Here is a 54,486-nt window from a genome sequence, read left to right on the forward strand (position 1 = left end):
GCGCTCGCCTGATCCGGGCCCCTCACCGCCTGATCCACTTCGTCTGGATCATTCGGCCTATGCGTGATCCATCATCTGTGTGAGTACGTCTCGTACCCCGGCGCGGCGCCCGGCAGATACCTGCCGGGCGCACCCATTTGGGTCCGCCATCCCCGTGTGGCCCTGACCTGGCGGTTCATCCCGAGCCTGCCCGAACCAGCCCTCACAGCCCCCGGAATGCTGGATTCCGTTCGTGTGGACCCGTTCCCCGGGCAGGAATCCTGTTGCACGGACCTTGCCGAATGGGTGGCCAGGAAGCCGCCGAGGGGTGATCATGAGAGTCCAGAGCGCACTTCCCATGAGGAGGCACGGGTGGCCGAGACTCTGAAGAAGGGCAGCCGGGTTACCGGCGCCGCGCGCGACAAGCTCGCGGCAGACCTGAAGAAGAAGTACGACTCCGGTGCGAGCATCCGGGCGTTGGCCGAAGAGACCGGCCGCTCCTACGGATTCGTCCACCGGATGCTCAGTGAGTCCGGAGTCACGCTGCGTGGACGCGGCGGAGCGACACGAGGCAAGAAGGCCGCCACGGCCTGAGGGTCTTCGGCGGATCGGGGCAGGCCGTCAGGGCTGCCCCGGGGCTCACCGGTTTCGGCGGTGGCCACCCGGTCGATCGTGATGTCGACCGGGTGGTTACTGTTCAGTCACTTAGCTCGAAGTGCTGACTGACCCGATCCGGAGGCGCCCCATGACCTCGTTCGACTCTGTGCTCGACAAGGACGGCGTACGACTCACCGTCGATGACGCGGTTGCCACGGTGACCCTCACCAACCCGGCCAAGCGCAACGCTCAGTCCCCCGCTCTGTGGCGGGCGTTGACAGAGGCCGGACGGGCACTGCCCGGCAATGTGCGGGTCGTTGTGCTCCGCGGCGAGGGCAAGTCCTTCTCCGCGGGCCTCGACCGGCAGGCGTTCACCCCCGAGGGGTTCGACGGTGAGCCGTCCTTCCTCGACATGGCGCGCGGCCCGGAGACCGAGCTCGACGCGACCATCGCCGAGTACCAGGAGGCGTTCACCTGGTGGCGCCGCAACGACATCGTGTCGATCGCGGCCGTCCAGGGGCATGCGATCGGTGCCGGCTTCCAGCTCGCCCTCGCCTGCGATCTGCGGATCGTCGCCGAGGACGTGCAGTTCGCCATGCGCGAGACCAGCCTCGGTCTGGTCCCCGACCTCACCGGCACACACCCCCTGGTCAACCTGGTGGGGTACGCCCGCGCGCTCGAAATCTGCGCCACGGGCCGTTTCGTGCACGCCGCGGAGGCCGAGCGCACCGGCCTGGCCAACCTCGTCGTCCCCGCCGGTGAACTGGACGCCGCCGCCCGCGATCTGGCCGGCGCACTGCTGGCCGCCCCGCGCGACGCGGTGGTGGAGACCAAGGCGCTGCTGAGCGGTGCCGTCTCCCGCGGTTACGAGGAGCAGCGTGTCGCCGAACGCGCCGCGCAGGGCCGCCGTCTGCGCGACCTGGCGGGCATCACCGACTGAGAGGGCTGTGCCCTCGACGCCGGGCGGGCCCGTTCCCCAGGCCCGTCCCGCGGTCAGCCCCGTCCGGTGGTCAGTCCCGCTCCACCACCGCCGTGACCAGCACCGCGACCGAGGGACACCCCTCCACCGCATCCGCCACCGCGCCCCGTACCGCACGTGCCACATCGAGCGCTCGGTGGCCGGAGTCCGTCGCCAGTTCGACCCGTACATGGTCCGGGCCCGCGTGCACCGCGTCGCCCAGCACCCGGGTCAGCGTCACGACACCCGGAACACCCGCGGCAGCGAGCCCCGCCGCCCCCTCCGGCCTCGCCGAACGCACCTCGGCCGGTGCGGGCGCCCGCCGTTCGGGTGGTGTGTCCAGCAGCTCCGTCACCCGGAGATCCACCTCGGCGACCACCAGGCCCAGCCGGTGCCCGGCCGCCGCCAGCAGCGCAGAGCGCAGCGCCGCGGCCGCGGCGGGCAGCGGCCGGCCGGACATCGCCGACATGGTCGCCTCGATCCGCAGCGGCCCCGGCGGCAGCGCACTCGGCGGGGGTTCCACCTCCGCGTCCGGGGCCCGGTCCGGATCGGCCACGGAGATCCTGAGCTCCCCGAGCACCGGTCCGGGTCCCGGCCCGCCCACCGCGTCGCGCAGCACCCGGGCCGCGGCCCGCTCCGAGATCCAGGCCCCGTCTGCCGGACCGCCCAGCGGAAGCAGCCGGCCCAGGCTGAGCCGTCGCCGAACCGTCGCCGCCCATCCGTCGGCCCTGTGCGGGTTGTCAGCCGTCGTCATTTCCCCAGCCTGCCGCATCCACGGCGCGAGACGGGGCAAGCGCACTTAATGTGGGCAACGAGGTCCAACCTGCCCCGAAGGGAAGAGTGGCGATGACCGACACCCCACAGCGGAACCGTCCCGAGAGCCCCGAAAAGGAATCGACCCCGATCACCAGGCGTGGCGGAGGAGCCCCCGCCACCCGTGGCCGTACGACCATCGCCGACGGTGTGGTCGAGAAGATCGCGGGAATGGCGGCACGTGACGTCGTCGGTGTCCATGCGATGGGCAGTGGCTTCGCGCGTACGTTCGGAGCGGTGCGTGAACGGGTACCCGGAGGTGGGAAGTCCGTCACCCGAGGGGTCAAGGCGGAGGTCGGCGAATCACAGACCGCCCTCGATCTGGAGATCGTCGTCGACTACGGCGTGTCGATCGCCGATGTGGCCCGGGACGTACGGGAGAACGTGGTCGCGGCGGTCGAGAGGATGACGGGCCTCGAAGTCGTCGAGGTCAATATCGCGGTCAGCGATGTGAAGCTGCCCGACGAGGAGGAGGAAGAGCCCGAGCCGCGTCTCCAGTAGGCCTCCTGACCGAGGCAGTTGAGGAGCACAGGATGAACATGGCTGTGGTCGGCATGGTGGCCGGCATGGCGCTGGGATTCGCCGGGTACTTCGGCGGATTCGGGGCCTTTCTGCTGGTGGCTGCGTTGGGGGCGGTCGGCTTCATCGCCGGCCGCTTCCTGGAGGGTGACCTGGAGCCCGGCGACTTCTTCCGGAGTCGCGAGCGCGGCGACCGACGGCGGTGACGGCGTTGTCGGGGGCGAGCGGCCGGGTTGCCGCGGGTGAGCGCGGGGAGACCCGGATCGCCGACCGGGTGGTCGCGAAGATCGCCGCACAGGCGGCGAAGGAAGCGATCGACGAGCCGCCGAAGGAAGGCTCCTCGCCGCGTGCCACGGTCACGGTGCACCGCGACACAGCCCGGGTCCGGGTGAGCCTGGAGCTCGGATACCCCTCCGACATCGGCCGCCAGTGCGGCGGGGTGCGTCGGCGTGTCGTCGAACGGGTAAAGGCGTTGGCGGGGATGGAGGTGCCCGAGGTCGCCGTACAGGTCGAGCGCCTGCATCCGACGGGAGCGAGCATCGCGGCACAGGGGAGGATCCGATGAGCGAGCCCCACGAACCGGAACACCGTACGCAACGGCTGCCCACCACCCGGCCCGTCGAACAGGGGACCGTGCTCGAACTCGACCAGTCCGCCTCGTCCGCCGCCTACGACCCGGCGCCCGGGCAGCGGGAGAGCGGCGGCGGGGCGGGCCGTTTCTGGTCCGCGCGCCGCATCCCCGCCGCGATCCTCGCCGTGGTGATCCTCGGCGGCACCGGTCTGCTGCTCTACGACGTGGCGGCGGTACGGACCGGCCACCCGGCGATGCAGTGGCGCCGCACGCTGGCCGACGAGCTCGCCGGCCGGCCGCTGGACAACGTCCGGGTGCTGGCCGGCGCGGCGGCCGCCGTGACCATCGGCCTGTGGCTGCTCGTGCTCGCCGTCACCCCCGGACTCCGCGACCTGCTGCCGATGCGCCGCGACCGACCCGGTGTACGGGCCGGCCTCGACCGGGCCGCGGCCGCACTGGTCCTGCGGGACCGGGCCATCGAGGTGTCGGGTGTGCAGTCGGTACGGGTCCGGATGGGCCGGGGCAAGGTCGGGGTGCGTGCGGTGTCGCACTTCCGTGAACTCGACGACGTACGGGCCGATCTGGACACCGTGCTCGGGACCGGCATCAAGGAACTGGGCCTGGCCAGGCCGCCGAGCCTGTCCGTATATGTCCGCCGTCCCTCGAAGAAGGGGTGAGCCCGTTGCTCAGAACCGTCAACCGGGTACTGATCGGCCTGGCCGGGCTGGTGCTGATCTGCGTCGGCGGTGCGGTGCTCGCGGCCGGGCTCGGCCTCTCCGTACCGTCCTGGTGGCCCTGGTACGGCAAGGGCGATGTGCTCCTCAGCGAGGCCGACCGGGACCGCTGGCGCGGTGAGGGATGGTGGTGGCCGACGGTGATCGCGGTCCTGGCCGTCGTGGTCGTCCTCGCCCTGTGGTGGCTGCTGGCCCAGCTGCGCCGCGGCCGTCTCTCCGAGGTGCTGGTGGACAGCGGTGACGGTGAGGGTGCGCTCCTGCGGGGCCGGGCCCTGGAGGGGGTGCTCGCCGATGAGGCGGGGGCCTTGGACGGGGTGGCCCGCGCCCAGGTCGTGCTGACCGGCCGGCGCACTTCGCCGCACGCCAGGATCCGTCTGCTGATGGAGCCGCACGCGGCGCCGGACGAGGCGCTCGGCCGCCTCACCGACGAGGCGCTGGCCCATGCGCGGGATTCGGCCGGGCTGGCGGAGCTCCCGGCCGAGGTGCGGTTGAGGGCGGTCAAGCACCGTGCGGAAAGGGTGAGTTGACGGCTGTTGCCGTGGTGTCCCCGGTTGCCGGGCGGGCTCGAGGAATCGAACCCGTCCGGCGGTCCAGGACGGAGCGGGCCGGTTCAGAAGCCGTGCCGGGAGCCGCCGTCGACCGGCAGCATGACGCCCGTCACGTACGACGCAGCGGGCGAGAGCAGGAACGCAGCGGTCCGGCCGAATTCCTCCGGCGTGCCGTAGCGGCGCAGCGGAATACCTGCCTGATTGGCCGTACGAGAGGCTTCCGCATCGCCCGAGCGCGCATCCAGCTCGCGCATCCGGTCCGTGCCGATCCGGCCCGGCAGCACCCCCACCACGCGGATACCCCGAGGACCGAGCTCGTCGGCCAGGGACTTGGCGAAACCGGCCAGGCCGGGGCGCAGACCGTTGGAGATCGTCAGCCCGGCGATCGGCTCGTACACGGAGCCGGAGAGCACGAAGCCGATGACACCGCCCTCGCCGAGGGTGGCCGCCGCGGCCCTGGCAAGGCGTACCGCGCCCAGGAACACCGACTCGAAGGCCGACTGCCACTGCTCGTCGGTGTTGTCGGCGGCGAAGCCGGGCGTCGGTCCACCGACGCTGATGAGAATGCCGTCGAGCCGGCCGAAACGCTCGTGCGCGCTGTCCACCAGACGCTGTGCGGAGGCGGGGTCGGCGTTGTCCGCGGCGAGGCCGACGGCGTCCGGCCCCAGTTCGGCGGCGGCCGCCTCGACGCGCTTCTCGTCCCGGCCGGTGATGATCACCCTCGCGCCGTCCTCGGCCAGCGCCCGCGCCGTGGCGTTGCCCAGCCCCCGGCTTGCTCCGGTGACGATGTACACGCGGTCCTTCAGTCCAAGATCCATGGACCTATCCTGCCGTGCCGCCCTCCAGCGTGTCCTCCCCGGCCAGCGCCATGGCGGTGCCCACGAGCCCGATGTGGCTGAACGCCTGCGGAAAGTTGCCGACCTGCCGGTGCCCGACGATGTCGTACTCCTCGGCGAGCAGCCCCACATCGTTGCGGAGCGTCAGGAGCTGCTCGAAGAGTTCTCTGGCCTCCTCGGCGCGCCCGGTCAGGAGCAGGGCGTCGGCCAGCCAGAACGAGCACGCCAGAAAGGCCCCTTCGCTGCCGGGCAGCCCGTCGATCGAGCTGCCGTCCGTGCTGTAGCGGCGGACCAGACAGCCGCTGCCCAGCTCGTCCCGGACCGCGTCGACCGTCCCGATCATCCGGGGATCGTCCGGCGGCAGGAACCCGGTCCGGGCGATCAGCAGCGTCGCGGCGTCCAGATTCCGGGAGCCGTAGGACTGCGTGAAGGTGTTCCGTACCGGGTCGAACCCCTTCTCGCACACCTCCCGGTGCACGGCGTCACGCATCGCCCGCCACCGCTCGGCGTCGCCGGCCAGCAAGGGGTTCTTCTCCAGGGTGCGTACGGCACGGTCGGCAGCGACCCAGGCCATCACCTTGGAGTGCACGAAGTGGCGGCGCTGGCCGCGGATCTCCCACAGCCCTTCGTCCGGCTCGCGCCAGGTGGACTCCAGGAAGCCGAGCAGGCTGAGCTGAAGGCTCCAGGCGTGCGGCTTGTCGCCCAGGCCCGCCTCGCGCGCGAGCCGCAACGAGTCGATGACCTCTCCGTACACATCGAGCTGGCGCTGGCGTACCGCGGCGTTGCCGATCCGGACCGGGCTGGAGTTCTCGTATCCGCTCAGCCATGGCAGCTCCGACTCGGGCAGCCTGCGCTCGCCCGCCAGGCCGTACATGATCTGCAGATCGGCCGGGTCCCCGGCGACGGCCCGCAGCAGCCAGTCCCGCCAGGCGGCGGCCTCCTCCACATAGCCGGCCGAGAGGAGAGCACCGAGGGTGAGAGTGGAGTCCCGCAGCCAGCAGAAACGGTAGTCCCAGTTCCGTACGCCGCCGATCTCCTCGGGCAGCGAGGTGGTGGGAGCCGCCACGATGCCACCGGTCGGGCCGAAGGTGAGCGCCTTCAGCGTGATCAGCGAGCGGATCACCGCTTCCCGGTACGGGCCCCGGTACTTGCACCGCGCGGACCACTCGGCCCAGTCGGACAGGGTGCTCTTCAGCGCCTCGAACGGGTCGACGAGTTCGGGGCGGGGCGAGTGCGAGGGGTGCCAGGTCAGGACGAATGCCACCTGCTCGCCCGCGGAGACGGTGAACGAGGAGCAGGTGGAGAACTGCTGGCCCCATGTCTTGACCGGCGGCTCGCTGCGCAGCCAGGCCGAGTCCGGCCCCGCGACCGCCACCCGGTGCCCCTGCGAGCGGCGCACCCACGGCACGATCGAGCCGAAGTCGAAGCGCAGCCGGATCACGGAGCTCATCTCGACAGTGCCGCTGATGCCCTCGATGATCCGCATGACATCGGGTTCCTGATCGCGCTGCGGCATGAAGTCGATGACCTTGACCGTGCCGGTACGGGTCTCCCAGAACGTCTCCAGGACGAGGGAGTCACCCGCATAGCCGCGCCGGGTGCAGGTGTCGGCGCCCTTCGGGGCGATCCGCCAGTGGCCGTTGTCCTCGTCGCCGAGCAGCGCCGCGAAGCAGGCGCCCGAGTCGAAGCGGGGCAGGCACAGCCAGTCGACAGAACCGTTCCTGCCGACCAGGGCGGCTGTCTGCAGATCGCCGATGAGGGCATAGTCCTCGATGCGTGGGGTCACGTTCTGGCGTGTTCCCGAACCTGGGCCTCGCTAAGCAGTCCCAGGAGAGATGGGGTCACTCCGACGGACAGCCGAGGCCGTCCCACGGACAGCTCGCCGACACCCGTGCGGAGCCGGTGTCAGGCCGTCGCGGGTTCCGGCTGCTCCGGCTTCTTCGGCTCGGAGGCATCCTGCTCCCCGGCGGCGGCCTTGGCCGCGGCCTCCATCCGGTCGCGCTTCTCCCTGCGGGCGAGGACCACGAAGCCGACCGGGACACCGGCGGCGAACAGCCACCACTGCACGGCGTACGCCATGTGCGGGCCGATCGAGCTGTCGTCGGGAGCCGCGATCAGTTCCGGGGAGTCGCCGGAGGGCTCGGGTCCGGTCTGCTCGATGTAGCCGCCGAGCACGGGCCGGGAGAGCCTTTTGGCCTCCTGGGCGCTGTTGATCAGCATCACCTGGCGGTCCGGCAGGTCCGAGATGTCCTTGATGCCGCTGGCGCTCGTCGTCTCGTCGGCCTTGAGCCGCCCGGTGACGGTCACTTCGCCCTTGGGCACGGCGGGTACGTCGGGGAAGGCGCGCTGGCTATCGGCGGAAGGCACCCAGCCACGGTTGACCAGGACCGTGCCGCCGCCCTTGAGGTCGAGCGGGATCAGTACATGAACGCCGATCCGGCCGTCGGTGGACGTCCGGCGGCGTACGACCACCTCGTGCGCGGTGTCGTACGTACCCGTGGCCGTCACCGCACGCCAGTAGTCGGAGCGCGGGACCGTGTGACCCGGAGAGGTGAGCGAGGCGACCGGAACCGGTTTCGCCTTGAGGTTGCGGGAGATCAGAGAGTTCTGCGCGACCTTGTGCTCGTGCCGGTGCAACTGCCAGAAGCCCAGCTCGACCATCGTGGGAATCAGGACGAGGGAGAGGAGGGCGAGGATCAGCCACTGCCGGGTCAACAGGAAGCGGTACACCCCATGACGGTACAACTGCGTCATGGGGTGCATCGCGGAGGGGTGGGGGAAGAGGGCGCGGCGGCCGGTGATCAGACTTTGTCGACGATGCCCACCTTCCCCTCGGCGCGGGCGCAGTGACCGCCGCAGAACCAGTGCCCGTCGACCTCGACCCCCTGACCGATGATCTGGACCCTGCAGTGTTCACAGAGGGGTGCCATGCGGTGAATGGCGCAGGAGAAGCAGTCGAAGACGTGCACCGCGCCCTGCGCGTGCACCTCGAAGGACATGCCGTAGTCGTTTCCGCAAACCTCGCAACGTGCCATGCGCCACAGGGTGGGACGCAAGGGCGGCGGCGGGCGAGCGGCGGGCGGGTGAGTCGTCCCCGGTTCACTCCGATGACGGCGCGGCCGCCCGCGACGACGCCGGCGCCACATCGCGCAACAGATGGGTGAACGCGCTCTCGTCCAGAACCGGGGTACCGAACGACTTCGCCTTCACCGTCTTCGATGTCGCCGAGTCGGGGTCATTGGTGACGAGCAGGCTGGTCAGCCGGGACACACTGGTCGCCACATGCAGCCCGGCCTCCACGGCCCGGTCCTCCAGCAGCTCACGGTCGACGGAGGTGTCCCCCGAGAACGCCACCCGCATGCCCTGCATGAGGGGTTTGTCCTTCTCGTACCGTCCGGGGTTCGGATGCGGGCACGCCGGACGCTTGCGCGAGGGACGCCAGCTGTTCTGACCGTACGAAGGCTGGTAGCCGACCCGCGGTGTGACCGGGGAGTCCGACCACTCGGTCAGCGGCCGGCACTCCAGCAACGGCAACCGCACCCCGCCCCGCGCCGCCGCATGCAGACTCGGCCGGAATGCCTCGGCCAGCACCCGGGCGTCGTCCAGGGCATGGTGGGCGCGCTGCTGCACGACTCCGAAGTGTGCGGCCAGCGACTCCAGCTTGTGGTTGGGCAGCGGCAGCCGCAGCTCCTTGGAGAGCGCGATGGTGCACAGCCGCTGCTCGACGGGGGCGGTGACCGAGGCCCGTGCGTACTCCCGGGCCAGCATCGACCAGTCGAAAGCGGCGTTGTGCGCGACGAGCACGCGGTTCGCGAGCCGCTCGGAGAGCTGGGCGGCGACCTCCGGGAAGAGCGGAGCGCCCTCAAGGACATCACTGGTCAGCCCGTGGATCCAGACAGGACCGGGATCACGCTGAGGGTTGACGAGGGTGTACCAGTGGTCCTCGACATTGCCCTGCGCGTCCAGGCGGTAGACGGCAGCGGACACTATCCGGTCGTCCCGTGCGAGTCCGGTGGTCTCCACGTCGACGACCGCGTACCCCTGCGGGTAGGCGGTCGGCCACGGTGCTGCGGTCTGGCGGTCGTCGAGCATGGTCACAGAGAATACGGGCCGCGACTGACAGTCTCCTATTCGGCTATTCGGCCGTCTCCCGCCCCCGCATGCCGGTTCCGCGGCGCGACCCCTGTTGTACGGGGCCCGCCAGCAGCCCCTCCACCAGGGCCCGTACGGAATCCGCGAACAGCCGGTCCGGGTCGGCGGGCCGGGCCAGTGCGCGGGCCAGTGCCGGGTCGTCGTCCGCGGTGGACGCGGTCCACAGATCTCCCTCGCCGGGTGACTGGACGGGGGACCGCTCCCGGTTGCGTTCCACGAGCAGGAAGCCGACGGTCTGGAACTGCACCGCCCGCACCGCTGCCGCCGCCCGCGCCCCGCGCAGCCCCGCGGCGTGCACCTCGTGGACGAGGGCCTGTTGCGCGGGGAGGAACATCCGCTCGGTGAGCCCTCGTTCGTGAACCATCGCGATCAGATGCGGCCTGGCCCGCAGTTCGCGGCGCAGGCCGCGGGCGACGGAGACGATGCGGGCCGCCGGGGTCCGGCCGGCCGGACGGAGGATGCCCATCTCCTGCACGGTGCGCTCGACGAGGGCGTCCAGCAGCGATTCACGATTGCCGACGTGCCAGTAGATCGACGTGACCGCGGTGCCCAGTTCCGCGGCGAGAGCGCGCATGGTGAGGGCCTGCGGGCCGTGCCGCTTCACCAGGGCGCCGGCCGTGTCGAGGACCTCTTCGCGGGTCAGTGACGATCGCGCCACAGCGCTCCTTGATTCTCGAACTCCGTTATGTGCATGCCTATTTACCCTTCATCGGCGTCGGTGTAACTGTGTTACAGAACCGCACGGAGAACCGAGACACCGAGACACGGAGAACCGATTCACGGACGACCGAGAAGGGTGGTACGGCATGGCACGTGTACGGTACGGCGCGCGCACCGAGGCCGAGATCGCGGCGGCCCGCGCGGCCCGCTCCACACTCCCCGACATCTGGTCCACCGGCGTGGTGGCCCTCTGGGAGAGCGACCCCGACGCGGTGGCGGCCGTCCTCCCGCCGCCCCTCAAGCCCGCGCAGCGCCCGCTCGTCCGGGCCGGCATCAGTACGGTCGAACTCCCCGGCTACCCACTCGGTGCGGGCTCCGTCGCCGTCGCCGCCGTCCACGACGGCCACGAGGGCTGGTACCCGCTCGTCATGCCGATGACCCATGAACGGGCTCTGATCGGCGGCCGTGAGGTGTTCGGCGAACCGAAGAAGCTCGGCGAGGTGACCGTCGAACGCGACGGCCTCGTCGTCCGTGCCGCGCTCGCCCGGCACGGCATCGCGTTCGTCGAGGTGCGCGGCGCGGTCAGCGGGCCGCTCCCGCTGCCCCCGCCGACGGCCAAGCTCGACTTCTACTTCAAATTCCTGCCCGCGGTGGACGGTGAGGGCTTCGACTCCGACCCCGTCCTGATCCACTGCACCCGTCACGAGAAGGTCCGCAGACTGGAACGCATCTCGGGCGACGTGGTGCTGCGCGAGTCGATGTACGACCCGGTCGCCGATCTCCCCGTACGACGGCTGGTCGACCTCACCATCGGTGAGAAGACCAGCGACCAACAGGGCAGGGCCGTGGAGCGGGTGAGCGCCGAAGCTCTGCTGCCGTACATCCACCAGCGTTACGACGACCCGCAGCAGATCCACGACGGCCCGCCGGAAGGAAGCGTCCGATGAGACTGGAGGAGGGTCAGGTCGCCGTCGTCACCGGCGCCGCGAGCGGCATCGGCCTGGCGATGGCACGCAGGTTCGCTGCCGAGGGGCTGAAGGTCGTCCTCGCCGATGTGGAGGAGGGCGCGCTCGACAAGGCGGCGGGCGAACTGCGCCGGGACGGTGCGCGGGTGCTGGCCCGGGCCGTCGACGTCGGCGAGCGGGAATCCGTACAGGCCCTGGCCGAAGCCGCGTACGACACCTTCGGCGCCGTGCATGTGCTGTGCAACAACGCCGGTGTCGGCTCCGGGGCCGAGGGCCGGATGTGGGAGCACGAGCCGAACGACTGGAAGTGGGCGTTCGCGGTCAATGTGTGGGGTGTCTTCCACGGCATCCAGGCGTTCGTGCCGCGCATGATCGCGGACGGCGGCCCCGGCCATGTCGTCAACACCTCGTCCGGCGACGGCGGGATCGCCCCGCTGCCGACCGCCTCCGTGTACGCGGTCACCAAGTCCGCCGTCGTCACGATGACCGAGTCGCTGTACGCACATCTGAAGGCGGATGGCGCGCCGGTCGGCGCCTCGGTGCTCTTCCCCGGCCCGCACATGCTCCGTACCGGGCTGTGGGAGTCGTACCGCAACCGGCCCGAGCGGTACGCCAAGGAGCGGCCGCGCCGGACCCCGTACCGCAGCCTCGACCAGTGGGAGTCCGCCATGCGGGCAGCGGGCCACGAGGTGGAGTTCACCCCGGTGGAGGACGTCGCGGGGACCGTCGTGGACGGGATACGTGCCGACCGCTTCTGGATGCTGCCGGACAGCGAGCGCAGCGACCGGCAGATCCGTGCCAGGTCGCAGTCGATGCTCGACCGGACCAACCCGTCGTACCTGGAGAGCTTCGTACTCGACTGAGGAGCGAGCGATGACCGACGACCCGTACCTGATCATCTCCTCCGACTGCCACGCCGGGCTGCCCACCGAGGAGTACCGGCCCTATCTCGACCCCCGCTTCCACCGGGAGTTCGACGACTTCCTCGCCGGGCGCGACCGCCGCCGCGAGGAGATGACCCGCCTCGGTGTACGCAACGAGGCCTTCGCCGACAAGTGGTTCCACGACAACGAGGAAGGACTCAAGGGCGGTTGGGACGCCGCACAGCGTCTCAAGGAGCTCGACGGCGACGGGGTGGCGGCCGAGGTCGTCTTCCCGGACGCGGACGCCGTCGACAGCCGGACCGCCGCCCCGTTCGGCGTCGGCCTCGGCCTCTCCGGCGACCAGGACCCGGATCTCGGCATGGCGGGCGCGCAGGCCCACAACCGGTGGCTCGCCGAATTCGTCTCGCAGAACCCCGAACGCCACTGCGGCGTCGCCCTGTTGCCCGTCACCGGCGAGGTCGACCGGGTCGTCGCCGAGATCCACCGGGCCAAGGAGTCCGGACTCGGGGCGCTGATGATCCCCTCCATGTGGGTCGACAAGGCCCCGTACCACGACCGCCGTTACGACCCTGTGTGGGCGGCCGCCGCCGAGACGGGGATGCCGGTGGTCACCCACTCCGGCGCGGCCCCGCGCCACGAGTACGGCGACCACCTCGGGATCTATGTCTCCGAGGTCACCTGGTGGCCTTCCCGCCCGCTCTGGTTCCTCCTCTGGTCGGGCGCCTTCGAACGCCATCCCGGGCTGAGGTTCGGCGTCGCCGAGTCCGGCTGCTGGTGGCTGCCGAACCTCCTCTGGTTCATGGACCGGCTCTACCTCGGCGCCCACGGCGGAAAGAAGCTCTCCCCGTTCGCCGAACTGAAGCGGCCCCCGCACGAGTACCTCGACCGCCAGGTCTTCATCTGCGCCACCAACACCAAACGCCGCGAACTCGCCCAGCGGTACGAGATCGGCGTCGACAACATCCTGTGGGGCAGCGACTTCCCGCACCCCGAAGGCACCTGGCCGAACACCGCGAACTGGCTGCGCAACACCTTCCACGACATCCCGGTGGCCGAGACCCGCCGCATGCTGGGCCTAGCCGCGGCCGAGGTCTTCGGCTTCGACACGGCGAAGCTCGCCCCGATCGCCGAGCGCATCGGCCCCACACCCGAGGACCTGGGCCAGAGCGCCGACCAGACAGCGGTCGAGGCGTCCTGGGCCAGATCGCGCGAAGTGGGCCGGCACTGGCTGACCGACCACGACTTCCCGGTCCTGGGGGTTCAGTGATGGACCGGCACATGGACCGCTACACGGTCATCTCCGCCGACTGCCATGCCGGAGCCGATCTCCTCGACTACAGGCCCTACCTGGAAGCGAAGTACCACGACGACTTCGACGCGTGGGCGGCGACCTACGTCAATCCGTACGAGGACCTCCTCGCAGACACCGCAGACCGCAACTGGAACTCCGCACGCCGCGTCGCGGAGCTGGAGGCGGACGGCATCGTGGCGGAGGTCCTCTTCCCCAACACCATCCCGCCGTTCTTCCCCTCCGCCTCCCTGATGGCGCCCGCGCCGTCGCAGACGGAGTACGAACAGCGCTGGGCCGGCCTGCGCGCCCACAACCGCTGGCTCGCCGACTTCTGCGCGCAGGTACCGGGCCGGCGCGCGGGCGTGGCACAGATCCTTCTCAACGACCCGGCGGAAGCGGTCCGCGAGGTCCGCCGCATCAAGGCCGCCGGCCTGACCGGCGGCATCCTGCTGCCCGGGGCCCCGCCAGGCTCCGGGATTCCTGAGCTGTACTCGCAGGTGTACGACCCACTGTGGGCGGTCTGCGAGGAACTGGACGTACCGGTGAACCATCACGGCGGCTCGGCCTCCCCGCCGCTCGGCGACGAACCGGCCGCCCGCGCCGTCTTCATGGTGGAGACGACCTGGTTCTCGCACCGGGCGCTGTGGCACCTGGTCTTCGGCGGAGCGTTCCGCCGCCACCCCGGGCTGAAACTGGTCCTCACCGAACAGGGCTCCGGCTGGATCCCGGGTGTCGTGGAGATGCTGGACTACTACCACGGACGGCTGGTCGCGGCGGCGACCCGGGCACCCACCGCCGAGTCCAAATTCGGTGCGGGGCTCGCCGCTTCGATGGGGAACAGCCCCAGTGAGGTCTGGCGCGACAACTGCTACGTGGGCGCCAGCTTCATGCGGCCGCACGAGGTGCCGCTGCGCGACCGGATCGGCCTCGACAAGATCATGTGGGGCAGCGACTATCCGCACGACGAGGGGACCGCCCCGTACTCACGGGAGGGCCTGCGGATCGCGTACGCGGGCCTGCCGCCCGAGGAGATCGCGGCCATGGTCGGCGGCAACGCCGCGCGCGTCTACGGGTTCGACCTGGCGGCGCTCGACCGCATCGCGGCCAGGGTCGGCCCGACGGTCGGGGAGATCGCCGAGCCGCTGAAGGAGGTTCCGCCGGACGCGACCAGCCCCGCCTTCGCGCCGGGCGGGTCGGTACGCGTCTGGTGACCGGACGGGGTGAGACCATCCCCGGGTGACGGATACCCAGGCGCATGACGAAGCGCACGGCAATGGGCTCGGCGCGCGGCTGAACTGGCTGCGCGCCGCGGTCCTCGGCGCCAACGACGGCGTGGTCTCCACCGCGGGCCTGGTCGTCGGCGTGGCCGGCGCCACCGGCGACCGCGGCGCTCTGCTCACGGCAGGCCTGGCCGGACTGCTGGCGGGGTCCATGTCTATGGCGGCGGGCGAGTACGTATCGGTCTCCACCCAGCGCGATTCGGAGCGGGCCGCGCTGGCGACGGAGAAACGCGAGCTGGCGGAGACCCCGGAGGCCGAACTCGTCGAACTCACCGGCCTGTTGGAGAGCAAGGGTCTGAGCCGGGAAGTCGCCCGCGAGGCCGCCCTCCAGCTCACCGAACGCGATGCGCTGCGCGCCCACGCGGAGGTCGAGCTGGGCATCGACCCGGACGAGCTGACGAACCCGTGGCATGCGGCGGGCGCGAGCTTCCTGGCGTTCACGGTGGGCGCGCTGCTGCCCCTGCTGGCGATCGTGCTGCCCCCGGCGTCGCTGCGGCTCCTGGTGACCGTGCTGTCGGTACTGGCGGCGCTGGCATTGACGGGCTGGTGGAGCGCACGGCTGGGCGACGCGGCACCGTGGCGGGCGGTGCTGCGGAACATGGGCGGGGGAGCGGTGGCGATGGCGGTCACCTACGCGGCGGGGGAGTTGTTGGGGGCGGTGGGGGTTTAGGGGCGGCGGACGATGCGCTCGGGCGGGAAGAGTTCGGTGCCGGTGGCCACGGTGTCGTTCCAGAGTGTGATGGTCGGGTTCTCCAGATCGGCCAGCGGGGAGATGTCCACAGGGCCCGCCTGGTCGAAGCGCGCGGCAGCTGCATCCGCCGGTCCCGGTTCAGCGCGCACATCAGCGGATTGGTCGCCAGCCGGCCCAGATCCCGGCGCATTCCGACCGCCCGCCGCAGCGAGCCCTCGTACGTGTCGAGCTGCGCACGGTCGTCGTCGGACAGGCACTCCGCCCTCGCCGCGTCGTGCCAGTGCCCGATGAACGCGCGGATGTCGTCCCGCTCCATCGGCAGCAACGAGTGTGCGACGAAGCCCTGCTGCCCCAGCCACCCGTCCGGGACGGCGGACGGGCGGGTCGTGACCACGTAGCGGGCCTGGGGGTACGCCGCGATCAGGTCCTTGAGCCAGCGCTCGGTCCGGTTGCGCAGCCGCATCGGAACCTCGTCCACCCCGTCGACCAGGACGAGCGCCCGGCCCTCGGCCAGCAGCCGGTCCGCCCACCCCGCGGGCGCCGAGCCGTGCAGCGGAACCCCGGTCGTGCGCAGGAACTCGTCCGGGGCGGGCAAGGTCTCGTACGACGTGAAAGCGCGCAGCCGAAGGACGAACGGTACGCAGCGAGCTTCGGCGCCACCAGCGACCTGGTGATCGTGCCGATCACCGTCGTGGCCAGCCGAAGCATCGCAACTTCCATACTCTGCACGGCAGTTCCTCCCCCACGGAAGCTCCAGTACAGGGATCGTACGACGCCCGTATTGGCAGAAGTCACCAAAGACTGCTGACACCGCGTCTCGCATACTTGTTGGTAACAACGTCTAGTCCCCGGCCGACCTGCGGCTCTACGGTGCTCGCATGCCGCCGAACCTGCCCGATGTCGTGCTCTGGTCCATACCGGCCTTCGTCCTGCTCACTGTCCTCGAAATGGCCCTCCACCACTTCCATCCCGATGACGAAGCCGCCGGGTACGAGGCGAAGGACGCCGTCACCAGCATCACCATGGGGCTCGGCAGCCTGGCTTTCGACCTGCTGTGGAAAGTGCCCATCGTCGCGATCTACACCGCGGTCTACGAGCTGACCCCGCTCCGGGTCCCCGTGCTGTGGTGGACCGTCCTGCTGATGCTGCTCGCCCAGGACTTCTTCTACTACTGGTCGCACCGGGGCCACCACATCATCCGGATTCTCTGGGCCTGCCATGTGGTCCACCACTCGAGCCGGAAGTTCAACCTCTCCACCGCGCTGCGCCAGCCCTGGACGTCGCTGACCGTCTGGCCGTTCTATGTGCCGCTCATCGCCTGCGGTGTCCATCCGGCCGCGCTCGCCTTCTGCTCGTCGGCGAACCTCGTCTACCAGTTCTGGGTGCACACGGAGCGCATCGACAAACTCCCCAGGCCCTTCGAGTACGTACTGAACACGCCCTCCCACCACCGGGTGCACCACGCGTCGCAGGGCGGCTATCTGGACCGGAACTTCGGCGGCATCCTGATCCTGTGGGACCGGCTCTTCGGGTCCTTCACCGCCGAGACGGAGCGGCCCGTGTTCGGCCTCACCAAGAACATCGACACATTCAATCCGCTCCGTGTCGCCACTCATGAGTACGCCGCCATCGCCCGCGACGTGCGGGCGGCGGGCAGCTGGAGCGAGCGGGCCGGGCGGATCTTCCGCGGGCCCGGCTGGCAGCCGGCCGGAACGGCCGCCCGTACGGCCCTCCCCGCCCAGGAGCGCACCGGATGAGCGCCGCTGCCGTCACGGACCGGCGGGAACGTCTCGTGCGCCCGCTGCTCATCGCCTTCCTGGTGGCCTCGGCCGTCGATCTCTTCGGTGTGCTCGCAGATGTCGGAGCCGCACACCTCGTCGCCAAGCCCCTGCTGATGCCGCTGCTGGCCGGGTACACCGCCGCGCGGCGCGGCCCCGGGCTGCTCATCGCGGCGCTCCTGTTCGGCTGGGGCGGCGACACGCTGCTGCTGCCCGATGCCGATGCCGCCTTCCTCATCGGGATGGGCTCCTTCGCCGCAGGTCACGTCTGCTACCTGTGGCTCTTCGGACGTGCCCGCAGCTCGCTGCCCGTCGGGTTCGTCTACGCCGCCGTCCTGGCCACCTTCGTCGCGCTGCTCTGGAGCGGGCTGCCGGCGGACATGCGGATTCCGATGACCGGCTACAGCCTGCTGCTCACGGCGATGGCGTACCGCGCCGGCACCCTCGGCCGGTACGCGGCTGCCGGAGGGGCGCTCTTCCTGCTCTCCGACGCGCTCATCGCCACCGGCATCGCCGACTGGCCGCAGCTGCCCGCTCCCGACTTCTGGGTCATGCTCACCTACATCGCCGCGCAGTTCCTGCTGACCGTCGGAGCGCTCGCACCCGGTGCGAAATGGGCCGGTGTCGGTCCCGGGGCGTACCGTGAGCGGAGCATCAGTATCTGAGATCAGCAAGGACCCCCACGCATGCGCGCCACCGTCATCCACGCCCCCCACGACATACGTGTGCAGGAGGTGCCGGACCCGTCGATCCAGCAGCCCACCGATGTGGTGCTGCGGGTCCTGCGGGCCTGTATCTGCGGCAGCGACCTGTGGGCGTACCGCGGTGAGTCCGCCCGGCAGCCCGGCCAGCGCATCGGGCACGAGTTCCTCGGGATCGTCGAGGAGGCGGGCTCCGAGGTGGCCGGCTTCGCCGTCGGTGACCTCGTCGTCGCACCCTTCGTCTGGTCCGACGGCACCTGCGCGTACTGCGCGGAGGGCCTGACCACCTCCTGCCCGCAGGGTGGCTTCTGGGGATCGGTCGGCTCCGACGGCGGGCAGGGCGAGGCCGTGCGCGTCCCGTTCGCCGACGGCACTCTGGTCAAGCTCCCCGCCGCCGCGGCCTCCGACGACCACCTGCTCACCGCGCTGCTGGCCCTGTCCGACGTGCTCGGCACCGGACACCACGCCGCCGTCGGCGCAGGCGTGACGCCCGGCACCACGGTCGCGGTCGTCGGTGACGGAGCGGTCGGACTGTGCGGCGTCATGGCCGCCAAGCGGCTCGGCGCCGAGCGGATCATCGCGCTCGGCCGCCACCAGGTGCGTACGGACATCGCCCGCACGTTCGGCGCCACGGACGTCGTCGCCGAGCGCGGCGAAGCGGCCGTCGAAGCCGTACGGGAACTGCTCGGCGGCGAGGGCGCGCACGCCGTGATCGAGGCCGTCGGCACCGAGCAGTCGATGCGCACCGCCGTCGGGATCGCCCGCGACGGCGGCTCCATCGGCTACGTCGGCGTGCCGCACGGCAGCGGCACCGGCCTGGACCTGGGCGTCATGTTCGACCGGAACATCGCCCTGCGAGGCGGCGTCGCCCCCGTGCGCACGTACATTCCGGAGCTGCTCCCCGACGTGCTGTCCGGCACGATCGACCCGTCGCCCGTCTTCGACCTGACCATCGGCCTCGACGACGTCCCCGCCGGTTACAAGGCGATGGACAACCGGACGGCGCTGAAGGTACTCATCAAGCCGTGAGCCAGGCGGTCGCGTCCGCCCCCAGAGGGCCGGGCGGGCGCGACCAGTCGGCGGGGGAACCGTCGAAGGCGACCGGCGGCAGGGCGTGCCGCAGCCGGCCCAGCGGGCTGTCCGTCTCCGTGAGCCACTTCTCCGGGTCGTACGAACCCCCGGCCCCGGCGCCGGGCTCCTGCCGGGCGGGCAGCTCGTCCAGCAGCCAGGCGGCGGTACGGGCGAGCGAGAGCGTGACCAGCCGGGAGCCGCCGTCGTCGTGCTGCTCGGTCAGTGCGCGCAGCACGGCGGCGGCCAGCAGGTAGCCCGTGCCGTGGTCGAGGGCCTGGGCGGGCAGCGCACCGGGCGGGTTCTCGGGCCCTGCCGCGGCCTCGACCGAGGCGATGCCGGTGGCCACCTGCACCAGGCTGTCGAAGCCGCGCCGCTGCGCCCATGGACCGTGCCCCCAGGCGGACAGGCGCCCGATCACCAGCCCGGGTCTGCGCGCGGCCAGGGAGTCCGGCGTCAGGCCGAACCGCTCGACCGCACCGGGCCGGTAGCCGACGACGACCACATCCGCGCCGGCCAGCAGCTCGTCGAACGCGGCCGCACCGGAGCGGCTGCCGAGATCCAGCTCGACCGACCGCTTCCCGAAACCGGTGTCGCTGTGCGCGTCCTGGCTCTCCGGGAGCTGCGGGGCGTCGATCCGCAGGACGTCCGCGCCGAGCAGTGCGAGCGTACGGGTGGCGACGGGCCCCGCGATGACCCGGGTGAGGTCCAGTACACGCAACCCGGCTGCGGGCAGCAGCGGTTCACCGGCGAGCGCCGCGGTCCGGCGGACCGGCACGCTGTCGATACGGTCCCTGGCCACCAGCGGCGTGCCCGCGACCGCGACACCCCGAGGGTCGGCCGCCCACTCCTCGGGCGTACGGGCGACCACGGCCAGGCCGCCCGCGGCGTACACCGTCCGCTCGATCTCCGGGCCCCGGCGCCCGGCGAACGAGGCGGCAACGGCGTCCACGGCGATGCCGTCCGAGGTGTCCGTGGGCAGCCCCAGCGTGGCGAGCAACCGGGCCCGGTGGTGCGGGTAGTTGGCGTGCGTACGGACCCAGCCGTCCGCCGTGCGCCAGAACCGGGACAGCGGGGCGAAGTTGGTCGGTGCGCGCCCGTCGATCCTCAGATGGCGCTCGCTCGTGAACGCCGTGGCCACCGCACCGGCGTCGACCAGGACCTGTGACACGGGTCGCGCGGTGCGGCGGGCGGCCAGTTCGGCGGCGGCCAGTGAACAGACCGCGACGGCGGAACGGGCCAGATCCATGACGGGCAGCCGTGCGGGCAGCAGCCCGTCGGGACCGCTCGTACCGATGTGCGCAAGAAGCGCGGGATCACCGCCGAGCGCCGCCCAGGCCTGCTCCGTACCGGACTTTCGTGCATGAGTCATTCCCGCACTATGGCACTGAGTGCCACGAGTCGGGAAGCTACCTGGAAAGAAGTGGCGGGAGGGGCCGGCCGACGACTCCGAGCCCCTCCCGCTCCGCCGCGTCACCTACCGGCGGACCGCGTTCAGCGCGTTCACCACACCGGCGCCGTAGAAGCCGTTGTGGTTCTTGTCGCCCTCGCAGACGGCGTCGATCTTGCCGTCACCGTTGATGTCGTACGGAGCACCGCACTCGGTGGCGTCGGCGCCGGACGTCAGGAGCGCCTTCACCTGGGCCGCCGAGGCGTGCGGATGCGTCGACTTGATCAGGGCCGCGACACCCGCGACATGCGGGGAGGCCATCGACGTACCGTTCTTGTAGCCGTACTTGCCGCCCGGCAGCGTGGACAGGATCGCACCGTTCGTGGCGGGCGGTGCGGGCGTCTGGTAGACCGTCGAGTCACCGCCCGGGGCCGCCACATCGATGACACCGTTCCCGTAGTTCGAGTACGAGGACTTCAGCCCCTTGGCACCGGTCGCGGAGACCGTCACGACGCCCGGCAGCATCGCCGGGATGTCGAGGCACTCGCGCGGGTCGATGGTCCGGGTGGCCGCCGTGGTGTCGTTCGGGCTGGTCGTGTCGTCGATCGCGCCGGAGGCCAGGTCGAAGCGGCTGTTGCCGGCCGAGGCGACATTGACCGTGCCCTTGTGCTCCGCGTAGCGCGTGGCACGGGCGACGGCCTCGACCAGAGCGCCCTGGTCCGGGTCGTTCTTGCAGTTGAACATCCACGGGTCGGTGTAGTAGCTGTTGTTGGTGACATCGACACCGTGCTCGGCGGCCCAGACGAAGCCGCAGACGATCGACTCGGTGTAGAAGAAGCCGTTCGGGTTCGCGACCTTGATGCCGGCGACCTTCACGCCCGGTGCGACACCCGTCACCCCGACGCCGTTCTTCGCGGCGGCGATGGTGCCCGCGACATGCGTGCCGTGGTCGCTCTCACCGGCCTTGGGACGCCATGCGCCGTCCGTCGTGTCCGGCGCCCCGGACACGCAGCTCGCGGAGGCCCCGCGGTCGAAGTTCGGTGCCAGGTCCGGGTGGGTGTCGTCGACACCCGTGTCGATGACCGCGACGGTGACCTTGCTGCTGCCCAGCGTCTTCTGGTGCGCCTGGTCCGCCTTGATGGCGGGCAGATCCCACTGCAGGGGCTCCATCGGATCCTGGTCCGCCGTCGCCTCCGCCGCCGCGCTCCGGGCCTGCTCGGCGGTGAGCGGCTGCGCGACCCCGATGTCCGTGGTGGCCTGCGGAACGATGGGGCTGGTCCGGGTGGCCCCGGCCGAATCGACCCCCTTGACCCGGCGGATCGACTTCGCGAAGTCCGGGTTCTGCGACTCGACGACGATGACGCCGATCTGCTCATAGGCGATCACCACCGTGCCGCCGGCCTCGGCTATCGCCTTCTTCACCTGCTTGACGGTGCCGTGATTGCTCCGCGTGTTGACGACGTACGAGAGCTTCGGGCCGTCCGTCGACACCGCCGCCGTGGGCTGGGCGTCCACCGGTGCGGCAGAGGCGGCACCCGTCGGCAGGAAGCCGAGCGAGGCCGTGAGTGCCAATCCGACGGGCAGCGTCAGTGCGCGCGTCCGTCTGGATCCCAGATGAGCCATGGGGTCTCCACATCATCCGTGCGGTCGACCGGACACGGGGTGTGCCAAGTCGCGTACATGACGAGTGAAGTTATCGCTGATCAGCCCTGTTGATCAATGAGTTTGGCGTACCCGGTTCGGCCGGACGGCCGCGAAGAGCCGAGTTCGAGAAGTGCGGACCCGCGGTGAACCGCTTCGCCGCGCTCTCCGTGCCGTTGTCAGGGGGAGACGCACCATCACCCCCGACATCGAGGTCCCCCAGTGAAATCCACCGTCCCCACCACCACCGCACCCGCGTCGCGAGGAGATTCCGTGGCTACCGATGCACCGCCGCCCGAGGGCATGACGGAAACCCGCCCTGCCGAGCCCACGACCGAGGCGTTCATCGCGACGCAGGACAGCGCGGAGTTCGGCGAACTGCGCCACGCGTACCGCTCGTTCGCCTTCCCGCTGACCATCGCCTTCGTCCTCTGGTACCTGCTGTACGTGCTGCTGTCCAACTACGCGGGCGGCTTCATGGGCACCAAGGTCTACAGCAACATCAACGTGGCCTTCGTGTTCGGTCTCGCCCAGTTCGTCACCACATTCCTCATCGCCTGGCTCTACTCGCGCCACGCAGCCGCGAAGCTCGACCCGAAGGCCGAGGCCATCAAGTCCCGTATGGAGGCCGACGCATGAGCGCCGCGTACCACTCGCACCCCGCCCTCCAGTTGGCCGCCTCCTCGACCACCGAGCACCGGCCGCTGATCATCACGCTCTTCGCGGTGTTCGTCGCCGCGACCCTGGGCATCACCGTCTGGGCCGGACGGCAGACCAGGAGCGCCTCCGACTTCTACGCCGGCGGCCGCCAGTTCACCGCCTTCCAGAACGGGCTCGCGGTCTCCGGCGACTACATGTCGGCGGCCTCGTTCCTCGGGATCGCCGGAGCCATCGCCCTCTTCGGCTACGACGGCTTCCTGTACTCCATCGGCTTCCTCGTCGCCTGGCTGGTGGCCCTGCTGCTGGTCGCCGAACCGCTGCGCAACTCGGGCCGCTACACGATGGGCGACGTCCTCGCCTACCGGATGCGGCAGCGCCCGGTCCGTACCGCCTCCGGCGTCTCCACCATCGTCGTCTCGATCTTCTATCTGCTGGCGCAGATGGCGGGTGCGGGCGTCCTGGTCTCGCTGCTGCTCGGCATCACCAGCGACGCGGGCAAGATCCTCATCGTCGCGCTGGTCGGCGTGCTGATGATCGTGTACGTCACGATCGGCGGCATGAAGGGCACCACCTGGGTCCAGATGGTCAAGGCCGTGCTGCTCATCGCCGGTGCCCTCCTGATGACCTTCCTGGTGCTGCTGAAGTTCGACTTCAACGTCTCCGACCTGCTGGGCACGGCCGCCGCGAAGAGCGGCCACGGAGCGGCGTTCCTGGAGCCCGGACTCAAGTACGGCGCCACCGGCACCTCCAAGCTGGACTTCCTCTCCCTGGGCATCGCCCTGGTCCTCGGCACCGCCGGACTCCCGCACATCCTGATCCGCTTCTACACGGTGCCGACCGCCAAGGCCGCCCGTAAGTCGGTCAACTGGGCCATCGGCATCATCGGCGCCTTCTACCTGATGACGATCGCGCTCGGCTTCGGCGCCGCGGCCCTGATCGGCCCGGACGAGATCAAGGCGAAGAACCCGGCCGGCAACGCGGCCGCCCCGCAGCTCGCCGAATACCTCGGCGGGGTCGGCTCCACCGGCGGCGCCGTGCTGCTCGCCGTGATCTCGGCCGTCGCCTTCGCCACCATCCTCGCCGTCGTCGCGGGGCTCACCCTCGCCTCCTCGTCCTCCTTCGCGCACGACATCTACGCCAACGTCATCCGCAGAGGGAAGGCCACCGAGAAGGAGGAGATGCGGGCCGCCCGCTGGGCCACCGTCCTCATCGGTGCGGTCGCGATCGCCCTGGGCGCCTTCGCCCGCGACATGAACGTCGCCGGACTGGTGGCGCTCGCCTTCGCCGTCGCCGCCTCCGCCAATCTGCCGACGATCCTCTACAGCCTCTTCTGGAAGCGGTTCACCACCCAGGGCGCGCTGTGGTCGATCTACGGAGGTCTGGCGAGCTCGGTGTTCCTGGTGCTGTTCTCGCCGGTTGTCTCGGGCAACGCGAAGACGTCGATGTTCAAGGGTGTCGACTTCGCCTGGTTCCCGCTGGAGAACCCTGGCCTGATCTCCATCCCGCTGGGCTTCCTGCTCGGCTGGATCGGCTCCCTCCTCTCGAAGGAGGAGCCGGACAAGGGCAAGTACGCCGAGCTGGAGGTCAAGTCCCTCACGGGCGTCGGGGCGCACTGAGAGGGGGGAAGGTTCTCCGAGGAGTTCGCTCCACGCGTCACTCCGGTTCCGTGGCCGCGTCGTAGAGTCCTACGACGCGGCCACGCCGCTCCTCGTGGCAAACGGGCCCCCTCAGATGTCACAGGTCTCGCGTAGTCTCAAAGGAGTCAGCCGGAAGAGCCGGATCCGCAGCCGGGAAGTTACTGGGGGAGGGGACCCACATGCTCATCGACACCTACGATCGGGTCGCCACCGACCTGCGCGTCTCGCTGACCGACCGGTGCAATCTGCGATGCACGTACTGCATGCCGGAAGAGGGCCTGCAATGGCTGGCCAAGCCCGACCTGCTCAGTGACGACGAGATCGTCCGGCTGGTCCGCATCGCCGTCACCCGGCTCGGCATCACCGAGGTCCGCTTCACCGGCGGTGAGCCGCTCCTGCGCCCCGGGCTCGCCTCCGTCGTCGAGCGATGCGCGGCCCTGAGCCCGCGCCCCGAGATGTCGCTCACCACCAACGGCATCGGGCTGAAGCGCACAGCGGCCGCGCTCAAGGCCGCCGGTCTGGACCGGGTCAATGTCTCGCTGGACACCCTGCGCCCCGACGTCTTCAAGACGCTCACCCGCCGTGACCGCCACCACGACGTGCTGGCAGGCCTGGAAGCCGCCCGCGACGCCGGTCTCACCCCGGTCAAGGTCAACAGCGTCCTGATGCCGGGACTCAACGACGACGAGGCCCCCGACCTGCTCGCCTGGGCCGTCGAGCACGACTACGAGCTCCGCTTCATCGAGCAGATGCCGCTCGACGCGCAGCACGGGTGGAAGCGCGACGGGATGATCACGGCAGGTGACATACTCCAGTCGCTGCGCACCCGCTTCACCCTCACCGAGGAGGGCGACGGCGAGCGCGGTTCAGCCCCCGCCGAGCGCTGGCTCGTCGACGGCGGACCCCACCGTGTCGGTGTCATCGCCTCCGTCACCCGCCCCTTCTGCCGGGCCTGCGACCGGACCAGACTCACCGCCGACGGCCAGGTGCGCACCTGTCTGTTCGCCCGCGAGGAGACCGATCTGCGCGGTGCCCTGCGCTCGGACGCGCCGGACGAGGAGATCGCCAGGATCTGGACGCTCGCGATGTGGGGAAAGAAGGCCGGATCCGGACTGGACGACCCGTCCTTCCTGCAGCCCGAGCGGCCGATGTCGGCGATCGGCGGCTAGGGCCCGTCCGGCCCTGAGCCCTGACTTCCGTCCGTCCCCGATCGGCCGGACTCCCACTCCGCCAGTGTCACGACATCCTTGAGGAAGCCCCGGACGCTCAGGAACGAGGAGAGATGCTCCCGGTGTTCCTCGCAGGCCAGCCAGGTCTTACGGCGCTCCGGAGTATGCAGCTTCGGGTTGTTCCAGGCCAGCACCCATACGGCGTCGGCCCGACAGCCCTTGGCGGAACAGAGGGGTGCGGCGACAGCGTTCTCGGCCGCGGATTCAGGGGAGTTCACGGACTCAACCCTAGGTCAGCGCCTCCGCCGGCCCACCGGCCGGCCACCCGACGCGTCCCCTGCCGGCGAAAACCGGCGAAAAAAGCGACGCCGAGCAGCCACGGGGGGAGCTGCCCGGCGTCGGTCTGTCGCTCCGACGGGGGATGCGGAGCGCGTACGAAGTATGTCACGCAGACCTGGGTGGGGGGCACCGTAACTTCGTGATTGAGCTGAGGTTTTCTTGAGCCTTGGGTGCGGTCCGGCCTCAACTGTGCTTATGCCGATTCGATCATGCCGATTCCCCGCCGCGCCCGGCCCCGTCGGCCTCCGGACCGGACTGCTCGGATCCGGCCACGGGAGCCGCGTCGAGCGCCGGACGCATCGGCGCCGGGACGAAGGTCGAAGGAAGCGACGGGGTGTTCTCCCGGCCCGCGTTGGCGATGACCACCGCCACGTACGGGAGGAGAGCACCGAGCGCCAGCGCCACGATCGCGACATACCGCTCGACGTTCCACAGCACGGCGGCCAGGATCACCGAAACCGTCCGCACGGACATCGAGATCACATAGCGCCGTTGCCTGCCGCGCACATCCTCCGCGAGTCCCTGTCGGGCCTCCGTGATCCGGAAGACCTCGACACCGCTCTGCTTCCGCATCACGTCTCCACCACCCTTCCCCCAGTGCCTCGCGGGCCGGGGGAGACCTCATTCCCGCGCCGGACGTTCCCCGGACCCGACCACATCCACGGTACGCCCGGTGTGCGACGGCTTCGAGACCGGGGCGCGCCGCATTCGTGCCTATCGGCAGCCGTGCCGCACATACGGACGCGTCCGGCATGCGACGTACGGCCCACGGGCCGAGACTGGGCGCACATGCGCGACATCGCGTCGCACGAGGAGGCGACATGGGCTGGTTGTGGGCAATCGTCGTGGGTCTGGTTCTCGGTCTGATCGCGAAGGCGATCCTGCCCGGCAAACAGAAGATCCCGCTCTGGCTGACGACGATCTTCGGCATGATCGGCAGTGTGCTCGGCAATGCCGTCGCCACCTGGATCGGTGTCAACGACACCAAGGGCATCGACTGGACGCGCCATCTGTTCCAGCTGATCGGTGCCGTGATCGTGGTAGGTGTCGGCGACATGCTGTGGGCCTCGCTCCGCGGCACCAGACAGAAGGCCTGAGCCAACAGACGGCCCGGGTCACCGGGCCGCACACGTATTGCGGCCGGACACGCGTCACGCGTGCCCGGCCGCAGTGCCGGCGTTCAGGGATCAGCCGGTGACCTCGACGGCGGCGAGGTTCTTCTTGCCCCGGCGCAGCACCAGCCAGCGCCCGTGCAGCAGCTCCTCGCCGGCCGGTGCGCTCTCGCCGTCCGTGACCTTGACGTTGTTCACGTACGCACCGCCCTCCTTCACCGTGCGGCGGGCGCCCGACTTGCTCGGCGCCAGGCCGACCTCCACCAGGAGGTCCACCAGCGGGCCGAGCTCGGTGACCTGCGCGTGCGGCACCTCGGACAGCGCGGCGCTCAGCGTCGCCTCGTCCAGCTCCCCGAGCTCACCCTGGCCGAAGAGCGCCTTCGACGCCGCGATGACCGCAGCGCACTGGTCGGCGCCGTGCACCAGCGTCGTCAGCTCCTCGGCCAGCGCACGCTGCGCCGTCCGGGCCTGGGGACGCTCCTCGGTGACCTTCTCCAGCTCCGCCAGCTCCGCGGGGCTCTGGAAGCTGAGGATGCGCATGTACCGGGAGATGTCCCGGTCGTCCACGTTCAGCCAGAACTGGTAGAACGCGTACGGCGTCGTCATCGCCGGGTCGAGCCAGACGGCCCCGCTCTCGGACTTGCCGAACTTGGTCCCGTCCGCCTTCGTCATCAGCGGGGTCGCCAGCGCGTGCACCTCGGCGCCCGGCTCCAGGCGGTGGATCAGGTCGAGGCCCGCGGTGAGGTTGCCCCACTGGTCGCTGCCGCCCTGCTGGAGGGTGCAGCCGTAGCGCCGGTACAGCTCCAGGTAGTCCATGCTCTGGAGCAGCTGGTAGCTGAACTCGGTGTAGCTGATGCCCTCGTCGGACTCCAGCCGCCGGGCGATGGAGTCCTTGGTCAGCATCTTGTTGACGCGGAAGTGCTTGCCGATGTCCCGGAGGAACTCGATCGCGGACATGCCCGCGGTCCAGTCCAGGTTGTTGACCATGACCGCCGCGTTCTCGCCCTCGAAGGACAGGAACGGCTCGATCTGTGACCGCAGCCGCGACACCCAGTGGGCGACCGTCTCCGGGTCGTTCAGCGTGCGCTCGGCGGTCGGCCTCGGGTCACCGATCTGACCGGTGGCCCCGCCCACCAGGGCGAGCGGCCGCAGCCCGGCCTGCTGGAGCCTGCGCATGGTGAGCACCTGCACCAGATGGCCGACGTGCAGACTCGCCGCGGTGGGGTCGTAGCCGCAATAGAACGTGACGGGACCGTCCGCGAGAGCCTTGCGCAGTGCGTCCTCATCAGTGGACTGGGCGAACAGCCCACGCCACTTCAGCTCGTCGACGATGTCCGTCACGGTTCCGTGTCTCCTCAGCTACGTGTATCGAAAGGCAACAGTCAGTCTAGGCGGGTCACACGCCCAGGCTCACCGAGCTCATGTTGAAGTCCGGGATCCGCAGCGCGGGCATGGCGGCCCGGGTGAACCAGTCGCCCCACTCACGCGGCAGCGTCTTCTCCGTACGGCCCGCTTCCGTGGCCCGCGACAGCAGATCCACCGGCGACTCGTTGAACCGGAAGTTGTTCACCTCGCCGACGACCTCGCCGCCCTCGACGAGATACACCCCGTCGCGGGTCAGCCCGGTCAGCAGGAGTGTCGCCGGATCAACCTCCCGGATGTACCACATGCAGGTCAGCAGCAGCCCGCGGCCGGTCGTCGCTGCCACCATCTCCTCCAGGGACTGCTCACCGCCGCCCTCCAGCACCAGGTTGTCGATCGCCGGCGCGACCGGCAGCCCGGTCAGCCCGGCCGTGTGCCGGGTGGTCGTCAGATGCTCCAGCCTGCCGTCCCGGATCCAGTCGGTCGACGTCAGCGGCAGACCGTTGTCGAAGACGGAAGCGCCGTCCCCCGAGGCATGGGCGATCACGAACGGCGCCGACTCCAGGCCCGGTGCGTGCGGGTCGCTGCGCAGCGACAGCGGCAGCGCGGACAGGGTCTCGCCGATCCTCGTCCCGCCGCCCGGCTTGGAGAACACCGTCCGGCCCTCCGCGGCGTCCCGTGCCGTCGACGACCACAGCTGGTAGATCAGCAGATCGGCCACGGCGGTCGGCGGCAGCAGCGTCTCGTACCGCCCGGCGGGCAGCTCGATGCGGCGCTCCGCCCAGCGCAGTCGCTGCGCCAGCTCCGCGTCGAGCTCGGCCGGATCGACATCCTTGAAGTCGCGCGTGGAGCGGCCCGCCCAGGTCGAACGGGTCCGGTCGGGCGACTTGGCGTTGAGCTCCAGCGTCCCGTTCGGCTGGTCGTGGCGCAGCCGCAGCCCCGTAGACGTACCGAGGTACGTCGAGGTCAGCTGGTGGTGGGCGAAGCCGTACAGCTCACGGCCACCGGAGCGGGCACGGGCGAAGGCGTCGCCGAGCGCCGGGGCGAACTCCGCGAAGACGTCCGAGCCCGTCTCGGCCGGCGCGTCCGTGAAGTCGGGCGACGAGGGCACCCCGCCGACCAGCGGCTGCGCGTCCTCCGCCGGACCGGCCCCGCGCGCGGCGGCCTCGGCGGCCCGCACCAGTGGTTCCAGGTCGTCGGCGGTGACGGCGGACCGCGACACCACCCCGGACGCGGTGCCCTGCGCGCCGTCGACGGTTGCGATGACGGTCAGGGTGCGCCCCCGCGTCACCCCGTTCGTGGTGAGCGCGTTGCCGGCCCAGCGCAGATTCGCGGACGACTCCTCGTCGGCGATGACGACACAGCCGTCGGCGGTGGACAGTTCGAGCGCCCGCTCGATGATCTCGTGCGGCTTGCTGACGCGGCTCATCGTCCGGCCTCCTGCGTCGTATTGAGACTGTGCCGTCCCGGGGGACACTGCATCCGATTGCGGCTGCGCCGCGGGCCGGACCCCCAGCCGGTTCCGTGGTGACCGCTCATCGTCCGGCCTCCTGCGTCGTATTGAGGATGTTCACGCCCCGGAAGAGGGCGGACGGGCAGCCGTGCGAGACGGCCGCGACCTGGCCGGGCTGGGCCTTGCCGCAGTTGAAGGCGCCGCCCAGGACATACGTCTGCGGGCCGCCGACCTTTTCCATGGAGCCCCAGAAGTCCGTCGTCGTGGCCTGATACGCGACATCGCGCAGCTGCCCGGCCAGCCTGCCGTTCTCGATGCGGAAGAACCGCTGCCCGGTGAACTGGAAGTTGTAGCGCTGCATGTCGATCGACCAGGACCGGTCGCCGACCACATAGATCCCGCGCTCCACCCCTCCGATCAGATCCTCGGTGGACAGCCCGCCTGGATCCGGCTGCAGCGACACGTTGGCCATCCGCTGCACGGGTACATGACCCGGCGAGTCCGCGTACGCGCAGCCGTTGGAACGGCCCAGCCCCGTCAGCTTCGCGATCCTCCGGTCCAGCTGGTATCCGACCAGTGTCCCGTCCTTGATCAGGTCCCAGGACTGCGCCTCGACACCCTCGTCGTCGTACCCGATGGTCGCGAGCCCGTGCTCGGCGGTGCGGTCGCCCGTCACATTCATCACGGGGGAGCCGTACGCCAGCTTGCCCAGCTGGTCGAAGGTGGCGAACGAGGTCCCGGCGTACGCCGCCTCGTACCCCAGCGCCCGGTCCAGCTCGGTGGCATGGCCGATCGACTCATGGATGGTCAGCCAGAGATTGGACGGGTCGACGACCAGGTCGTACGCGCCCGCCTCGACGCTCGGCGCCCGCATCTTCTCGGCCAGCAGCCCGGGGATCCGCTCCAGCTCGGCGTCCCAGTCCCAGCCGGTCCCGGTGAGGTACTCCCAGCCGCGGCCCACCGGCGGGGCGATCGTCCGCATCGAGTCGAACTCACCGGTGGTCCCGTCCACGGCGACCGCGGTGAACTGCGGATGCAGCCGGACCCGCTGCTGCGTGGTGACGGTGCCCGCCGTGTCCGCGTAGAACTTGTTCTCGTGGACGGTCATCAGCGAGGCGTCCACATGCGCGACGCCCTCGGCGCCCAGGAGCCGGCTGCTCCACTCGGCGAGCAGCCCCGCCTTCTCCTCGTCCGGTACGTCGAAGGGGTCGACGTCGTACGCCGAGACCCAGGTCCGCTCACCGTGCACCGGCTCGTCCGCCAGCTCGACCTGCTCGTCGGAGCCGGCAGCCGCGATCACCTTCGCGGACAGCTTCGCCATGGCGACGGCCTGCGAGGCCACCTTTGCCGCAGCGTCCATCGTCAGATCCACGCCGGACGCGAACCCCCACGCCCCACCGTGCACGACGCGCACCGCGTACCCGAGATCGGTGGTGTCCGAGGTCCCGGCGGGCCGGGCGTCCCGCAGCCGCCAGGACGCGCTGCGCACCCGCTCGAACCGGAAGTCGGCATGCACGGCCCCCAGCGCACGCGCGCGGGCCAGCGCCGCGTCGGCGAGGGCCCGCAAGGGCAGGGCCAGGAATGACTGATCTACCTCGTGGGCCACGAAGAGCTCCCCTCCTTTGACGGTCCTCGCAGTGAATCATGGAGGAGACGCCGACGGGCGGCTACTGGGTTGCGGGCCGTTCCGCTGACCTACTGGCGGACGCCCTTGCCGAGGCGACGCTCGCCAGTGCGGGCGTCGCTCCCGACCTCGTCGACTCGCCCTGGCGCGAAAGCTTGGACGGGCACGGACAAAGAGGGTTGAGGGCGAAATGGAGTACGAGTTTCTCTTTGTCGTGGATGGTGTCGGCGTGATGTTGCGATCGGCGTCATCTTCGACGAGTTCGACGGGCTGCTCACCCGGCACCGGGACAAGTACCTGCTCGATTTGGCCGAGTCCGGAGACAGCGCCGTGGACGCCGCTCACCGCCCGGTCGTCCGGCTGAGGGAAGAGCTGCCCCAGCTGAGGCTGCTGCGGCTGGACCCGGATCTGGTCGGTGTGCCGGACATCGCCGAACGCACGGGCCGCACCCGGCAGAACGTCCTCCAGTGGGTCAACGGTCCGCCAGGACGAGAGCTGGGTGATGCTCGCCTTTCAGGGCAAGCAGAACGAACTGCGTCTCATGCCGGTCGCCGCGCGAGATGTACCGGGGGCGCGGCCCGTATCGGAACTGGGTCTGGGTGACGATGCCACCGTCGGCGATCTCCTGCTGGTCACCGTGAACGGTGCCGTACAGCCGACCACGCCCGTCGCCCTCGGCTGAACACCGTGGAACGCCCTTGCGGGACCTGCGAAGGGAAGCCGTGCCCACCGCCTTCGAGGTCAGCGCCCGCGCAGTCGGATACGCGCCGAGTCGGCTCCAGTGGCAGGACCAGCAGGTCGACGCGGTGGCCCGCACCGGCCTCCTGCCGGCCGTGGCGCACGCGTTCAACCGCGCCGCCCGGCGGGCTCTGCGGGCGGGGCCGCTGTTCGGCTACCGGGAGACCGAGGCACGCTGCCGGTGCTGCGCGGCCGGCTACGGCCTCCGCCCAGCTGAGCAGGTGCCCGGGGCTCGTGGGTGTCGTACGCGTACCGGTGCCGGGCAAGGAGATCGGGCTGCACAGACACGTCCTGGACCTGAGCCTGCCGCAGGCGGAGCTGAGCAGCAGCATCGACGAGCTCGCAGAAACGCTCGCGCGGTCGCTGCCGTAACCACGGGCCGACATTGTAGGTACAATATCGGAGTGTAGGTACTTTCTTGGCTGCATGCCGAAGGGAGCCCCGCCCGATGAGTGCAATCTCCGTCCGAGAGTTCTCGTACAACCCGAGCGCCGTCTTCGCCCGCGTGGAAAAGGGGGAAGCGGTCCAGGTCACCCGGCACGGCAAGGTGATCGCCATACTGCTGCCCGGCTCCGGGGCGACCTCCCGGTACGCGGACCTGGTGGCCCAGGGGAAGATCCGGCTCAAGGCCGCGAGTACCTCGGACCTCGACAGCTTCCCGCGGTACGAGATCCCTCCGGGTGCCCCCGACCCGCTGGAACTCCTCCTGGCCGAACGTGAGGAGGATGACCGTTGATCTACATGGACTCCTCGGCACTCATCGCTCTGTTCACGGGCAGGCCACCTGCCGCTGAGCTCAGGGCCTTTCTGTCCGGCCGGCCCGGGCTCCCCTTGGCCACCAGCGCCATCGGCATCGTCGAAACCGTGCGGCAGCTGGACAAGGTCGGAGCGTTCCCGGGCGCGCTGTCGGGTCTGGACGGGATGGTCACCGAGATCCTGCTGACCGAAGAGGTCCGGGATCTGGCTACCAGGGTCTCCGGGGCTCTGGGGTCTCTCGACGCACTTCACGTCGCGAGTGCACTCGTCGTCGGTGAAGCTCTTGACTCCCTGATCACGTACGACAAACGCATGCTGGAAGCGGCGCGGGAAGAGGGTCTGCCTGCACATGCGCCAGGAATGGCGGAATGAGAGCGGACCGGGGGCTCCGGCTGTAGGAACCCGACAGTGCTGTGCCGGAGCCACTGTCAGGGGCCGATTCTCCTTATGGGGTGCCGTACCGATAGGTTTTCGAGGTACCAGACCGCTATCGAAAGGGTGATCCGTTGAGCCGCTCGGTTCTCGTCACCGGAGGAAACCGGGGCATCGGCCTCGCCATCGCCCGCGCTTTCGCCGAAAACGGCGACAAGGTCGCGATCACCTACCGCTCCGGCGAGCCGCCCCAGGTACTCACCGAGGCGGGCTGCCTCGCGGTCCGCTGCGACATCACGGACGCCGAACAGGTGGAGCAGGCCTACAAGGAGATCGAGGAAAAGCACGGTCCCGTCGAGGTACTGGTCGCCAACGCCGGTATCACCAAGGACCAGTTGCTGATGCGGATGTCCGAGGACGACTTCACGTCCGTACTCGACACCAACCTCACCGGCACCTTCCGGGTCGTCAAGCGTGCCAACCGCGGCATGCTGCGCGCCAAGAAGGGCCGCGTCGTCCTCATCTCCTCCGTCGTCGGGCTCCTCGGCTCGGCCGGGCAGGCGAACTACGCCGCCTCCAAGGCGGGTCTGGTCGGCTTCGCCCGGTCGCTGGCCCGTGAACTCGGCTCGCGGAACATCACCTTCAACGTCGTCGCACCCGGCTTCGTCGACACCGACATGACCCAGGTGCTCACCGAGGAGCAGCGCAAGGGCATCGTGTCCCAGGTGCCGCTCGGCCGCTACGCGCAGCCCGAGGAGATCGCCGCCGCAGTGCGCTTCCTCGCCTCCGACGACGCGTCGTACATCACTGGAGCCGTCATTCCCGTTGACGGCGGATTGGGCATGGGTCACTGATCACCATGAGTGGAATTCTCGACGGCAAGCGCATCCTCATCACCGGTGTGCTGATGGAGTCGTCCATCGCCTTCCACACCGCCAAGGTGGCCCAGGAGCAGGGTGCCGAAGTCATCCTGACCGCCTTCCCCCGGCCCACGCTGACGGAGCGCATCGCCAAGAAGCTGCCGAAGCCGGCCAAGGTCATCGAACTCGATGTGACCAACGCCGAGCACCTGGACCGTCTCGCCGGTCTGGTGCGTGACGAGCTGGGTTCGCTCGACGGCGTCGTGCACTCCATCGGCTTCGCGCCGCAGGACGCTCTCGGCGGCAACTTCCTGAACACCCCGTTCGAGTCCGTCTCCACCGCGATGCACGTCTCGGCGTTCTCGCTGAAGTCGCTCGCCATGGCCTGCAAGCCGCTGATGAGCGAGGGCGGCTCCATCGTCGGTCTCACCTTCGACGCGCAGTACGCCTGGCCGCAGTACGACTGGATGGGCCCGGCCAAGGCCGCGCTGGAGGCCACCTCCCGCTACCTCGCGCGTGACCTGGGCAAGGACGACATCCGCTGCAACCTGATCTCGGCCGGACCGATCGGCTCCATGGCCGCGAAGTCGATCCCGGGCTTCTCCGAGCTCGCGGACGTGTGGAACACCCGCTCCCCGCTGGCCTGGAACATGTCGGACCCGGAGCCGGCCGGCCGCGGTGTCGTCGCCCTGCTCTCGGACTTCTTCCCGAAGACCACGGGCGAGATCATCCACGTCGACGGTGGCGTGCACATGATGGGCGCCTGATCCCGCACAACAGGCTGTGAAACGGCCGCGTACCGCCTCCGATCAGGCGGTACGCGGCCGTCGTGCGTCCGCGCCCGGCCCCGACCCGCTCAAGTCGAAAAGATGGTCGATCCACCGCAGACTGTGGTGGAACCGGACTTTTGGTCAGGCTGCGGGAGGAGGTCGCTTTGCGCTCCACACCTCGCCGAACCTGGACGCTGCTGGCGGCCTCCACAGCCGTCGCCGCACTTCTCGCCCCCGTATGCATATCCCTGGCGGGGCGGGCAGGAGCCGGGGCGTCCGCGCCCGCCGCTCCGACCCCCGACCCCGCCGGATCCGAATGCCGTATGTCGGTCCGGGGCTCCCGGGTCGTCGCCTACTGCCACAACCCGTATCCCTCCACCGACCGCGTGCAGCTGCACACCGAATGCCGCCGCTGGTGGGACATAGACGCGGACGCCACCCCGGTCGACGTAGGACCGGGACAGACCGTGCGGCTCGACGACCGCTGCTGGAAGGAAGTCGGTTCCGTCTGGATCACACACCGGGTGCAGGACACGCTCCAGCGCCGTCCGGCCTAGACCCAATACCAGTGACTTAGCGCGTCATTGATGGCTCTGACGTGCGAAAACGTCGCGCACAGAGGCTCTGTCGGGCGCCAAAGTCACCGGTATTGGGCCTAGACCCGCTCCACCAGACAGCTCAGCGCATGACTCGCGGCCTCGGCCGCCGCCGTCTCGGCGTCCCCGGCCCGGATCGCCTCGACCAGCCGGCCGTGGTCCATGTGATTCTCCGGCCGCAGTTCATGACCGACATCGACCCTGAGGTAGTCGCGCAGCAGATCGCCCAGGTCGGCGTAGAGACCGGTCAGCACGTCGTTGTGCGAGGCCGCGACCACGGCCAGATGCAGCGTCGCGTCCGCCGCGACGAACGCCTCGGCGTCTCCCGCGGCCCAGGTCTCCTCCCGGCGCGCCATGAGCGCGTCCAGCTGCTTCAGATCCCGCTCGGTGCGCCGGGCAGCGGCCAGCCGCGCCGCCGACGACTCCAGGGTGGAGCGCAGCTCGGCGACATGGCGTGGATCGGCGGAGGCGAAACGGCGGTGCATCACTCCGGCCAGTTCGCTGACGGCGACGACATAGGTGCCCGAGCCCTGCCGGATGTCGAGCAGGCCGTTGTGCGCGAGCGCGCGCACGGCCTCGCGGACGGTGTTACGGGCCACCCCCAGCTGCTCCACCAGCTCGGGCTCGGTGGGAATCCGTGAACCCACGGGCCACTCGCCCGAGGTGATCTGATTCCTCAGCTGGGCAATCACCTGGTCGGCGAGTGCCGAACGCCGCGGAGACGTCAGCGCCATGGTGCTCCTTGCTCGGGTTGCTGGGGTGATGGGAGTGATGGGGGTCGCTCTGCTCGCAGCGAATGGTCTCAGAGGAGCTCCCGGACGATTGGACAATCAATCATCCCATGATTCTATGATGGGCCTCATGCCCGACGACGAGACCCTGTACCGGACCCGGACCCTGAGCCCCGCCAACACGGCGGACGCCCCCACGAAAACCCCGGACCCACAAGCCGCACAGGCCGCGCAGACGGCACAGGCCGCCGCCGGGCCCTCCCCATGGCTGCTCCGGCTGGTCGCCATCGGGCTCGTCCTCACCGCGCTCAACCTCCGCCCCGCCATCACCAGCCTCGGCGCCCTCCTCGAAGAGGTGCAGGACGGGCTGCACATGAGCGGCAGTGTCGCCGGTGTCCTCACCTCCGTACCGCCGCTCTGCTTCGCGGTCTTCGGCATCATGGCGCCCCGGCTCGCCCGCCGCTTCGGCCCGGGCGCGGTCGTCTGCACCGGCATGATCGCCATCACGGCCGGCCTGGTGATCCGGCCCCTCGTCGGCGGCACGGCCGGCTTCCTCGCCGCGAGCGCCCTCGCCCTCATGGGCATCGCCGTCAGCAACGTCCTGATGCCGGTGATCGTCAAGCGCTGGTTCCCGGACCGCGTCGGCTCCATGACCGGGCTCTACTCGATGGCCCTGGCCCTCGGCACCTCGCTCGCCGCCGCGGTGACCGTGCCCATGACCCATGCACTGGGCGGCAGCTGGAAGGCGGGCCTCGGCATCTGGGCCGTGCTCGCCGCTGCCGCGATCCTGCCCTGGATTCCGCTGGTACGGGACCGGCGCGGTACCTCCGGGCAGTCCGCCGCCCACCACCGGGACGTCCCGACTCTCAAGATCACCCGCAGCCGTACCGCCTGGGGCCTGGCCTGCTTCTTCGGCCTGCAGGCCACCGCCGCGTACATCACCATGGGATGGATGCCGCAGATCTTCCGCGACGCAGGGGTCTCGGCCGGTACAGCGGGCGTTCTGCTCGCCGTGACCATGGCGATGGGCGTGCCGCTCGCCTTCGTCATCCCTGGAGTCGCCACCCGGATGAAGACTCAGGGCCCGATGGTCGTCCTCCTCGGCAGCTGCGGGCTCATCGGATACGCGGGCCTCTACCTCGCACCGGCCGGAGGGGCCTGGGCCTGGGCGCTCCTGCTGGGTATCTCGAACTGCGCCTTCCCGCTCGCCCTGACCATGATCGGCATGCGGTCCCGCAGCGGCGCCGGAGTGGTCCGGCTGTCCGCGTTCGCACAGTCCACCGGCTATCTGATCTCGATCCCCGGCCCGCTGCTCGTCGGGGTGCTCCACCAGCACAGCGGTGGCTGGGGGCTGCCGATCGCACTGATGGCGGGCCTCATGGTGCCGCAGATGGTGGCCGGAATCCTGGCCGGGCGGGACCGGACGATCGAGGACGAATGCTGAGATGCGAGACTGAGGTCATGTCTCCTGTGCTCGACCCGAATCCCCAGAACGGTCAGAAGAAGCTCCTCCTCGTGCTCGGGGCGATGCTGCTCGTCACCGTGATCATCGCGGTGATTGCCTCGATCGCGTCCCCCTGAGCCGCGCGGTCCCGATGGCCGATGGTGGGGCTGGCACCACCATCCCCTAGGGGGCCAGGGTCAGGGTCAAGTGGGTGGGTCACCGGATGGGACCGGCGCCCCCGCATCCGTAGGTTCTGGGTATCAGAACCGATGACCCACGGAGGCGGACATGTCGGCCCGTACGCACACCCGGTCCACCCATCCGGCCACGGGCAGTGTCGAGGTCCGGCTGCCGTGGTGGGCCGTCGCGCTGCCCGCGATCGCGTTCGCCGCGCTCCTGCTGTTGATCGTGGGATCCGGCGACGCGCACGCGGCGACGACCGACCCCGCGGTCGGCCGGTTGCTTGAGCGAATCATGACCTTGATGACCCGCTGACGGCGCCCGCGCCCACCGCAGGAGCCCTTCAACACCCTGCGCCGGGCGGCACATTTCGTGCGAAGCTGAGGTGTATGAGCGTCGATACACCTCGCAGGATCGTCCTTCTCAGGCATGCAAAGGCGGAATGGTCGCAGGATTCCGACCACGAGCGGCCGCTCGCGGAGCGCGGTCGCAAGGATGCCCCCGTCGCAGGCCGCAAACTCGTCGACTCCGGGATCGTCCTCGATCTGGCCCTCTGCTCGACCGCTGTCAGGACGCGCGAGACCTGGAAGCTGGCGGTGCACGAGATGCCGCACCGTCCCAGGACCGTGTATGAGGAGCGACTGTACGAGGCGTCTCCCGGTGAGCTGATCGCCCTGATCAACGAGACCCCCGACGATGTGCACGACCTACTGGTGATCGGCCACAACCCCGGTATGCACGCCGTCGCCGACGCCCTCTCGGAATCGGCCGAGGGCGACGCCCTGGCACGGATGAACCGCGGCGGCTTCCCGACCGCCGCCTTCGCCGTTGTCGAGTTCTCCGGATCCTGGAAGGGCGTGGAGCACGGAGTGGGCAAGCTGGTCGAGTACTGGACGCCCAACGACTGATCCCGCCGGCGTACGGCTCCCGCCGGCGTACGGCGGCTCCCACGGGCGTACGGATTTCCGTCGGCGTACGAGCAGGGCCCCGGTACGGAAAGCACCGGGGCCCTCGCACTTACGCGGGTACGCGTCAGTCGACGAGACCGTCGGCGGCCTCGACCTCCTCGCGGGTGATGCCGAGCAGGTACAGCACCGTGTCCAGGAACGGCACGTTCACCGCGGTGTGCGCGGCCTCGCGGACCACCGGCTTGGCGTTGAAGGCCACCCCGAGCCCGGCGGTGTTCAGCATGTCGAGGTCGTTCGCACCGTCGCCGATCGCGACGGTCTGTGCCAGCGGCACCCCGGCCTGCGCGGCGAAACTGCGCAGCAGCCGGGCCTTGCCGGCCCGGTCGACGATGTCGCCGACGACCCGTCCGGTGAGCTTCCCGTCGACCACTTCCAAGGTGTTGGCAGAGGCGAAGTCGAGCCCGAGCCGCTCCTTCAGATCGTCGGTCACCTGGGTGAACCCGCCCGAGACCACGCCCACTTGGTAACCGAGCCGCTTCAGCGTACGGATCAGGGTGCGGGCGCCCGGCGTCAGCCGCACCTCGGTGCGCACCTTGTCCACCACCGACACATCGAGCCCGGCCAGCAGCGCCACCCGTGCGTGCAGCGACTGCTCGAAGTCGAGCTCGCCGCGCATCGCCTGCTCGGTGACCTCGGCGACCTTGTCCTCGCAGCCGGCATGGGCGGCGAAGAGCTCGATGACCTCGTCCTGGATGAGCGTCGAGTCGACATCCATGACGACCAGCCGCTGCGCCCGGCGGCTCAGCCCGGCCGACACCACCGCCACATCGACACCGATGCCGGCGGACTCCGTCGCCAGTGCCGTCCGCAGCTCCTCGGTCCCGGTGCCGGACACCGCGAACTCGACTGCCGTGACCGGGTACTTCGCGAGCCGGAAGATCCGGTCGATGTTCCCGCCGGTCGAGGTGATCGTGGCCGCTATGGCGGCGGTCGACTCCGCGGTCAACGGGTGCCCGAGCACCGTCACATGGGAACGCCCGTAGCCACGCGGCCGGTTGTCACCCGTACCGGAGATGATCTCGGCCTGCAGCTTCAGCGAATCGGCCCAGCTGTGCACGGTCGCCCGCAGGTCGCCCTCGGTGGTGCCGCCCGCGGTCGGGGAGGTGACGAGCGCGCACAGGACGATGCGGCCACGGGTGACGACCTGCTCGATGTCGACGACATCGACCGAGTAGGCGGCGAGGGTGTCGAAGAGCCCGGCAGTGATCCCGGGGCGGTCCTTCCCGAAGATCTTCACGAGAAGGGTGGGTGTGTCCGTGCCCTGACGGGACTCAGGAGGCTCAGGAGACAGGGAGGACTGAGGTGGCTGAGATGCGCTCATGGTGCTTCCACCGTATCGGTCCGCCTCATCGCACCGGAGGCCCGTCCCGAGGACCGGACAGCGCGTCGTCCCTGTGCCCCCGCCCGGAGCACAGGCCCGGCGACGGACGGCACCCGCTCGGGCACGCCCGGCGACCGAGGGTGGATCCGAGCGGACCGGGGTGCCTCGGGGCGGCCTGTTCGCTCACGGTCCGCACGCACTCATACGCACTCATGGGACGTGCCGTTCTCCGAGCCCGTTCCTTCCGATTCGACGAACGGCCACGCAGGTCTCAGCAGGGTCTTCACTCCGCCCGACTTTCGTATCAGGGACTGCTCCTGGAATAGTTCGCCACGATGTTCAGCATCCCTAGACTCCCTGTGATGGGGGTAACTCGGGGGACAACTAGTGGGGCGCGGAGTGCCGGAACTCGTACTGGAATTGAATGGCAGGACCTGGACGCTCGATCCGTCCAGGTCGTACACCCTTGGGCGCGATCCGCAGGGCGACCTGACGATCGACGACGCCAGGGTGTCGTGGCGGCATGCCACGATCAGCTGGGGGGGCCACAGTTGGTTCATCGAGGACCACGGCAGCACCAACGGCACCTATGTGCAGGGCCGGCGGATCCATCAACTGGAAATCGGGCCCGGCTCCGCCGTGCACCTGGGCAACGCCACTGACGGACCGCGGCTGACCATCGGCGCCGCAGCGGGCGCCGATGTGTACAGCGGGCAGGGCGCGGGTGCGCAGCAGGCCCCCGTCCAGCAGCCCCAGCAGGGCGGCGCCGGCTGGCCCGGCCAGCAGGCCCCCGTTCCGTCGCAGCAGCAACAGCCGCAGCAGGGCTGGCAGCAGGCCCCTCAGGTCCAGCCGCAACAGCAGTCCGCGCAGCCCCAACAGCCCCAGGTCCCGCATCAGCAGGGCATGGCGAATATGCCCGGCGCGGGCGGGCCCGGCGGTGCCGCGGGGGCGCCGTCGGTCTACGGCGACCGCAGCCCGACCACGTTCCACCAGTTCGCCCTCGGCCGTGTCATGCGCATCGGTCGTGCGCTGGAGAACGAACTGGTCGTCTCCGACCTCCAGGTCTCGCGCCACCACGCCGAGTTCCACGCGACGCCCGACGGCCGCTTCGAGATCCGTGACCTCGGATCCCACAACGGCACCTACGTCAACGGCCAGCCGCTCTCCAAGTCCGGCTCCGCGCTCATCGGTCCGAACGACATCGTCGGCGTCGGTCACTCGACCTTCCGCCTGGTCGGCGACCGGCTCGAGGAGTTCGTCGACACCGGCGAGGTCTCCTTCTCCGCCCGCCACCTCACGGTGACGGTCGACGGTGGGAAGCAGATCCTCAAGGACGTCTCCTTCGGCGTCCCGGAGAAGTCGCTCGTCGCGGTCATCGGCCCGTCGGGATCCGGCAAGTCCACCCTGCTCAAGGCGCTCACCGGCTACCGGCCCGCCAACCAGGGCGATGTCCTCTACGACAACCGGAACCTGTACAAGCAGTTCGCCGAGCTGCGCCAGCGTATCGGTCTGGTCCCGCAGGACGACATCCTGCACAAGGAACTCACGGTCACCAAGGCCCTCAAGTACGCGGCCAAGCTCCGCTTCCCCGCGGACACCACCGAGGCCGAGCGCCAGGCCCGGATCCTCGAAGTCCTTGCCGAGCTCAAGCTCGACATCCACAAGGACAAGAAGGTCACCTCACTCTCCGGTGGCCAGCGCAAGCGTGTCTCCGTGGCCCTGGAGCTGCTCACCAAGCCGTCGCTGATCTTCCTGGACGAGCCGACCTCCGGCCTCGACCCGGGCATGGACCGCGATGTCATGCAGCTGCTGCGCGGCCTGGCCGACGACGGCCGTACGGTACTCGTCGTCACGCACTCCGTCGCCGAGCTGGCGATCTGCGACAAGTTGCTCGTCATGGCGCCGGGCGGTTCCGTCGCCTACTTCGGTCCGCCGGAGGAAGCGCTCAACTTCTTCGGCTACACCACCTGGGCCGATGTCTTCTCCGCGTTCGAGAACTACCGCGACTACGACTGGGCGGGCCGTTGGCGCGGTTCGCAGCACTATCAGATGTACGCCGCGGACATCGACGCCGTCGCGGCGCAGTCCGTACACATGCCGCCCCCGCAGCAGATGCGCCCGCCGAAGCCGCAGAGCTGGTCGGCCCAGTTGTGGACGCTGATGCGCCGCTACGTCTCGGTGATCGCGTCCGACAAGGGCTTCATGGGCCTGATGGTGATCCTGCCCGCCGTGCTCGGCATCGTCAGTGTGGTCATCCCGGCCAAGTTCGGCCTGGCCCCGCCGGACCCGCCGTCCCGGTTCAACAGCGCTGCTGGAACGATCATGCTGATTCTCGCGGTCGGCATGTGCTTCTCCGGCGCGGCCAACTCCGTACGAGAACTGATCAAGGAACGTGTCATCTACGAACGGGAACGGGCCACCGGTCTGTCCCGCTCCGCCTATCTGATGTCCAAGGTGATCATCCTCGGCGTGATCACCGCCATCCAGGGCGTCATCATCTGCGGCATCGGCTTCGCCACCCGTGAGCTGCCGGCCGAGGGCCTGGTCATGCCGCCGGCCGTCGAGATCTGCCTGACGATCATCGCGCTCGGCTTCACCTCGATGATGTTCGGCCTGGTGATCTCCTCACTGGTGAAGACCGCCGAGAAGACCATGCCGCTGCTGGTCATGTTCGCCATCGTTCAGGTCGTCTTCACCGGCATCCTCTTCCAGGTGTACGGATCGCCCGGCCTGGAGCAGTTCGCCTGGCTGATGCCGTCCCGCTGGGCCATCGCCGGCGCGGGCACGACGCTCGACCTCTCGCACCTCATGGCGCCGTGGGACCCGAAGAACCCGACCGACCTGGACCCGCTGTGGGAGCACTCTGCCGGTCAGTGGGGGATGAACATCTCGGTACTGCTGTTCCTCGGCATCATCTGCGGCATCGTGGTCGCGCGACTGCTGCGCCGCCACGAGCCGGAGGTCATGCGCAAGTAGGCGCGGGCGCCGGCACGCAACGCCGAAGGGCGGCACCCCATGCGGGGTGCCGCCCTTCGGCTCATGCGTATGTCGTCCGAGGACGTCCGGAGCCGATCAGTACGCGCTGTTGACGTTGTCGATCGAGCCGTAACGGTCGGCGGCGTAGTTGGCCGCGGCGGTGATGTTGGCGACCGGGTCGTAGATGTTCGTCGAGGTGCCGGGGACGTGGTACGCGTTGAACGTCGGCTGGATGACCTGCAGCAGGCCGCAGGACGGGGTGCCGTTCTGGGCGTTGATGTCCCAGCCGTTGACCGCGTTCGGGTTGCCGGTGGATTCCCGCATGATGTTGCGGTGCAGACCGTCGTAAGAGCCGGGGATGCCGTGTGCCCTCATGATGGCCAGGGCCTGGCTGATCCAGCCGTCCAGGTTGTTGGCGTAGACCGGGGTACGGGCCTCGGAGCGGCTGGCGGCCTGCGTCCCGGTGCGCTCGGCGGCGGCCTTGGCCTTCACCCGGGCGGCGGCCTCGGCCTTCGCCTCGGCGCGGGCCTTGGCCTCGGCAGCGGCGGCGGCCTTGGCCTTCGCGGCGGCCTCGGCCTTCGCCTTGACGGCGGCGGCCTCCTTGGCCCTGGCCAGGTCGGCGGCCTTCACCAGCTGCTCGGCGGTGGAGTGCTGCTCGATGATGCTGGCCTGCACGGCCTTGGCCTGCGGAGTACCGGCGACCGATGCCAGGACCACGGGGGCGGCGGACGCGGGGGTCTGCGCCTCGGGCTTGCCCTCGGCGTTGGCGGGGACGAGCGAGAACGAGAGCGATGCGACAGCGATGGCGGAGATACCCGCAACGGAGAGCTTCTGCGTCTTGTTCAGTCGACGACGGCGGCCGGGGATGCTGGACACGGACATACAGGACCTCTAACGAATCGCGGGAGTCCTCACGGAGGACGAAGACGGGAAGCGGTGTTTTCGCATCTCCGTCGGGGACAAGTGCAATTCTTAGCGTCAGCAAAATCTGGTGGCAAAGGTGTGACGTACGACCCCGGATAGTGGATCACCGCCGCGCTCGAACGTGACGGTCCCCGCTCATGCCCGCTGATGTGGCGCTTATGTATCCACTAGCCGGCTTCGTAAGTGACGTGGGTCCTATGCCCGGCCTCACATCGGCCGTGTAACAAACTGACCAACCGTTGCTTCGGCAATTCGGAGTGTGAGGCTCCGGCTCTGGTGGCAGCAGATGGACGTCCCCGGACCCATGCCGGAGGTACCGATGGCGCGGCGCCGGGCGTATCCGTACGCCGGGGCATCCCGCCCCGCGACCGCCGTCGGCATCAGCGGATACGAGGCCTCGGGCCCCTGCAGCCCGGTCAGCGGGCCGTCCACCGCCCGCACGCCCCGCTGCGGTGTCACCACCGGATCCGCCCACCCCGAGGCTGCCCGCACCACCCCGTCCGCCCCGGCGGACGACTCCGGGGCCCGCACCGCAGTCGTCCCAGCGCGTGCCCCAGCACCTTGGGGGCACCCGTATTCATCGCGACAGGCATGACAACCGCCCCCTGGTTACGTGGGCAAGCACCGATGAACCTCGGCACCCCCTGCGCAGGAACGCCGCCCCGCACCGCTCCTCGCCCAAGAGCCGCACCACCACAAGGCACTTCGGCCCGGGCAGACAGGACGCGGACCGGACCTAGTCCCTGCGTCCTGATCGGCCCCGTCCACAGGCCGATACGGCGTCCGCGCCACGCCGGTACGGTGAGGCCATGAGCCATCGCCCACAGTCGGGTCTCGCAGCGGTGAGCGCCGCACTGCTCGCCATGAGCCGGCATCTCGAAGTGCGTGATGTCCTGAAGACGATCGTGGCCTCGGCCCGTCGGCTGCTGGACGCCGAGTACGCCGCCCTGGGCGTCCCCGACGATCACGGCGGCTTCGCCCAGTTCGTCGTCGACGGAGTCAGCGACGAGCAGTGGAAGGCCATCGGTCCCCTGCCCCGACAGCACGGCATCCTCGCCGCGATGCTCCACGAGGCGAAGCCCGAGCGACTTGCCGACGTCCGCAAGGATCCTCGCTTCGAGGGATGGCCCGCCGCCCACCCCGACATGTCCGACTTCCTCGGCCTGCCCATCAGGGACGGCGACGAGATCATCGGCGCGCTCTTCCTCGCCAACAAGCGCTGCCCCAAACCCGAGGGCAGCTGCGGCTTCACCGCCGAGGACGAGGAACTGCTCTCGATCCTTGCGCAGCATGCGGCGATCGCCCTCACCAACGCCCGGCTGTACGAACGCAGTCGCGAGCTCACCATCGCCGAGGAGCGCTCCCGGCTCGCCCATGAGCTGCACGACGCGGTCAGCCAGAAGCTGTTCTCGCTGCGGCTGACGGCTCAGGCCGCCACCGCCCTGGTGGACCGCGACCCGGCCCGGGCCAAGGGCGAGCTCCACCAGGTCGCCGCGCTCGCCGCGGAAGCCGTGGACGAGCTGCGCGCCGCCGTTGTCGAACTGCGCCCGGCCGCGCTCGACGAGGACGGCCTCATTGCCACACTCCGTACCCAGATCCAGGTCCTGGACCGTGCCCATGCGGCCCGGGTCACCTTCGAGAGCCTGGGCGTACGGGCCCTGCCCGCCGCCCAGGAAGAAGCGCTGCTCCGGGTCTCCCAGGAGGCTCTGCACAATGCGCTGCGCCACTCGGGCGCCGAGCGCGTCGACGTCACCCTGGCCCGGCACGGCAGCGGCGCGCTGCTGCGGATCACCGACGACGGCAGCGGCTTCGAACCCACGGCGACCCGGCAGGCCGGCCGCCACCTGGGCCTGGTATCGATGCGGGACCGCGCAAGCGGTGTCGGCGGAAGGCTCACCGTTGAATCGGCGCCCGGCAAGGGCACCACGATCGAGATGGAGGTGCCCGGTGGCTGACAAGATCATCAGGGTGCTGCTGGTCGACGACCACCAGGTGGTCCGCCGCGGTCTGCGCACATTCCTGGAGATCCAGGACGACATAGAAGTGGTCGGCGAGGCGTCCGACGGCGCCGAGGGGGTGGCCAGGACCGAGGAGCTCCGCCCCGACGTCGTCCTGATGGACATCAAGATGCCCGGCACCGACGGGATCGAGGCCCTGCGCAAACTCCGCGAACTGGAGAACCCGGCCAAGGTCCTCATCGTCACCAGCTTCACCGAGCAGCGCACCGTGGTCCCCGCCCTGCGAGCCGGAGCTTCCGGTTACGTATACAAGGACGTCGACCCGGACGCCCTGGCCGGCGCCATCCGCTCGGTGAACGCGGGCCACGTCCTGCTCCAGCCGGAGGTCGCCGGAGCCCTGCTCGCCCAGGACGACGCGGGCGGCGGCACGGGGCGGGGAAGCACCCTCACCGAACGGGAGCGGGAGGTACTGGGTCTGATCGCCGACGGCCGGTCCAATCGCGAGATCGCGCGGGCACTGGTCCTCTCCGAGAAGACCGTCAAGACACACGTCTCGAACATTCTGATGAAGCTCGATCTCTCGGACCGGACCCAGGCGGCCCTCTGGGCCGTCCGGCACGGGGCCGCGGGTTGACCGGTACCGAAGCGGACTGTCTCCCTCCGGACCGAGATTCATACTGTCGGGTGTATGTCACCCGGACGGCGCAACCTGTTCGACCCCGGGGCGTTCTCCAGGGTGCTGCGGCGGCTGGCCGCAGCCACGCTAGGAGGATCCTGAAGTGAAGAACCTGAAGAAGGCCACAGCCGTCACCATGATCGCCGGTGGAATCATCGCCGCCGGTGCCGGCGCGGCCTCCGCCACCGGCCACGGCGCCGGCGCCCACGGCGCCGCGACCCACTCCCCGGGCGTGGTCAGCGGCAACGTCGTCCAGGTCCCGGTGCACATTCCGGTGAACGTGGTCGGCAACACCGTCAACGTGATCGGCCTGCTCAACCCGGCCTTCGGCAACTTCGGCCTGAACGGCTGACCGCCCTCACGGTCCTGTGTCGCCGGCCGGGCGCATCGAGCCCGCCCGGCGACATCCGAAGCCCACTCCGGCACACTCGAGCCCGTCCTGCGATCGAAGACGAAACGGCTCCAGGACTGCTCCGGGCGACAAGGCACCTCGCCCAGACCTACCGTTCCCGCTCCTCCACATACGCGTTGTACGCGGCAACCTGCGCCCGCCGGGCCACCCGCTCCACCGGCCTCAGTGCCTCCTGCCGGGCCGCGATCTCCGACGCGCTCACCGCCCCGCCGTGCCCGTTCTCGTACGCCACCGAGATCAACAGCCCGACCCGCTGCGCCAGCTCCAGCACTCGCACCGCCCGCGGCGGATACCCCGGAGCCAGCACCTCGCGCCCCCGCTCCGTCCGCGCCCGGTACGCATCCACCGCCGCCTCCGCCACCGGCCCGGAACCGGCCACATCCAACCGCGTCAGCACCGCCGTCGCATCCCGCAACGCCTCGGCGAGCTCCCGTTCCGCCTCGCCCAGCGACGGCACATCGGCCGGCGGCGCCTCCCGTACCGGCAGACAACGCCACACCACCTCGATGTGCAGATCCCCGTCCGGTCCCACCTCACGCACCTCGGGAACCAGCCCGTACGGCGCACCGAACGCGACCACCGCCTCCTCGGCATCCAACGCTTGCGCGTTGAAGTCCGGCGGCCCGCTCAGCCCCAGTGGATGCCCGGGCGCCGGCAGCGCGACCCGGAAACCGGTCACCCCCAGACTCCGCAACCGTCCGAACGCCAACGTGAGCCCGACAGGCCCCGTCTCACCCGGTAGTCCCTCGACGCGGTGCACCGCGTCCTCCCCGACAATGGCGAGCGCCGCGTCGTCCGGAGACACAAGTCCGGCCAGCAGTGCGTTTCCCCAAGCGGCCAGCAGCCCTGAGCGTGGTTCCGAAAGCATGGGAACAGCCTAGGGAACGGACCCGGGGCCTGTCCTCACACGGGCCCAGCGCCGGGAGCTCTCCCGCGGTGGCGTAGATTTTCCTGGGAGCTGTGCCCACAGGCACGCGACGATCTCGACACTGCATGGGGAGACAACGCGCCATGAGCGATGTACTGGAGCTGGTGGACGTATCCGTGGTCCGCGACGGACGCGCTCTGGTGGACGACGTCTCCTGGCAGGTCAAGGAGGGGGAGCGCTGGGTCATCCTGGGCCCGAACGGCGCCGGCAAGACCACGCTCCTCAACATCGCGTCCAGCTATCTCTTCCCGAGCACCGGCACCGCCAAGATCCTCGGTGAGCAGCTCGGCGGCGTCGGCACCGATGTCTTCGAACTCCGCCCCCGCATCGGTATCGCGGGCATCGCCATGGCCGAGAAGCTGCCCAGGCGCCAGACCGTTCTGCAGACGGTGCTCACCGCCGCCTACGGCATGACCGCCACCTGGCACGAGAACTACGAGTCCGTCGACGAGGAGCGCGCCCGCGCCTTCCTCGACCGGCTCGGCATGACCGAGTATCTCGACCGCAAGTTCGGCACCCTGTCCGAGGGCGAGCGCAAGCGCACCCTGATCGCCCGCGCCATGATGACCGACCCCGAGCTGCTGCTCCTCGACGAGCCCGCCGCGGGTCTCGACCTCGGGGGCCGCGAGGACCTGGTCCGCCGCCTCGGCCGACTGGCCCGCGACCCGTACGCCCCCTCCATGATCATGGTCACCCACCATGTCGAGGAGATCGCCCCCGGCTTCACCCACGTCCTGATGATCCGCCAGGGCAAGGTGCTCGCCGCGGGTCCCATGGAGACCGAGCTCAGCTCCCGCAACCTTTCTCTCTGCTTCGGCCTGCCGCTCGTCGTCGAGCACACCGGCGACCGTTACACGGCCCACGGACTGCCGCTCTCGTAGCCGCAGCCGGACGTCGCTCTCCGGACACAACACCGCAGCCGCCCGCCCGCGCCCTGTCCGCGAGGGCACCCGCAGTCCTACCATGACCACGTGGACATCGACGCGTGGGTGTGGTGGCTGATCGGCGCGGTGGGACTGGGCATCCCGCTCGTCCTGACCGCGATGCCCGAGTTCGGCATGTTCGCCGTCGGAGCGGTCGCCGCGGCAGTGGTCGCGGCACTCGGCGGCGGCATCGTGGTCCAAGTACTGGTATTCGTCGCGGTCTCCGTGGCCCTCATCGCCGTGGTCCGCCCGATCGCCGCCAGACACCGTGCCGACCGGCCCCAACTCGCCACCGGCATCGATGCGCTGAAAGGCCGTCAGGCCCTTGTTCTGGAACGGGTCGACGGCAGCGGCGGCCGGATCAAGCTGGCCGGAGAGATCTGGTCCGCCCGCGCACTCGACGAGGGCCAGAGCTTCGATCCGGGCCAACAGGTCGATGTCGTCGACATCGACGGAGCTACAGCAGTCGTCATGTGACCGAACCACTCACACAGCGGAGCACGTTCTGTCAGACTCGATGTCGATCATCATGAGATCGGGGCCGTCGAGACATACGGCCGCTCCCGCGATCTCGACCTCGATCATCGCGATCCGTCGGCAACCGAAGGGCAACGAGGAACACGATGCAACCGATCATCATCGTCCTGATCATTCTGGTGGTGCTCGTCTTCATCGCCCTGATCAAGACGATCCAGGTCATCCCGCAGGCCAGCGCCGCCATCGTGGAACGCTTCGGCCGCTACACCCGTACGCTCAACGCAGGTCTGAACATCGTCGTTCCATTCATCGACTCCATCAGGAACCGCATCGACCTCCGTGAGCAGGTCGTGCCGTTCCCACCCCAGCCGGTGATCACGCAGGACAACCTGGTCGTCAACATCGACACCGTCATCTACTACCAGGTGACGGACGCAAGGGCCGCGACCTACGAAGTCGCCAGCTACATCCAGGCGATCGAGCAGCTCACCGTCACCACCCTTCGCAACATCATCGGTGGCATGGACCTGGAGCGGACCCTGACCTCCCGCGAGGAGATCAACGCCGCCCTCCGCGGAGTCCTCGACGAGGCGACCGGCAAGTGGGGCATCCGAGTCAACCGCGTCGAGCTCAAGGCGATCGAACCGCCCACCTCCATCCAGGACTCGATGGAGAAGCAGATGCGCGCCGACCGCGACAAGCGCGCCGCGATCCTCCAGGCCGAAGGAACCCGGCAGTCCGCGATCCTCACCGCCGAGGGCGAGAAGCAGTCCGCGATCCTGCGCGCCGAAGGTGAGGCCAAGGCCTCGGCCCTGCGCGCCGAGGGCGAGGCCCAGGCCATCCGTACGGTCTTCGAGTCCATCCACGCCGGCGACCCGGACCAGAAGCTCCTCTCGTACCAGTACCTCCAGATGCTCCCGAAGATCGCCGAGGGCGATGCCAACAAGCTCTGGATCGTGCCCAGCGAGATCGGCGACGCCCTCAAGGGCCTCAGCGGGGCCTTCGGTAACCTCGGCAACGGCGCTCCCGGATTCGACACCGGCAAGGAACGCCGAGAGCAGCCCCCGGTCGACTGACGCGTACATGCCCTCGTGCATGATCAGTGCACCAAGCACCGATCACGCACGGGGGACTCACCAATGACCACCTGGGAGATGCTTGCCGTCTTCGTCGCGGGCATCAGCGCCGGCACGATCAACACGATCGTCGGATCGGGAACGCTGATCACCTTCCCGGTGCTGCTCGCCACCGGCCTGCCGCCGGTCACGGCCACCGTCTCCAACGCCCTCGGTCTGATCCCCGGTTCCATCAGCGGGGCCATCGGCTACCGCGAGGAACTCGCAGGACAGGGCCGCCGCGTCCGCAAGCTCGCCATCGGCGCCCTGATCGGAGGCCTCACCGGGGCCACCCTCCTGCTGGCCCTGCCCTCCACGGCCTTCGAGACGATCGTGCCGATCCTGGTGGCCCTGGCCCTCGTCCTGGTCATCCTGCAACCACGCATCAGCAAAGCGGTCCAGCGCCGACGCGAACGCACCGGCACCCCTGCCCGCCCCGACGGCGGCCCGCTCCTCTTCGTCGGACTGATGCTCGCCAGCGTCTACGGCGGCTACTTCACCGCCGCACAGGGGATCATCTACCTCTCCCTGATGGGCATGCTGCTCGACGACACGATGCAGCGTCTCAATGCCGTCAAGAACGTTCTGGCCGCCGTCGTCAACAGCATCGCCGCGCTCTTCTTCCTCTTCGTCGCGGACTTCGACTGGACGGCCGTCGTACTGATCGCGGTCGGCTCCGCACTCGGCGGCCAGATCGGCGCCAAGGTCGGCCGCCGCCTCAGCCCCACCGTCCTGCGCATACTCATCGTCGCGGTCGGCACGGTTGCCATCGTCCAACTGCTGCTCCGCTGACACACGGATGCCCACCTCCGCAAGGAGACGGGCATCCCGTACGACAACATGCGTACGCCGGCTACGCCGCGGTGCGGTCCAGCCACTCCGGCAGTGCCGACCGTTCACCTGCCCCCAGAGCCAGCAGCATCGCCTCCGCCGGAGACGGTACGAACGGCTGCCGCAGCAGCGGCATCCCCGCTTGCTCCGGCGTCCGGGCCGCCTTGCGGTGATTGTCCTCGGCGCAGGACGCCACCGTGTTCAGCCAGGTGTCCTGACCGCCCTGGGCACGCGGCACCACATGGTCGACGGTGCTCGCCCGCCGCCCGCAGTACGCGCACCGGTGCTGGTCCCGTATCAGCACGCCCCTTCTGGACCACGGAGCCTGTCTTCGGAACGGCACCCGTACGTACCGGCAGAGCCTGATCACCCGGGGCACCGGAATGTCCACGGCGGCGCCACGCATACGGAGATCGGGGTGCGACTGCTCGACGACGGCCTTGTCCTGCAGAATCAGCACCACCGCACGGTTCAGCGTCACCGTCGACAGCGGCTCGAAGCTCGCGTTCAGTACCAGCGTGTCCCGCATCTCGCCCACCTCCCGTGTGCCGCCCGCCCCCTGGCAGGCCCGGATCAACTCTGGCCGGGCAGGCCGTGATGGACAACGCAATAAAAATGCCCTGCCCTGATCTCTCCAGGACCAGGGCAGGGCAAACAGCAGGGGAACTCTCGGACAACCGGGTACTAGGCAGGACCCGTGTACTCACCGATCAGCTGAGCACGGCCCAGCGTGTGGAACCGCAGATTGAATCCGACGACCGCGGGCGACACATCGCTGTCGACACCCAGCTTCTCGCTGTCCACCGCGTACACGGTGAAGACATAGCGGTGGTTCTCACCGGCCGGCGGCGCGGCACCGCCGAAGTCCTTCGATCCGTAGTCGTTACGGACCTGTACGGCACCGGCCGGCAGGCCCTCGAACTTCCCGCTGCCCGCACCGGCCGGCAGCTCCGTGACCGACGCCGGGATGTCGAAGAGCACCCAGTGCCAGAATCCGCTGCCCGTAGGAGCATCGGGATCGAAGCAGGTCACGGCGAAGCTCTTGGTCCGGTCCGGGAATCCCTCCCACCGCAGCTGCGGCGAGGTGTTCCCGGCCGCGAACACCTGGGCATCCGCCAGCACAGCCCCGGGCGCGAGATCCTCGCTCACCACCCTGAACGCCGGCACCTCGGGATGGAAGTCGTGCGGCAGCGGCGCCCTCTTCGGCTCGGTCACGTCAGCACCTCTCCTGATCGCTCTTCTGCTGTCAGCAGGTCTCCCACCGACCCTAGAGCCAGTTGCGCTGACCGCCGACCTGGGCGAGCCACTGATTGAGGTACGCCGCCCAGTCGGTCCCCTGGAAGTCGTTCAGCCCGACTTTGAACGCGCGGTACGAGTCGCTGCCCTCGCTGAAGAGCCCCGGCTTCTTGTCCATCTCCAGGACGACGTCCATCTCGCGGTCGTCCGCGACGAACGTCAGCTCCACCTGGTTCAGACCGCGGTACTGCTGCGGCGGGAAGAACTCGATCTCCTGGTAGAAGGGCAGCCGCTGGCGCGTACCGCGAATGTGGCCGCGCTCCATGTCCGCACTGCGGAAGCCGAAGCCGAGCTGCCCGAAGGCGTCGAGAATGGCCTGCTGGGCCGGGAGCGGGTGCACATTGATCGGGTCCAGGTCGCCGGAATCCAGCGCCCGAGCGATCTCCAGCTCCGTGGTCACGCCGATGTTCATGCCGTGCAGATGCTGACCGGCGAACATCGTGATCGGCGTCTCCCACGGAATTTCGAGCCCGAACGGTACGACGTGCACGGCACCGGCCCGCACCTCGAACGCGCCACCGAGCCGAAGCTTGGTGAACTCGATGTCCTGCTTCGTCTCCGTGTCCTGGCCCTCGACCTCGACCCGGGCCTGCAGACCGACGGAGAGCCCCTCGATCTGCTGATCCACGGATCCGCCCTGGATCCGCACCTCACCCTGGACGACCCCACCGGGTACGACATTGAGTTCGGTCAGCTCGGTCTCCACCGAAGCACCACCGGCACCCATGCTCGCGAGCAGCCGCTTGAAGCCCATGTTTACTCCTCCTTGGTCCTGACCCCTACATACGCGCCACGACCGCACTCGGTTCCCGGTAACCTCGAACGCCATGATCGAGGGCTTGGAACGTACGCCACTGACACGCGACTTCTTCGACCGCCCCGTACTGGACGTGGCACCCGATCTCCTGGGCCGGACCCTGGTGCGCACCACCCCCGACGGCCCCATCGAACTCCGCCTCACCGAGGTGGAGGCCTACGCCGGGGAGATCGACCCCGGATCGCATGCGTTCAGAGGCCGCACCCCACGCAACAGCGTCATGTACGGACCACCCGGCCATGCGTACGTCTACTTCACGTACGGCATGTGGCACTGCCTCAACCTGGTGTGCGGCCCGGAGGGCGAGGCCAGCGGTGTCCTGCTCCGTGCCGGCGACATCCAGGTCGGCGCCGACCTCACCCGCAATCGTCGAATCTCGGCCCGAAATGACAAGGAACTGGCCAAAGGTCCGGCCCGACTGGCCACCGCTCTCGATGTCGACCGCGCACTGAACGGCACCGACGCCATCGCCCACCCCGGCGCCCCGCTGTCCGTACTGCACGGCACCCCCCCGCCCCGCGACCAGGTACGCAACGGTCCGCGCACCGGAGTGGGCGGCGACGGAGCCACGCACCCGTGGCGCTTCTGGATCGACGGAGATCCCACGGTGAGCCCCTACAGAGCCCATGTGCCGCGCCGCCGCGCAACTTGACTCGCCCTTGGGGGCCGCCTAATGTAGCCCGAGCCGCTTGAAACGGGCACTGCTATCGGTACGGTCCATCGGACCGCCCGAGCATCCGGAAGCGGCCAACCACTACCTACGATTCACCCTGGCGGGTGCGAATTCGGCATGCCGTAATTCGTCTCCATCGACTCGATTATGAGTCGCCAAGGAAATCGGTTAATGTAGCGGACATGCCGAAAGGCAAGGCCACTCCAAAGGCCACCGGAATTCAAATTCGGACCGGAAACGGAACGAAAAAGAGTCTGGTAAGGTTGGAACCGCCGGAAAGGGAAACGCGAAAGCGAAGAACTGGAAAGCGGCCCCGCTTCGACCGGGAATCA

At 69.6% G+C, this 54,486-nt stretch carries 62 protein-coding genes and 1 pseudogene (1 of these 63 cut by a window edge); 40 read left to right on the plus strand and 23 right to left on the minus strand.

Going from position 1 to position 54,486, the window contains the following annotated elements:
• The 3 genes from GA0115254_RS14800 to GA0115254_RS14810 form a co-directional block, all read left to right on the plus strand.
• Window positions 1-12: the 3' end of an ABC-F family ATP-binding cassette domain-containing protein gene (locus GA0115254_RS14800; RefSeq protein ID WP_093895739.1), read on the plus strand. 1,587 nt of this gene lie to the left of the window's left edge; only the last 12 of its 1,599 coding nucleotides appear in the window; the start codon falls outside the window, past its left edge; its stop codon occupies window positions 10-12.
• 339 nt (window positions 13-351) lie between these two features.
• On the plus strand, window positions 352-573 hold the full coding sequence (locus GA0115254_RS14805) for a helix-turn-helix domain-containing protein (RefSeq protein WP_018518904.1): 222 nt from the start codon (window positions 352-354) through the stop codon (window positions 571-573).
• Between the two features lie 151 nt (window positions 574-724).
• A complete protein-coding gene (locus tag GA0115254_RS14810; protein WP_093895740.1) occupies window positions 725-1,516 on the plus strand; it encodes an enoyl-CoA hydratase/isomerase family protein in 792 nt (263 codons plus the stop codon).
• A gap of 70 nt (window positions 1,517-1,586) precedes the next feature.
• On the opposite strand, the gene GA0115254_RS14815 is transcribed toward GA0115254_RS14810, so the two are convergent.
• Window positions 1,587-2,288 carry a hypothetical protein gene (locus GA0115254_RS14815; protein ID WP_093895741.1) on the minus strand — a complete coding sequence of 234 codons (702 nt, stop codon included), beginning with the start codon at window positions 2,286-2,288 and terminating at the stop codon, window positions 1,587-1,589.
• 92 nt (window positions 2,289-2,380) lie between these two features.
• Here GA0115254_RS14815 and GA0115254_RS14820 point away from each other — a divergent pair, with 92 nt between their 5' ends.
• From GA0115254_RS14820 to amaP, 5 genes are read left to right on the plus strand one after another with little or no spacing between them, the layout of a single operon-like run.
• Window positions 2,381-2,848 (plus strand): Asp23/Gls24 family envelope stress response protein, encoded by a 468-nt coding sequence (locus GA0115254_RS14820; protein ID WP_093895742.1) that lies wholly within the window; start codon window positions 2,381-2,383, stop codon window positions 2,846-2,848.
• 32 nt (window positions 2,849-2,880) lie between these two features.
• On the plus strand, window positions 2,881-3,072 hold the full coding sequence (locus GA0115254_RS14825) for a hypothetical protein (RefSeq protein ID WP_093895743.1): 192 nt from the start codon (window positions 2,881-2,883) through the stop codon (window positions 3,070-3,072).
• A complete protein-coding gene (locus tag GA0115254_RS14830) occupies window positions 3,069-3,431 on the plus strand; it encodes an Asp23/Gls24 family envelope stress response protein (protein ID WP_093895744.1) in 363 nt (120 codons plus the stop codon). The genes GA0115254_RS14825 and GA0115254_RS14830 overlap by 4 nt, the downstream gene beginning before the upstream one ends.
• Entirely contained in the window at window positions 3,428-4,114 is a 687-nt protein-coding gene (locus GA0115254_RS14835) for a DUF6286 domain-containing protein (protein WP_093895745.1), read from the plus strand. The genes GA0115254_RS14830 and GA0115254_RS14835 overlap by 4 nt, the downstream gene beginning before the upstream one ends.
• A 5-nt stretch (window positions 4,115-4,119) precedes the next feature.
• Window positions 4,120-4,698, plus strand: a complete 579-nt coding sequence (gene amaP / locus GA0115254_RS14840) for an alkaline shock response membrane anchor protein AmaP (RefSeq protein WP_370740877.1) — start codon at window positions 4,120-4,122, stop codon at window positions 4,696-4,698.
• A gap of 83 nt (window positions 4,699-4,781) precedes the next feature.
• On the opposite strand, the gene GA0115254_RS14845 is transcribed toward amaP, so the two are convergent.
• The 6 genes from GA0115254_RS14845 to GA0115254_RS14870 all read right to left on the minus strand — a co-directional run bounded on the left by GA0115254_RS14845 (window position 4,782) and on the right by GA0115254_RS14870 (window position 10,365).
• A complete protein-coding gene (locus tag GA0115254_RS14845; protein WP_093895747.1) occupies window positions 4,782-5,537 on the minus strand; it encodes an SDR family oxidoreductase in 756 nt (251 codons plus the stop codon).
• A gap of 4 nt (window positions 5,538-5,541) precedes the next feature.
• Entirely contained in the window at window positions 5,542-7,341 is a 1,800-nt protein-coding gene (locus GA0115254_RS14850; RefSeq protein WP_093895748.1) for a glycoside hydrolase family 15 protein, read from the minus strand.
• A 119-nt stretch (window positions 7,342-7,460) separates the two neighbouring features.
• Window positions 7,461-8,285 carry an SURF1 family cytochrome oxidase biogenesis protein gene (locus GA0115254_RS14855; protein ID WP_093895749.1) on the minus strand — a complete coding sequence of 275 codons (825 nt, stop codon included), beginning with the start codon at window positions 8,283-8,285 and terminating at the stop codon, window positions 7,461-7,463.
• A gap of 71 nt (window positions 8,286-8,356) precedes the next feature.
• Window positions 8,357-8,590, minus strand: a complete 234-nt coding sequence (locus tag GA0115254_RS14860; RefSeq protein ID WP_093895750.1) for a hypothetical protein — start codon at window positions 8,588-8,590, stop codon at window positions 8,357-8,359.
• A 64-nt stretch (window positions 8,591-8,654) separates the two neighbouring features.
• A complete protein-coding gene (locus GA0115254_RS14865) occupies window positions 8,655-9,653 on the minus strand; it encodes a DEDDh family exonuclease (protein ID WP_093895751.1) in 999 nt (332 codons plus the stop codon).
• 37 nt (window positions 9,654-9,690) lie between these two features.
• Window positions 9,691-10,365, minus strand: coding sequence for a TetR/AcrR family transcriptional regulator (locus GA0115254_RS14870; protein ID WP_093895752.1), 675 nt, complete (start codon window positions 10,363-10,365; stop codon window positions 9,691-9,693).
• Window positions 10,366-10,513: 148 nt separating this feature from the next.
• On the opposite strand from GA0115254_RS14870, the gene GA0115254_RS14875 reads away from it, so the two are divergent.
• The 5 genes from GA0115254_RS14875 to GA0115254_RS14895 are packed head-to-tail and all read left to right on the plus strand — an operon-like array spanning window position 10,514 to window position 15,457.
• On the plus strand, window positions 10,514-11,314 hold the full coding sequence (locus tag GA0115254_RS14875) for an acetoacetate decarboxylase family protein (protein WP_093895753.1): 801 nt from the start codon (window positions 10,514-10,516) through the stop codon (window positions 11,312-11,314).
• Window positions 11,311-12,195: an SDR family NAD(P)-dependent oxidoreductase gene (locus tag GA0115254_RS14880; protein ID WP_093895754.1), complete on the plus strand. Its 885-nt coding sequence runs from the start codon at window positions 11,311-11,313 to the stop codon at window positions 12,193-12,195. Before GA0115254_RS14875 ends, GA0115254_RS14880 begins: the two co-directional genes overlap by 4 nt.
• Window positions 12,196-12,205: 10 nt before the next feature.
• Entirely contained in the window at window positions 12,206-13,483 is a 1,278-nt protein-coding gene (locus GA0115254_RS14885) for an amidohydrolase family protein (protein ID WP_093895755.1), read from the plus strand.
• Window positions 13,484-13,494: 11 nt separating this feature from the next.
• Window positions 13,495-14,718 carry an amidohydrolase family protein gene (locus GA0115254_RS14890; RefSeq protein ID WP_093895756.1) on the plus strand — a complete coding sequence of 408 codons (1,224 nt, stop codon included), beginning with the start codon at window positions 13,495-13,497 and terminating at the stop codon, window positions 14,716-14,718.
• A gap of 25 nt (window positions 14,719-14,743) precedes the next feature.
• Complete coding sequence (locus GA0115254_RS14895) at window positions 14,744-15,457, plus strand: VIT1/CCC1 transporter family protein (protein WP_093895757.1); 714 nt, start codon at window positions 14,744-14,746, stop codon at window positions 15,455-15,457.
• A gap of 127 nt (window positions 15,458-15,584) precedes the next feature.
• On the opposite strand, the pseudogene GA0115254_RS46050 reads toward GA0115254_RS14895, so the two are convergent.
• Window positions 15,585-16,124: pseudogene (locus GA0115254_RS46050) on the minus strand (NACHT domain-containing NTPase); the annotation flags it as partial.
• Between the two features lie 232 nt (window positions 16,125-16,356).
• Here GA0115254_RS46050 and GA0115254_RS14905 point away from each other — a divergent pair.
• From GA0115254_RS14905 to GA0115254_RS14915, 3 genes are read left to right on the plus strand one after another with little or no spacing between them, the layout of a single operon-like run.
• A complete protein-coding gene (locus GA0115254_RS14905; RefSeq protein WP_093895759.1) occupies window positions 16,357-17,235 on the plus strand; it encodes a sterol desaturase family protein in 879 nt (292 codons plus the stop codon).
• The gene (locus tag GA0115254_RS14910) at window positions 17,232-17,921 is read left to right on the plus strand and encodes a lysoplasmalogenase (RefSeq protein ID WP_093895760.1); all 690 of its coding nucleotides are present in this window, start codon (window positions 17,232-17,234) and stop codon (window positions 17,919-17,921) included. Before GA0115254_RS14905 ends, GA0115254_RS14910 begins: the two co-directional genes overlap by 4 nt.
• 21 nt (window positions 17,922-17,942) lie before the next feature.
• The gene (locus tag GA0115254_RS14915) at window positions 17,943-18,986 is read left to right on the plus strand and encodes a zinc-dependent alcohol dehydrogenase family protein (protein WP_093895761.1); all 1,044 of its coding nucleotides are present in this window, start codon (window positions 17,943-17,945) and stop codon (window positions 18,984-18,986) included.
• Here the strand turns inward: GA0115254_RS14915 and GA0115254_RS14920 are convergent.
• Both GA0115254_RS14920 and GA0115254_RS14925 read right to left on the minus strand, forming a co-directional pair.
• A complete protein-coding gene (locus tag GA0115254_RS14920; RefSeq protein ID WP_093895762.1) occupies window positions 18,976-20,397 on the minus strand; it encodes a CoA transferase in 1,422 nt (473 codons plus the stop codon). The genes GA0115254_RS14915 and GA0115254_RS14920 overlap by 11 nt on opposite strands.
• Before the next feature lie 105 nt (window positions 20,398-20,502).
• The gene (locus tag GA0115254_RS14925; protein ID WP_093895763.1) at window positions 20,503-22,038 is read right to left on the minus strand and encodes a S8 family peptidase; all 1,536 of its coding nucleotides are present in this window, start codon (window positions 22,036-22,038) and stop codon (window positions 20,503-20,505) included.
• 291 nt (window positions 22,039-22,329) lie between these two features.
• Between GA0115254_RS14925 and GA0115254_RS14930 the strand changes: the two genes are divergently transcribed.
• The 3 genes from GA0115254_RS14930 (at window position 22,330) to moaA (ending at window position 25,522) form a co-directional block, all read left to right on the plus strand.
• Window positions 22,330-22,695 (plus strand): DUF485 domain-containing protein, encoded by a 366-nt coding sequence (locus GA0115254_RS14930; protein ID WP_093895764.1) that lies wholly within the window; start codon window positions 22,330-22,332, stop codon window positions 22,693-22,695.
• The gene (locus GA0115254_RS14935) at window positions 22,692-24,332 is read left to right on the plus strand and encodes a solute symporter family protein (protein ID WP_093895765.1); all 1,641 of its coding nucleotides are present in this window, start codon (window positions 22,692-22,694) and stop codon (window positions 24,330-24,332) included. The genes GA0115254_RS14930 and GA0115254_RS14935 overlap by 4 nt, the downstream gene beginning before the upstream one ends.
• Window positions 24,333-24,532: 200 nt before the next feature.
• Window positions 24,533-25,522, plus strand: coding sequence for a GTP 3',8-cyclase MoaA (gene moaA, locus GA0115254_RS14940; RefSeq protein WP_093895766.1), 990 nt, complete (start codon window positions 24,533-24,535; stop codon window positions 25,520-25,522).
• Here the strand turns inward: moaA and GA0115254_RS14945 are convergent.
• Window positions 25,519-25,800: a hypothetical protein gene (locus GA0115254_RS14945; RefSeq protein WP_093895767.1), complete on the minus strand. Its 282-nt coding sequence runs from the start codon at window positions 25,798-25,800 to the stop codon at window positions 25,519-25,521. The two genes, moaA and GA0115254_RS14945, sit on opposite strands and share 4 nt — an antisense overlap.
• A 268-nt stretch (window positions 25,801-26,068) precedes the next feature.
• Window positions 26,069-26,434 carry a DUF3099 domain-containing protein gene (locus tag GA0115254_RS14950; protein WP_093895768.1) on the minus strand — a complete coding sequence of 122 codons (366 nt, stop codon included), beginning with the start codon at window positions 26,432-26,434 and terminating at the stop codon, window positions 26,069-26,071.
• 248 nt (window positions 26,435-26,682) lie between these two features.
• Between GA0115254_RS14950 and GA0115254_RS14955 the strand changes: the two genes are divergently transcribed.
• Complete coding sequence (locus GA0115254_RS14955) at window positions 26,683-26,958, plus strand: GlsB/YeaQ/YmgE family stress response membrane protein (RefSeq protein ID WP_093895769.1); 276 nt, start codon at window positions 26,683-26,685, stop codon at window positions 26,956-26,958.
• 90 nt (window positions 26,959-27,048) lie between these two features.
• Here GA0115254_RS14955 and tyrS read toward each other — a convergent pair whose 3' ends face one another.
• From tyrS to GA0115254_RS14970, 3 genes are all read right to left on the minus strand, one after another.
• A complete protein-coding gene (gene tyrS, locus GA0115254_RS14960; protein ID WP_093895770.1) occupies window positions 27,049-28,314 on the minus strand; it encodes a tyrosine--tRNA ligase in 1,266 nt (421 codons plus the stop codon).
• 55 nt (window positions 28,315-28,369) lie between these two features.
• Entirely contained in the window at window positions 28,370-29,764 is a 1,395-nt protein-coding gene (locus tag GA0115254_RS14965; RefSeq protein WP_093895771.1) for a metallopeptidase TldD-related protein, read from the minus strand.
• A gap of 106 nt (window positions 29,765-29,870) precedes the next feature.
• Complete coding sequence (locus GA0115254_RS14970) at window positions 29,871-31,394, minus strand: TldD/PmbA family protein (protein ID WP_093895772.1); 1,524 nt, start codon at window positions 31,392-31,394, stop codon at window positions 29,871-29,873.
• Between the two features lie 517 nt (window positions 31,395-31,911).
• Between GA0115254_RS14970 and GA0115254_RS46055 the strand changes: the two genes are divergently transcribed.
• The 7 genes from GA0115254_RS46055 (at window position 31,912) to GA0115254_RS15000 (ending at window position 35,465) form a co-directional block, all read left to right on the plus strand.
• On the plus strand, window positions 31,912-32,094 hold the full coding sequence (locus tag GA0115254_RS46055; RefSeq protein ID WP_256102583.1) for a hypothetical protein: 183 nt from the start codon (window positions 31,912-31,914) through the stop codon (window positions 32,092-32,094).
• A 290-nt stretch (window positions 32,095-32,384) separates the two neighbouring features.
• Complete coding sequence (locus tag GA0115254_RS44480) at window positions 32,385-32,522, plus strand: hypothetical protein (protein ID WP_176740128.1); 138 nt, start codon at window positions 32,385-32,387, stop codon at window positions 32,520-32,522.
• A 76-nt stretch (window positions 32,523-32,598) separates the two neighbouring features.
• Entirely contained in the window at window positions 32,599-32,886 is a 288-nt protein-coding gene (locus GA0115254_RS14980; protein WP_093895773.1) for a type II toxin-antitoxin system Phd/YefM family antitoxin, read from the plus strand.
• A 5-nt stretch (window positions 32,887-32,891) separates the two neighbouring features.
• Window positions 32,892-33,278 (plus strand): type II toxin-antitoxin system VapC family toxin, encoded by a 387-nt coding sequence (locus GA0115254_RS14985; RefSeq protein WP_256102584.1) that lies wholly within the window; start codon window positions 32,892-32,894, stop codon window positions 33,276-33,278.
• A gap of 134 nt (window positions 33,279-33,412) precedes the next feature.
• Complete coding sequence (gene fabG, locus GA0115254_RS14990) at window positions 33,413-34,132, plus strand: 3-oxoacyl-[acyl-carrier-protein] reductase (protein WP_093895775.1); 720 nt, start codon at window positions 33,413-33,415, stop codon at window positions 34,130-34,132.
• A gap of 5 nt (window positions 34,133-34,137) precedes the next feature.
• Entirely contained in the window at window positions 34,138-34,905 is a 768-nt protein-coding gene (gene fabI / locus GA0115254_RS14995; RefSeq protein WP_093895776.1) for an enoyl-ACP reductase FabI, read from the plus strand.
• 167 nt (window positions 34,906-35,072) lie between these two features.
• Complete coding sequence (locus GA0115254_RS15000) at window positions 35,073-35,465, plus strand: hypothetical protein (RefSeq protein WP_093895800.1); 393 nt, start codon at window positions 35,073-35,075, stop codon at window positions 35,463-35,465.
• A 98-nt stretch (window positions 35,466-35,563) separates the two neighbouring features.
• Here the strand turns inward: GA0115254_RS15000 and GA0115254_RS15005 are convergent, their stop codons facing one another.
• The gene (locus GA0115254_RS15005) at window positions 35,564-36,238 is read right to left on the minus strand and encodes a FadR/GntR family transcriptional regulator (RefSeq protein ID WP_093895777.1); all 675 of its coding nucleotides are present in this window, start codon (window positions 36,236-36,238) and stop codon (window positions 35,564-35,566) included.
• Between the two features lie 127 nt (window positions 36,239-36,365).
• On the opposite strand from GA0115254_RS15005, the gene GA0115254_RS15010 reads away from it, so the two are divergent.
• From GA0115254_RS15010 to GA0115254_RS15025, 4 genes are all read left to right on the plus strand, one after another.
• On the plus strand, window positions 36,366-37,679 hold the full coding sequence (locus GA0115254_RS15010) for a CynX/NimT family MFS transporter (RefSeq protein ID WP_093895801.1): 1,314 nt from the start codon (window positions 36,366-36,368) through the stop codon (window positions 37,677-37,679).
• Window positions 37,680-37,705: 26 nt separating this feature from the next.
• Window positions 37,706-37,816 carry an SGM_5486 family transporter-associated protein gene (locus GA0115254_RS46060; protein ID WP_093895778.1) on the plus strand — a complete coding sequence of 37 codons (111 nt, stop codon included), beginning with the start codon at window positions 37,706-37,708 and terminating at the stop codon, window positions 37,814-37,816.
• 151 nt (window positions 37,817-37,967) lie between these two features.
• Window positions 37,968-38,174: a hypothetical protein gene (locus GA0115254_RS15020; RefSeq protein ID WP_093895779.1), complete on the plus strand. Its 207-nt coding sequence runs from the start codon at window positions 37,968-37,970 to the stop codon at window positions 38,172-38,174.
• Window positions 38,175-38,248: 74 nt separating this feature from the next.
• Complete coding sequence (locus GA0115254_RS15025) at window positions 38,249-38,767, plus strand: SixA phosphatase family protein (RefSeq protein WP_093895780.1); 519 nt, start codon at window positions 38,249-38,251, stop codon at window positions 38,765-38,767.
• Between the two features lie 124 nt (window positions 38,768-38,891).
• Here GA0115254_RS15025 and serB read toward each other — a convergent pair whose 3' ends face one another.
• Window positions 38,892-40,148, minus strand: a complete 1,257-nt coding sequence (gene serB / locus GA0115254_RS15030; RefSeq protein WP_093895781.1) for a phosphoserine phosphatase SerB — start codon at window positions 40,146-40,148, stop codon at window positions 38,892-38,894.
• A gap of 387 nt (window positions 40,149-40,535) precedes the next feature.
• On the opposite strand from serB, the gene GA0115254_RS15035 reads away from it, so the two are divergent.
• Window positions 40,536-43,124 carry an ABC transporter ATP-binding protein/permease gene (locus tag GA0115254_RS15035; protein WP_093895782.1) on the plus strand — a complete coding sequence of 863 codons (2,589 nt, stop codon included), beginning with the start codon at window positions 40,536-40,538 and terminating at the stop codon, window positions 43,122-43,124.
• A gap of 96 nt (window positions 43,125-43,220) precedes the next feature.
• On the opposite strand, the gene GA0115254_RS15040 is transcribed toward GA0115254_RS15035, so the two are convergent.
• Complete coding sequence (locus tag GA0115254_RS15040; protein ID WP_093895783.1) at window positions 43,221-44,006, minus strand: transglycosylase SLT domain-containing protein; 786 nt, start codon at window positions 44,004-44,006, stop codon at window positions 43,221-43,223.
• Between the two features lie 249 nt (window positions 44,007-44,255).
• Window positions 44,256-44,579 (minus strand): hypothetical protein, encoded by a 324-nt coding sequence (locus GA0115254_RS43150; protein ID WP_370740878.1) that lies wholly within the window; start codon window positions 44,577-44,579, stop codon window positions 44,256-44,258.
• 278 nt (window positions 44,580-44,857) lie between these two features.
• On the opposite strand from GA0115254_RS43150, the gene GA0115254_RS15050 reads away from it, so the two are divergent.
• From GA0115254_RS15050 to GA0115254_RS15060, 3 genes are all read left to right on the plus strand, one after another.
• Complete coding sequence (locus tag GA0115254_RS15050; RefSeq protein WP_093895784.1) at window positions 44,858-46,003, plus strand: GAF domain-containing sensor histidine kinase; 1,146 nt, start codon at window positions 44,858-44,860, stop codon at window positions 46,001-46,003.
• Entirely contained in the window at window positions 45,996-46,640 is a 645-nt protein-coding gene (locus tag GA0115254_RS15055; RefSeq protein WP_093895785.1) for a response regulator, read from the plus strand. Before GA0115254_RS15050 ends, GA0115254_RS15055 begins: the two co-directional genes overlap by 8 nt.
• Window positions 46,641-46,785: 145 nt before the next feature.
• Window positions 46,786-47,034: a chaplin gene (locus GA0115254_RS15060; protein WP_093895786.1), complete on the plus strand. Its 249-nt coding sequence runs from the start codon at window positions 46,786-46,788 to the stop codon at window positions 47,032-47,034.
• Between the two features lie 148 nt (window positions 47,035-47,182).
• Here the strand turns inward: GA0115254_RS15060 and GA0115254_RS15065 are convergent, their stop codons facing one another.
• The gene (locus tag GA0115254_RS15065; protein WP_093895787.1) at window positions 47,183-47,962 is read right to left on the minus strand and encodes a hypothetical protein; all 780 of its coding nucleotides are present in this window, start codon (window positions 47,960-47,962) and stop codon (window positions 47,183-47,185) included.
• A 143-nt stretch (window positions 47,963-48,105) separates the two neighbouring features.
• Here GA0115254_RS15065 and GA0115254_RS15070 point away from each other — a divergent pair, with 143 nt between their 5' ends.
• The 4 genes from GA0115254_RS15070 to GA0115254_RS15085 all read left to right on the plus strand — a co-directional run bounded on the left by GA0115254_RS15070 (window position 48,106) and on the right by GA0115254_RS15085 (window position 51,329).
• Entirely contained in the window at window positions 48,106-48,903 is a 798-nt protein-coding gene (locus GA0115254_RS15070) for an ABC transporter ATP-binding protein (protein WP_093895788.1), read from the plus strand.
• A 90-nt stretch (window positions 48,904-48,993) separates the two neighbouring features.
• Window positions 48,994-49,422: an NfeD family protein gene (locus tag GA0115254_RS15075; RefSeq protein WP_093895789.1), complete on the plus strand. Its 429-nt coding sequence runs from the start codon at window positions 48,994-48,996 to the stop codon at window positions 49,420-49,422.
• Window positions 49,423-49,568: 146 nt separating this feature from the next.
• Window positions 49,569-50,498, plus strand: a complete 930-nt coding sequence (locus tag GA0115254_RS15080) for an SPFH domain-containing protein (RefSeq protein ID WP_093895790.1) — start codon at window positions 49,569-49,571, stop codon at window positions 50,496-50,498.
• Between the two features lie 63 nt (window positions 50,499-50,561).
• Complete coding sequence (locus tag GA0115254_RS15085) at window positions 50,562-51,329, plus strand: sulfite exporter TauE/SafE family protein (protein WP_093895791.1); 768 nt, start codon at window positions 50,562-50,564, stop codon at window positions 51,327-51,329.
• Between the two features lie 61 nt (window positions 51,330-51,390).
• Here the strand turns inward: GA0115254_RS15085 and GA0115254_RS15090 are convergent, their stop codons facing one another.
• The 3 genes from GA0115254_RS15090 to GA0115254_RS15100 all read right to left on the minus strand — a co-directional run bounded on the left by GA0115254_RS15090 (window position 51,391) and on the right by GA0115254_RS15100 (window position 53,418).
• Complete coding sequence (locus GA0115254_RS15090; protein ID WP_093895792.1) at window positions 51,391-51,897, minus strand: HNH endonuclease; 507 nt, start codon at window positions 51,895-51,897, stop codon at window positions 51,391-51,393.
• A 155-nt stretch (window positions 51,898-52,052) separates the two neighbouring features.
• On the minus strand, window positions 52,053-52,583 hold the full coding sequence (locus GA0115254_RS15095) for a YbhB/YbcL family Raf kinase inhibitor-like protein (protein WP_093895793.1): 531 nt from the start codon (window positions 52,581-52,583) through the stop codon (window positions 52,053-52,055).
• Window positions 52,584-52,635: 52 nt separating this feature from the next.
• A complete protein-coding gene (locus GA0115254_RS15100; RefSeq protein ID WP_093895794.1) occupies window positions 52,636-53,418 on the minus strand; it encodes a sporulation protein in 783 nt (260 codons plus the stop codon).
• 73 nt (window positions 53,419-53,491) lie between these two features.
• Between GA0115254_RS15100 and GA0115254_RS15105 the strand changes: the two genes are divergently transcribed.
• Window positions 53,492-54,133: a DNA-3-methyladenine glycosylase gene (locus GA0115254_RS15105; protein WP_093895795.1), complete on the plus strand. Its 642-nt coding sequence runs from the start codon at window positions 53,492-53,494 to the stop codon at window positions 54,131-54,133.
• Window positions 54,134-54,486 lie beyond the last annotated feature (353 nt).

Source organism: Streptomyces sp. Ncost-T10-10d, from assembly GCF_900091955.1.
In the GTDB taxonomy this organism is placed as follows: domain Bacteria; phylum Actinomycetota; class Actinomycetes; order Streptomycetales; family Streptomycetaceae; genus Streptomyces.

Coding starts and splice junctions, on each gene's coding strand:
- GA0115254_RS15105 (WP_093895795.1), top strand. CDS start 53,492: ATGATCGAGGGCTTGGAACGTACGCCACTGACACGCGACTTCTTCGAC.
- GA0115254_RS14905 (WP_093895759.1), top strand. CDS start 16,357: ATGCCGCCGAACCTGCCCGATGTCGTGCTCTGGTCCATACCGGCCTTC.
- GA0115254_RS14935 (WP_093895765.1), top strand. CDS start 22,692: ATGAGCGCCGCGTACCACTCGCACCCCGCCCTCCAGTTGGCCGCCTCC.
- GA0115254_RS14920 (WP_093895762.1), bottom strand. CDS start 20,397: ATGACTCATGCACGAAAGTCCGGTACGGAGCAGGCCTGGGCGGCGCTC.
- GA0115254_RS14880 (WP_093895754.1), top strand. CDS start 11,311: ATGAGACTGGAGGAGGGTCAGGTCGCCGTCGTCACCGGCGCCGCGAGC.
- fabI (WP_093895776.1), top strand. CDS start 34,138: ATGAGTGGAATTCTCGACGGCAAGCGCATCCTCATCACCGGTGTGCTG.
- GA0115254_RS15040 (WP_093895783.1), bottom strand. CDS start 44,006: ATGTCCGTGTCCAGCATCCCCGGCCGCCGTCGTCGACTGAACAAGACG.
- GA0115254_RS14845 (WP_093895747.1), bottom strand. CDS start 5,537: ATGGATCTTGGACTGAAGGACCGCGTGTACATCGTCACCGGAGCAAGC.
- GA0115254_RS15070 (WP_093895788.1), top strand. CDS start 48,106: ATGAGCGATGTACTGGAGCTGGTGGACGTATCCGTGGTCCGCGACGGA.
- GA0115254_RS14835 (WP_093895745.1), top strand. CDS start 3,428: ATGAGCGAGCCCCACGAACCGGAACACCGTACGCAACGGCTGCCCACC.
- GA0115254_RS14890 (WP_093895756.1), top strand. CDS start 13,495: ATGGACCGCTACACGGTCATCTCCGCCGACTGCCATGCCGGAGCCGAT.
- GA0115254_RS14915 (WP_093895761.1), top strand. CDS start 17,943: ATGCGCGCCACCGTCATCCACGCCCCCCACGACATACGTGTGCAGGAG.
- GA0115254_RS14965 (WP_093895771.1), bottom strand. CDS start 29,764: ATGAGCCGCGTCAGCAAGCCGCACGAGATCATCGAGCGGGCGCTCGAA.
- GA0115254_RS15090 (WP_093895792.1), bottom strand. CDS start 51,897: ATGCGGGACACGCTGGTACTGAACGCGAGCTTCGAGCCGCTGTCGACG.
- GA0115254_RS14875 (WP_093895753.1), top strand. CDS start 10,514: ATGGCACGTGTACGGTACGGCGCGCGCACCGAGGCCGAGATCGCGGCG.
- GA0115254_RS15100 (WP_093895794.1), bottom strand. CDS start 53,418: ATGGGCTTCAAGCGGCTGCTCGCGAGCATGGGTGCCGGTGGTGCTTCG.
- GA0115254_RS14925 (WP_093895763.1), bottom strand. CDS start 22,038: ATGGCTCATCTGGGATCCAGACGGACGCGCGCACTGACGCTGCCCGTC.
- GA0115254_RS15085 (WP_093895791.1), top strand. CDS start 50,562: ATGACCACCTGGGAGATGCTTGCCGTCTTCGTCGCGGGCATCAGCGCC.
- GA0115254_RS15065 (WP_093895787.1), bottom strand. CDS start 47,962: ATGCTTTCGGAACCACGCTCAGGGCTGCTGGCCGCTTGGGGAAACGCA.
- GA0115254_RS14910 (WP_093895760.1), top strand. CDS start 17,232: ATGAGCGCCGCTGCCGTCACGGACCGGCGGGAACGTCTCGTGCGCCCG.
- GA0115254_RS15025 (WP_093895780.1), top strand. CDS start 38,249: ATGAGCGTCGATACACCTCGCAGGATCGTCCTTCTCAGGCATGCAAAG.
- GA0115254_RS14825 (WP_093895743.1), top strand. CDS start 2,881: ATGAACATGGCTGTGGTCGGCATGGTGGCCGGCATGGCGCTGGGATTC.
- GA0115254_RS14955 (WP_093895769.1), top strand. CDS start 26,683: ATGGGCTGGTTGTGGGCAATCGTCGTGGGTCTGGTTCTCGGTCTGATC.
- GA0115254_RS14860 (WP_093895750.1), bottom strand. CDS start 8,590: ATGGCACGTTGCGAGGTTTGCGGAAACGACTACGGCATGTCCTTCGAG.
- GA0115254_RS14980 (WP_093895773.1), top strand. CDS start 32,599: ATGAGTGCAATCTCCGTCCGAGAGTTCTCGTACAACCCGAGCGCCGTC.
- moaA (WP_093895766.1), top strand. CDS start 24,533: ATGCTCATCGACACCTACGATCGGGTCGCCACCGACCTGCGCGTCTCG.
- GA0115254_RS15080 (WP_093895790.1), top strand. CDS start 49,569: ATGCAACCGATCATCATCGTCCTGATCATTCTGGTGGTGCTCGTCTTC.
- serB (WP_093895781.1), bottom strand. CDS start 40,148: ATGAGCGCATCTCAGCCACCTCAGTCCTCCCTGTCTCCTGAGCCTCCT.
- GA0115254_RS14885 (WP_093895755.1), top strand. CDS start 12,206: ATGACCGACGACCCGTACCTGATCATCTCCTCCGACTGCCACGCCGGG.
- GA0115254_RS14810 (WP_093895740.1), top strand. CDS start 725: ATGACCTCGTTCGACTCTGTGCTCGACAAGGACGGCGTACGACTCACC.
- GA0115254_RS14815 (WP_093895741.1), bottom strand. CDS start 2,288: ATGACGACGGCTGACAACCCGCACAGGGCCGACGGATGGGCGGCGACG.
- GA0115254_RS14820 (WP_093895742.1), top strand. CDS start 2,381: ATGACCGACACCCCACAGCGGAACCGTCCCGAGAGCCCCGAAAAGGAA.
- GA0115254_RS14985 (WP_256102584.1), top strand. CDS start 32,892: ATGGACTCCTCGGCACTCATCGCTCTGTTCACGGGCAGGCCACCTGCC.
- GA0115254_RS15005 (WP_093895777.1), bottom strand. CDS start 36,238: ATGGCGCTGACGTCTCCGCGGCGTTCGGCACTCGCCGACCAGGTGATT.
- GA0115254_RS15010 (WP_093895801.1), top strand. CDS start 36,366: ATGCCCGACGACGAGACCCTGTACCGGACCCGGACCCTGAGCCCCGCC.
- GA0115254_RS15050 (WP_093895784.1), top strand. CDS start 44,858: ATGAGCCATCGCCCACAGTCGGGTCTCGCAGCGGTGAGCGCCGCACTG.
- GA0115254_RS15020 (WP_093895779.1), top strand. CDS start 37,968: ATGTCGGCCCGTACGCACACCCGGTCCACCCATCCGGCCACGGGCAGT.
- GA0115254_RS14950 (WP_093895768.1), bottom strand. CDS start 26,434: ATGCGGAAGCAGAGCGGTGTCGAGGTCTTCCGGATCACGGAGGCCCGA.